This is a genomic window from Enterobacter sp. KB-280D8, assembly GCF_041399405.1.
Classification (GTDB): domain Bacteria; phylum Pseudomonadota; class Gammaproteobacteria; order Enterobacterales; family Enterobacteriaceae; genus Enterobacter; species Enterobacter cloacae_N.
Window position 1 is genome coordinate 343,942 of record NZ_JBGKEC010000004.1, and the last position, 57,671, is coordinate 401,612.

The window sequence follows — 57,671 nt, forward strand, 5'->3', positions numbered from 1 at the left end:
ATCATGTTTCAACCCTCAACATAAAACAATGTTTCATTTTTATCTTTTATACGAGAATCCCCGCTGCCATACCAGCCCTTTTTCGTTGAGATTTGCGCGAGCGCATGTTTATCGGGAATGGTGTTAATTTGCTGTTAATCCTGCTCAGGCATTTATGCAGGGGTTATGCATAACATTGGCAAGTGCATATCGCACGGCTGAACTAACCCTCTGATCATTCAGGTTAATTAACAAAACTCGTTGCCACCTCACACTTTACCGTTCTGATAATGTGCTCAAAAAAAGCCATAATTATTTAAGGATTTTTCTTAAGTCAAAATAGTTAATTACGTGAATTGCATAGCCATTCCTACAGGCATAATTAAACATTAAAAATCAGCAACATAACTGAATGCATCAAAAGATTAAAATCTACAAAATAATAACAACCTCAAATAATGCCACCGGATCCTGCTTAGTTATTCATCCTTCAATAATATGAAATTAATCATTATCTGATGCGAATCATGCAAATGGAAACAAACTCCTTAATATCCGATTTCGCGTGAGCAGCATCACAATAAGGATTATTTAACTGCCTAATATGAATCACGAAATCAATTGAGCTTAGCCGCCATGTAATTAAACACAACGCATGGCGCATGCCCTTTTTATTCTGAAAAACAGTTAAAGGAATAATTATGGAAAAGCATTATGTCGGTTCTGAAATTGGTCAATTGCGTAGCGTTATGCTGCACCGCCCAAATTTAAGTCTGAAACGTTTAACGCCATCGAACTGTCAGGAGCTGCTTTTCGATGACGTGCTCTCGGTTGAGCGGGCGGGTGAGGAGCATGATATCTTCGCAAACACGCTGCGCGATCAGGGTGTGGAAGTCCTGCTGTTGACCGACCTTCTGACACAAACCCTTGATATTACAGAAGCGAAAGCCTGGCTGCTGGATACGCAGATCTCCGACTATCGCCTCGGCCCTACTTTTGCCGGCGACGTGCGCGGCTGGCTGGCGGATATGCCGCACCGCGAACTGGCGCGCAGACTGAGCGGCGGATTAACCTACGGTGAAATTCCGGCGGCCATTAAAAATATGGTGGTCGATACCCACACGGCGAATGATTTTATTATGAAGCCGCTGCCGAACCATTTATTTACCCGCGACACCTCGTGCTGGATTTATAACGGCGTCTCTATTAACCCCATGGCCAAACCGGCACGTCAGCGTGAAACCAATAACCTGCGGGCAATATATCGCTGGCACCCGGCGTTTGCCGACGGCGATTTTATTAAGTATTTCGGCGACGAGAATATTAATTACGACCACGCCACCTTAGAGGGCGGCGACGTATTAGTAATTGGCCGCGGCGCGGTACTGATCGGCATGTCCGAACGCACGACGCCGCAGGGCGTGGAGTTCCTCGCCAACAGCCTGTTCAAACACCGTCAGGCCGAGCGCGTGATCGCCGTTGAGCTGCCCAAACACCGCTCCTGCATGCACCTCGACACCGTGATGACCCACATCGACGTGGACACCTTCTCCGTTTATCCGGAAGTGGTGCGCAAAGACGCCCAGTGCTGGACGCTCACCCCGGACGGACGCGGCGGCCTGCTGCGCACCCAGGAAACCGACCTGCTGCACGCCATCGAGAAAGCGCTCGGCATTAGCCAGGTGCGCCTGATCACCACCGGCGGCGACGCCTTTGAAGCCGAACGCGAGCAGTGGAACGACGCTAACAACGTCCTGACCATCCGCCCGGGCGTGGTAATCGGCTACGAGCGCAACGTCTGGACCAACGAGAAGTACGACAAAGCGGGCATCACCGTGCTGCCCATCCCTGGCGACGAGCTCGGACGCGGCCGCGGCGGCGCGCGCTGCATGAGCTGCCCGCTGGAACGCGACGGAATTTAAAGGAGCCATCATGGAACGAAAACCCACTCTGGTTGTGGCCCTGGGCGGCAACGCGCTGCTCAAGCGCGGCGAGCCGCTGGAAGCGGAGATCCAGCGCCAGAACATCGAGCAGGCCGCCCGCACCATCGCCGGGCTGACGGCGCAGTGGCGCGTGGTGCTGGTTCACGGCAACGGCCCGCAGGTCGGGCTGCTGGCGCTGCAGAACAGCGCCTACGACAAAGTGACGCCCTACCCGCTGGACGTTCTCGGCGCCGAAAGCCAGGGGATGATCGGCTACATGCTCCAGCAAGCGCTGAAAAATAATCTGCCGCAGCGCGAGGTGAGCGTCCTGCTCACGCAGGTCGAAGTGGACGCCGCCGACCCGGCCTTCAGCAACCCGACCAAGTACATCGGCCCGGTGTACAGCGAAGCCCAGGCGAAAGCGCTGGCCGCGGAAAAAGGCTGGGTGTTCAAGGCCGACGGGAGCTACGTCCGCCGCGTGGTGCCGTCGCCGCAGCCGAAGCGCATCGTCGAGAGCGACGCCATCACCGCGCTGATTCAGCGTGACCACCTGGTGATCTGCAACGGCGGCGGCGGCGTGCCGGTGGTGGAAAACGCCAACGGCTATCGCGGGATTGAAGCGGTGATCGACAAAGACCTCTCCGCCGCGCTGCTGGCGAGGCAGATCGGGGCCGACGCCCTGCTGATCCTCACCGATGCCGACGCGGTGTACCTCGACTGGGGCAAGCCGACCCAGCGCCCGCTGGCGCAGGTGACGCCGGAGCTACTCAGAGATATGCAGTTCGACGCCGGATCGATGGGGCCGAAAGTGGCCGCCTGCCGCGAGTTTGTTGAAGCCTGCAACGGCATTGCCGGGATCGGCGCGCTGGCCGACGGCGCAGAGATCCTGGCGGGCGAGAAAGGCACGTTGATTCGTAATTGAACACCCTTTTCCCCTCACCCACCTCTCCCTCTCCCCGTGGGAGAGGGCCGGGGTGAGGGCATCAGACAGCTAAATTTTAAAAAGGATTTACCCATGACCATCAACCTGAAAAACCGCAACTTTCTGAAACTGCTGGACTACACCCCGGCGGAGATCCAGTACCTGATCGATCTCGCCATCGACCTGAAGGCGGCCAAAAAAGCCGGGCGTGAGAAGCAAACCCTGGTCGGGAAAAACATCGCCCTGATCTTTGAAAAAACCTCCACCCGCACCCGCTGCGCCTTCGAAGTGGGCGCGTTCGACCAGGGCGCGCAGGTCACCTACCTCGGCCCAAGCGGCTCGCAGATTGGCCATAAAGAGTCGATGAAGGACACCGCCCGCGTATTAGGCCGTATGTATGACGGCATCGAATACCGCGGCTACGGCCAGGCCATCGTCGAAGAGCTGGGCGAATATGCGGGCGTGCCGGTGTGGAACGGCCTGACCGACGAGTTCCACCCAACGCAAATCCTCGCCGACCTGATGACCATGCTGGAGCATTCGCCGGGCAAAACCCTGCCGGAGCTGAGCTTTGCCTATCTCGGCGACGCGCGCAACAACATGGGCAACTCGCTGATGGTCGGCGCGGCCAAGATGGGTATGGATATTCGCCTCGTTGCGCCGAAATCCTTCTGGCCGGAAGCCGGACTGGTTGAGCAGTGCCGCGCCATCGCGAAAGAAACAGGCGCGCGCATTACCCTCACAGACGACGTGGAAGAAGGCGTGCGGGGGACCGATTTCCTCTACACCGACGTGTGGGTCTCCATGGGCGAGCCGAAGGAAGCCTGGGCCGAGCGCGTCAGCCTGATGAAGCCGTATCAGATTAACGCGGACGTGATGAAGGCCACCGGCAACCCGAACGTCAAGTTTATGCACTGCCTCCCGGCGTTCCACAACGAGCACACCAAAGTGGGCCGAGAGATCGAGATGGCGTACGGCCTGAAGGGGCTGGAGGTGACGGAAGAGGTCTTCGAATCACCGAACTCCATCGTTTTCGACGAAGCAGAGAACCGCATGCACACCATTAAAGCGGTCATGGTGGCGACACTCGGCGACTAATCACCGCCCGGCGCGCCGCGGGGTGCGCCGGGTTTCAGGAGAACATCATGGGCAAGTTTAAGTTTCCCTCCGCTTACACCATTCTCTTTTTTCTGATTGCCGTGGTTGCCGTGCTGACGTGGATTGTGCCGGCCGGGCAGTACCATATGGCGATGAACGAGGCGCTCGGCAAGGACGTGCCGGTTGCCGGCACCTACGCGCACGTGGCGGCGCATCCGCAGGGGCTGGTTTCGGTGCTGATGGCGCCGATTGCCGGGCTCTACGATCCGGAATCCGGCCAGGCCGGGGCGATCGACGTCGCGCTGTTTATTCTGATCATCGGGGGCTTCCTCGGGATCGTCACCAAAACCGGGGCGATTGACGCCGGGATCGAGCGCGTCACCACTAAGTTGCGTGGCCGCGAGGAGTGGATGATCCCGATCCTGATGGCGCTGTTTGCCGCTGGCGGCACAATTTACGGCATGGCCGAGGAGTCGCTGCCGTTCTACACCCTGCTGGTGCCGGTGATGCTGGCGGCGCGGTTCGATCCGGTCGTCGCCGCGTCCACCGTCCTGCTCGGGGCGGGGATCGGTACCCTCGGCTCTACTATTAACCCGTTCGCCACGGTGATCGCCGCCAACGCCGCCGGGATCCCCTTCACCAACGGCATCATGTTGCGCATCGCGCTGCTGGTGATTGGCTGGGTTATCTGCGTGGCGTGGGTGATGCGCTACGCCCGCAAGGTCCGCAAGGATCCGTCGCTGTCGATCGTGGCGGATAAGCAGGAAGAAAACCTCGCCCATTTCCTCGGCAATAAGGGCGAGCAGTCGCTGGAATTTACCCCGGTGCGCAAACTCATCCTGGTGATTTTCGCCCTCGCCTTCGCGGTGATGATCTACGGCGTGGCGGTGCTGGGCTGGTGGATGGCGGAGATCTCGGCGGTGTTTCTCGCCAGCGCGATTATCGTCGGGCTGATTGCACGGATGAGCGAAGAGGAGTTGACCTCAACCTTTATCAACGGCGCGCGAGATTTGCTGGGCGTCGCGCTGATTATCGGCATCGCGCGCGGTATCGTAGTGATCATGGATAAGGGCATGATTACCCACACCATTTTGCACAGCGCCGAGGGGATGGTCACCGGGTTGTCGACGGTGGCGTTTATCAACGTGATGTACTGGCTGGAAGTGGTGCTGTCGTTTCTTGTGCCATCTTCGTCCGGCCTGGCCGTTCTGACGATGCCGATCATGGCGCCGCTTGCCGATTTCGCTAACGTCAACCGCGACCTGGTGGTAACGGCTTACCAGTCGGCGTCCGGCATCGTTAACCTTGTCACTCCCACCTCTGCCGTTGTGATGGGCGGGCTGGCTATTGCCCGCGTGCCCTACGTGCGCTATCTGAAATGGGTCGCGCCGCTGCTGGGGATATTAACGGTGGTGATTATGGTGGCGTTAAGCCTGGGTGCCATGTTGTGATTTGCCGGATGGCGCTGCGCTTATCCGGCCTACGGATCGGTGCAGTGCCACCGGTTATTTCGGGAACTGATATGGGAACTATGATGGATTACGAAGAGTACTCTCCCAAAGAGCAACTACAGCTAACGGTCTGCCAGCGTCTGATCGCGGAAAAGAGCTATCTCTCTCAGGAGGAGATCCGCCGCGACTTGCAGGAGCGGGGTTTTGAGACCATCAGCCAGTCCACCGTTTCACGTCTGCTCAAGTTGCTTGGTGTCATAAAAATTCGAAATGCCAAAGGTCTAAAAATTTATTCGCTGAATCCCCAGCTGCGCCCTGCCCCCGATGCCGCGCGCACCGTATCCGAAATGGTGGTGAGCGTGGAGCACAATAGCGAATTTATCCTTATCCATACCGTTGCCGGATATGGCCGCGCGGTGGCGCGTATTCTGGATTATCACCAGTTACCGGAAATTTTAGGCGTGGTGGCCGGAAGCAGTATCGTCTGGGTCGCACCCAGGGTCGTGAAGCGCACCGCGCTGGTGCATAAGCAAATTAATTATTTACTCAGAACGCATTAATATTCATAAAGAACCGTTTGCATTGAGTAAAGCGTGCATTAAATCGCTTGATCCGCAAAGCGAGCTGCGTATAATGCCCGACAATTTGCCGGGAGGAAGCATGGTCAAGCGTGTACGACATAACGTCTTACCGCGTCTGAAATCAGACGCTGGCCTGCCGTTTTTCTTCCCGTTGCTAAACCTATTCCCAGAGCCCCTCATTTGAGGGGCTTTTTTTTGCCCGGCGTCAGGAGATAAACATGAATCCGCTTTATCAAAAACACATCATTTCCATAAGCGACCTCAGCCGCGAAGAGCTGGAACTGGTTCTGGAAACCGCGGCAAAACTGAAGGCCAATCCGCAACCGGAGCTGCTGAAGCACAAGGTGATTGCGAGCTGCTTCTTCGAAGCTTCAACCCGCACCCGCCTCTCCTTTGAAACCTCCATGCACCGCCTGGGCGCGAGCGTGGTGGGCTTCTCGGACAGCAGCAATACGTCACTGGGTAAAAAAGGCGAGACCCTGGCGGACACCATTTCAGTCATCAGTACCTACGTGGACGCGATTGTGATGCGCCACCCGCAGGAAGGCGCGGCGCGTCTGGCGACGGAATTTTCCGGCGGCATTCCGGTGCTGAACGCCGGTGACGGTGCCAACCAGCATCCGACGCAGACCCTGCTGGATCTGTTCACCATTCAGGAGACGCAGGGCACGCTCGAGAACCTGAACATCGCCATGGTCGGCGACCTGAAGTACGGCCGTACCGTCCACTCCCTGACCCAGGCGCTGGCGAAATTTAACGGCAACCGTTTCTTCTTCATCGCGCCTGACGCGCTGGCGATGCCGCAGTACATTCTCGACATGCTGGACGAAAAAGGCATTCAGTGGAGCCTGCACGCCAGCATCGAAGAGGTAGTGGGCCATGTGGATATTCTCTACATGACCCGCGTGCAGAAAGAGCGTCTGGATCCGTCCGAATACGCCAACGTGAAGGCGCAGTTCGTGCTGCGCGCCAGCGACCTCGACGGTGCCCGCGACAACATGAAGGTGCTGCATCCGCTGCCGCGCATCGATGAAATCGCCACAGACGTGGACAAAACGCCGCACGCCTGGTACTTCCAGCAGGCCGGAAACGGCATCTTCGCCCGCCAGGCGTTACTGGCACTGGTTCTGAATCGCGAATTGGCACTGTAAGGGGAAACGACAATGACACACGATAACAAACTCCAGGTTGAAGCCATCAAGCGTGGCACCGTGATTGACCACATCCCTGCACAGGTGGGCTTTAAGCTGCTGACGCTGTTCAAACTGACCGAAACCGACCAGCGCATCACCATCGGCCTGAACCTGCCGTCGGGTGAAATGGGCCGCAAGGACCTGATTAAAATTGAGAACACCTTCCTGACCGACGAGCAGGTTAACCAGCTGTCGCTGTACGCGCCGGACGCCACGGTCAACCGCATCGACGAGTATGAAGTGGTCGGAAAATCCCGCCCGAGCCTGCCGGATCGCATCGAAAGCGTGCTGGTCTGTCCGAACAGCAACTGCATCAGTCACGCTGAGCCGGTTTCCTCCAGTTTTGCAGTGAAAAAACGCGCCGATGACATCGCGCTCAAATGCAAATACTGTGAAAAAGAGTTTTCTCATTATGTGGTGCTGGCCAACTAATTGAGGTTGGTAAAGGATCCCGGCCTCCCTATAATGGCCGGGAACATTTAATCAGCTGTTATTCTGGAGAAATCATGACCAAAGTACTCGCGACGGAAAGTGCACCAGCGGCTATCGGCCCTTACGTTCAGGGCGTCGATCTGGGCAGCATGATCATCACCTCTGGGCAGATCCCGGTGAACCCGAAAACTGGTGAAGTGCCGGCCGACGTAGCGGCACAGGCGCGTCAGTCGCTGGAAAACGTGCAGGCGATCGTTGAAGCTGCCGGTCTGAAAGTGGGCGATATCGTGAAAACCACCGTTTTTGTGAAAGATCTGAACGATTTCGCGACCGTTAACGCCACGTATGAAGCCTTCTTCAACGAGCACAACGCCTCCTTCCCGGCGCGCTCCTGCGTTGAAGTGGCCCGTCTGCCAAAAGACGTGAAAATTGAAATTGAAGCGATTGCCGTACGTCGTTAATTCATTTCAATTTACAGAGGGCAGCTGAGGCTGCCTTTTTTATTTCGACCATTTTTACTCTCTGCAGGAAATGACGCATCCCCCACTCCATTAATAGACTGACGCTGCCTTGTTATATTCTAATTAATGGACAAAGAATGAAACTCTCAAAAATTGCGTTGGCCGTTGCCACACTAACGGCTGCGTCTTCAGCAATTGCACACGGATACATAGAATCTCCCGCCAGCCGCGCTTATATGTGTAAGCTAGGCCAGAATATTGACTGCGGCTCCGTTCAGTACGAACCGCAGAGCGTAGAAAAAGCTTCCGGATTCCCGACCGGCGCCATGCCCCCTGACGGCCAGCTCGCCAGCGCAGGCATTGCCAACTACTCCCAGCTTGATAAGCAGAGCCTGAACGCCTGGACCAAAACCCCCATGACGGCGGGGCCGCATGAATTTGTCTGGCACCATACCGCACCGCATAAAACCACCAACTGGCGTTATTACATTACTAAGCAGAACTGGGATCCAAATAAGCCGCTGACTCGCGATCAGTTTGAATTAACCCCATTCTGTACAATCAACGGAAATAACCAGGCTCCTGCCGTCACAAAAAGCATGACCTGTAATGTTCCTGAGCGCACGGGCTACCAGGTTATTTACGGCGTATGGGAAATTGCGGATACCTCGAACAGTTTCTATCAGGCCATTGACGTTGATTTCGGCAACGGCGGCAACGTCACCCCGGACGACACGCCTGCGGTGGTGTCCGAATGGAACAAAACGCTGAGCGGGCAGATTGCCGGTAATAACCTGAATGCAGGCGATAAAGTCATCGCGCGATTCTTCGATGCCAACGGCGAAGTTGCCGCCATGCGCACCGAGATGACCATTAGTTCAGCAGCCCAGGGGGATGCGAACCAGTGGGCATACGATCTGGCGCAGAAAATCAACGCGGCGCACAGCGACGTACGCGTCGGCGTGAAGGATGAAGCGGGTGAAATCAGCCCGGTCCACGGCGCGAACAGCGTCTTCGTCAAAGACGGCAGCGCCCTGCAGTCCGTTGCGATCTCGTATGAAGAGCAGAAGGCGGAAGTGCATGAAACCATTGCCGTTTCTAACCTGCAGTACAGCAAAATCGAGAACGGCAAGGCAACCGTCACCTTCCACGTAAACACCAAAGGTGACGTGAACCTTGAAGCACACGTGATGAACCACAGCGGTGCGGAAAAAGGCTACCTGAAGCAGGACATGAACAACGCCAACCAGGACGTGACCATGACCCTGAATGACGTGACGGCAGGTCACCACATGCTGAAATACTACGCGACCAACAAAGACGGCACGATGTTCGCCCAGGACGTGCTGAACCTGATGCTGGAAGGCGATTCAGCCGCAGACGGCACCGGTCAGCACGATTTTATCTTCCCGGACAGCATTGCGTCTTACAAAGCGGGTACCGTGGTACTGCAGCCTAAAGACGGTAAGACCTACGAGTGCAAGCCGTTCCCGTACAGCGGCTACTGCGTGCAGTACAGCCCAACCGCAAACCAGTATGAGCCAGGCGTTGGCGCACACTGGAAAGAGGCGTGGGTGCTGAAGAACTAAGTAGTCTTTTCCCCTCACCCTAACCCTCTCCCCATAGGGGAGAGGGGACCGATCGAGCCCCTCGCCCCTATGGGGAGAGGGGTTGGGGTGAGGGGTTACTGATTCCGCGTCGCGCGCAGCAGCGTCTCCAGCGGATATACCGCCGCAATCACCACCTCGTCCTGAACCTTCGCCGCGTTATCCAGCTCGCTCTGAATCGACGCAATCTCTTTATCATCCAGCGTGCCCTGGCGCGCCACCAGATCCGTCAGCCTCAGTCCAATGGAGACCAGCTTATCCACCTCCTGAATCACCGGCTTCATCGCCTTTAGCTGATAGCTGTTTTCGCTTAAGGCCAGCGCGTCGCTGGTGTTGCTCTGCCAGCGGTTAAAGACGTGGCGCAGCGCGTCGGCACTTTCCGTGTCTTCCGCGTCGCTCACCAGCCTGTCGGCCCATTTGTTCATCTGCCGCACGGTGGCGCTTTCGGCGTTCAGCGCATCCGCGAAGCGGTTGAGCGGTTCGAACTGATGATAATTTCCCGCCTGGAACTTCAGGTGCTGGCGGGTGTAATACTGCGCGGGCTCCACCGCCTGGGCGAGGATTTGCAGCGGCAGGGTGTCGGCACTGTTAGAAAGGCGCGTGAACTGCACCTGCTGCTGGGTATGCTGCTGCAGCCCGACGGACACCGTCGACCAGCTGTCCATCGCCTGCAGGCGGGTATACATGTTGTCGACATCGTTGACGTCCTTCGCTGACCACAGCCGCTCCGCCACCGCAAAGGCGCGCGGCCACAGGCGGATATCCAGCACCGGTGCGACCACGTTCTCCGCCCACAGCGCGGCTTCACCGCCGAGCAGGTTGGCCTGATTCGCCACGTCCGGCACGACGGGCGGAATGCCTTTCGGTACCTCGTCCACACGCGAGCCGCTAATCGGGTAGCGCGTATTCCCCACCAGGAAGTAACCGGAAAGCTTGTCGTTATCAACGTTGACGACCGGGCGCGTCTCGCCCATCCAGGTGTCGACGGTGAAGGTCACCTGATTGTCGTCACGCCATTCAATGTCCTGCACCGCGCGGCGGGATTTCCCGGCAAAATCAATAAATCCGCGCCAGCCGGTATCCCCTTTTACCAGCGTAAAGCTCCCCTCTACCGGCTTGCCCTTCAGGCGAGGCATGGTGAAGGCCCAGCTCTGGACGCTGTCGGTGTCTGCAATCACATCCACGCCGTTCAGCCCCTGCGGGACGATTTCATTGCGGTAGTGGTAGGCGGTGGACTGGGGCTGATCGAGATAGAAGCCCGTCGAGAGAATGCCTTTATAGCCGTTCTGCACCACCTGTCCCAGCGCGTCCTGCCCCTGCCAGGACTGGATCAGAATGCTTTTCGGCAGGTCGGGATGGTAGATCTCGTCCCAGCCGACCATCTGCCGGTGATGCTTCTCAAGGATCGTTTCCAGCCTGCGGTTGAAATACGCCTGCAGCGCGTGGCTGTCGGCAAGCTTCTTATCGCGCATAAATTGCTGAATGGCCGGGTTCGCTTTCCACTGGCTGTCGTCCACCTCATCACCGCCGATATGCAGATACGGATCGGGGAAGATCGCCGCCAGTTCGCTGACCATCGCGTCGGCAAAGGCGTAGGTTGCGTCTTTTGTTGGATCCAGCACCGGCTTCAGCACGCCCCAGCTGCGCTCCATGCTGTATGGCCCCGGCGCACTCATCAGCTCCGGATAGGCCACGGCAATCGCCGAGGCGTGGCCCGGCATGTCGATCTCCGGCACCACGCGAATGCCGCGCTCGGTGGCGTATCGCACCACCTCGCGCATCTGTTCAGGGGTGTAGAACAGCCCGTCGCTGGCAAGCTGCGTCAGCTTAGGGTAGCGCTTCGAGCTGAAGCGCCAGCCCTGATCGTCGGTCAGATGCCAGTGCAGGACGTTGAGCTTCGCCGCGGCCATGCCGTCGATCTGGCGCTTGATATCCGGCAACGGGATAAAGTGGCGCGCCGAGTCGAGCAGCAGCCCGCGCCACGGGAAGCGCGGCGAATCTTCAATGGTGACCCACGGCAGCGAGGTGCTTTCCGCTCCGTTCTGCATCAGCTGGAGCAGCGTTTCCATGGCGCGCAGCGCGCCGAAGCGGGTGTTAGCGGAGATGTTCACGCCGTTGGCGTCCACCGTGAGCTTATAGCTTTCATCGCTGTCCGGCAGCGGCTGCGGCTTGACCTTTTTGGCAATCGCGATGCGGATGGTCGGTTTGTCTGGCTTTTCAGCCTGCGGCTGCAGCGTCCAGCCGGTTTGCAGGGCAATGCGCTGGCGCAGGCGGTTGGCCGCGTCACCGAGATCGTCCCCGGTGACGCTAATGGATACGTTGTTGCTGAGCACCAGCGCGCCCTGGGTGGTCGGGCGTTCGACCTTAGCAGGCCAGGGCATCAAAGGGAGATCGCCTGCCGGAGCGGCAAAGGCAGAGGCAGAGGCAGAGGCAGAGGCGCCGAGCATCAGCCCGGCGGTTAAGAGACTGTACCGTAACATGAATGTTCCTTATCTGACGGGCCAAATAAAGGCAAAACATTCTGTTAACATGCGCTCAATTTGTCGTCAAGCGAATGCGCCGACGGAGATCACAGGTTGTTGAATTTGGGAGGAAAGCCAGTCCTCTCACCCCGGCCCTCTCCCCAAAGGGGAGAGGGTGAAAAACTTACTGCCACCCGTACCGACGCGCATAGAATCCTTTCACCATCTGCGTCAGCACCATATAGCCCGCGAGGATCGCCACCAGCCACGGGAAGTAGCTCAGCGGCAGCGCCTGCAGCTGCAGGTAGCCTGCCAGCGGCGAGAACGGCAGCGCGATGCCGAGCGCCATCACAATCCCCGTCATCACAATCAGCGGCCACGCGGCACGGCTCTGGATGAACGGAATGCGGCGGGTGCGGATCATATGCACAATCAGCGTCTGCGACAGCAGACCTACCACGAACCAGCCGGACTGGAACAGCGTCTGATGTTCCGGGGTGTTGGCATGGAACACAAACCACATCAGGCAGAAGGTCAGAATGTCAAAGATGGAGCTGATCGGCCCAAAGAACAGCATAAAGCGCCCCAGATCGGCGGGGTTCCAGCGCTGCGGCTTCTGGATCTGCTCGTCGTCCACGTTATCAAACGGAATCGCTACCTGAGACACGTCGTACATCAGGTTCTGGATCAGCAGATGCAGCGGCAGCATCGGCAGGAACGGCAGAAACGCGCTCGCCACCAGCACGCTGAAGACGTTACCGAAGTTGGAGCTGGCGGTCATTTTGATGTACTTGAGCATGTTGGCGAAGGTGCGGCGCCCTTCGATAACGCCCTCCTCCAGCACCATCAGGCTCTTTTCCAGCAGGATGATATCCGCCGCTTCGCGGGCGATATCCACCGCGCCGTCTACGGAGATGCCAATGTCCGCCGCACGCAGCGCGGGCGCGTCGTTGATACCGTCGCCCATAAAGCCCACCACGTGCCCTTCGCGACGCAGCAGGGTGACGATGCGCTCTTTGTGCATCGGGGTCAGGCGGGCAAACAGCGTGGTGCGCTGGGCAAGCTGCGCCAGTTCGTCGTCGGTGAGGTGCTCAATGTCGCTCCCCACCACCACGTCGCCCGCGTCAAGGCCGACCTCGTGGCACACTTTGGCGGCCACCAGCTCGCTGTCGCCGGTGAGGATTTTGACGGTAATACCGCTTGCCTTCAGCGCCTTCAGCGCCGGCGCGGTGGTCTCTTTCGGCGGATCGAGGAATGCGATGTAACCCTCAAGGATCAAATCGGATTCGTCGATACGCTGATAGTCCCCCTCACGCGCGGGCAGGAACTTGCTCGCCACCGCCACCACGCGCAGCCCCTGACGGTTCAGGTTGTCGGTGACGCGCTTGATGCGGCGCAGCATGGTGTCGTCCAGCGGGACGATCTCACCGTTATAGCGAACCTGCGTCGATACGTTGAGGATCTCCTGCAGCGCCCCTTTGCAGATCAGCTGATGCACGTCTGTCTGCTCGCTCACCACCACCGACATGCGGCGGCGTTCGAAGTCGAACGGGATTTCGTCCACCTTCTGCCAGCGGCCGGAGAGCGTGCGGGCGGCTTCCTCGTCCACGCCTTCCAGCACCGCCACGTCGAGCAGGTTTTTCAGCCCGGTCTGGTAGTGGCTGTTCAGCCACGCGCTGTGGAGCACGCGCTCGCTGGTTTTACCGGCGATATCGGTGTGGTTCTCCAGCACGATTTTGTCCTGCGTCAGGGTGCCGGTTTTATCGGTGCAGAGGATGTCCATCGCGCCGAAGTTCTGAATGGCGTCCAGGTGCTTGACGATCACTTTCTGTTTAGAGAGTTTCACCGCCCCGCGCGCCAGCGTGGAGGTGACAATCATCGGCAGCATTTCCGGCGTTAAGCCAACGGCCACGGAGAGCGCAAACAGCGCCGCCTCCCACCAGTCGCCCTTGGTGTAGCCGTTGATCAGCAGCACAATCGGCGTCATCACCATCATAAAGCGGATCAGCAGCATGCTGACGCGGCCAATCCCTTTCTGGAAGGCGTTCGGCTCGCTCTCCTGCTCGCTGACGCGTCCGGCAAGCTGTCCAAACCAGGTGTTGCCCCCGGTGGCGGTGACAATCGCCTGCGCGGTGCCGCTCACAACCGTGGTGCCCATAAAGCACAGGGTATCGCACTCGAGCGGGTTCATCTGCTGCGGGTCGCGGCTGCGCGATACTTTTTCAACGGGCAGGGATTCCCCGGTCAGAGAGGCTTGCGCCACGAACAGATCGCGCGCCTGGATGATGCGTAAATCCGCCGGGATCATGTCCCCCGCCGCCAGCTTCACCAGATCGCCCGGCACCAGCTGGTCGATAGGCAGCTCCACCCAGGCGTTTTCGCCGAGATCGTTAATCACCCGCGAGACGGTCGCGGTGTTGCTGACCATCGCCTTCAGGGCATCCGCCGCTTTGGTGGAGCGAGCTTCCTGAATAAAGTTCAGCAACGTGGAGATGCCCACCATCAGGGCGATGACGCCCGCGGCGAACAGATCTTCCGTCGCGTAGGAGATAATGCCGAGCACGGTCAGCAGCAGGTTGAACGGGTTGCGGTAGCAGAGCCACAGGTGCACCCACCACGGAGAGGGCTTCTGCGCCGGGATCTGGTTATCGCCGTGCACGGCGCGGATTTTTTCCACTTCAGACGCGTTCAGCCCTTCAGGATGACCGCCAAAGGCGCGCCAGACTTCGTTTTCATCCATCGCCGCCACGTTCAGGCAGCGTTCGGTCAGGGACGCGGGGATCGCCGCCCCCGCCATGTTTTTGGCATTGGGCAGCGGGTCGCGCTGAACAAGACGGTGTGGCAGGTGGCGGCTCAGCAGCGCCTGCAGCTGCCGGGTGATATTTTTAAACATAGACATTCCTCCGCATCCGCCTGGGCGGACGCAGCATTCCCTTCAGGCGTGGCAAAGCCGTACCTGTCAGGCACTCAATTTTTCAAGCAGGAACGTTTGGGACGTTGCTGCCTCACATTACCGGTGAGACAGCAAAAGCTGGCTTACCGGAAAGAACGTGTTCTCCCGTTCAGGAGAGGTGTGGGATCGGGATCCATAAAGCCTCCGGTAAGTAAAAAAACAGGGTGTCGCCGCGCAGTATAAGGATTTAAGCGTACCCTTTGTGGCGATTCGGGCGGTATTATACCCGCCTGCAAATAAACAGTACGTAAACCAGACTTTGCCCATAGCGAAATCGCGCTATAGCATTAGGCTCAATTGACCATTTTGTCGTTGTTACAGGGAAAACAGCATGCAGAACCGCCTTACGATTAAAGACATCGCGCGTTTAAGCGGTGTGGGGAAATCCACCGTGTCGCGCGTGCTGAACAACGAAAGTGGTGTCAGCGAACGCACCCGCGAACGCGTTGAGGCGGTCATGAATCAGCACGGTTTTTCCCCTTCCCGCTCCGCGCGCGCCATGCGCGGGCAGAGCGATAAAGTGGTCGCGATCATTGTTTCGCGTCTGGATTCACTCTCAGAGAACCTCGCCGTGCAGACCATGCTGCCCGCCTTCTACGAGCAGGGCTATGACCCGATCATGATGGAGAGCCAGTTCTCGCCGCAGCTGGTGGAAGAACATCTGGGCATGCTCCAGCGACGCAACATTGACGGCGTGGTGCTGTTTGGTTTTACCGGCATCAACGAAGAGATGCTGAAACACTGGCAGCCCTCTCTGGTGCTGCTGGCGCGCGATGCCCACGGTTTTGCCTCCGTCTGTTATGACGACGAGGGCGCGATTATCACCCTGATGCAGCGCCTGTTTGACGAAGGCCATCGCCACATCAGCTTCCTTGGGGTACCGCACGCGGACGTCACCACCGGCAAGCGCCGTCACGAGGCATACCTGGCCTTTTGCAAAAAGCACAATCTCCCGGCCGTGGCCTCCCTGCCGGGGCTGGGCATGAAGCAGGGCTACGAGCAGGTCGCCAGCGTTCTGACGCCGCAGACCACCGCGCTGGTGTGCGCCACCGATACCCTGGCGCTGGGCGCCAGCAAATATCTGCAGGAGCAGCGCATCGATAGCCTGCAGGTGGCGAGCGTGGGTAGCACGCCGCTGATGAAGTTCCTGCATCCTGAGATCATCACCGTCGATCCGGGCTACGCCGAGTCCGGCAGACAGGCCGCCGCGCAGCTGATCGAGCAGATTAACGGGCGGAGCGAGCCGCGTCAGATCGTCATTCCCGCTCACCTTTCGTAACCCCTCTAAAACGGATTATTGTGATCTTCGCCTGATTTCGGGAACGTTCCCATTTTCGCCGTCACGCTGAAGGAGTAGGCTTGCGCTCAGGTCATTACACCCCTCTCACCATCTGTCATGAGGTTTCATGATGAGTAAAGTCAAACAAGCAGATATCGATCGGCTGATCGTCCTGGTCGGCGGCCGCGAGAACATCGCAACCGTCAGCCATTGCATTACCCGCCTGCGCTTCGTGCTGAACGATCCGGCCAAAGCCAATCCGAAGGCCATTGAAGAGCTTTCCATGGTTAAAGGCTGCTTCACCAACGCCGGACAGTTCCAGGTGGTTATTGGTACCGAAGTGGGCGATTACTATCAGGCTCTGCTGGCGACCACCGGGCACAGCGCGGCGGATAAAGAGCAGGCCAAGAAGGCCGCGCGCCAGAATATGAAATGGCACGAGCAGCTGATTTCCCACTTCGCGGAAATTTTCTTCCCGCTGCTGCCGGCGCTGATCAGCGGGGGCTTAATCTTAGGCTTCCGTAACGTCATCGGCGATGTGCCAATGAGCGACGGCAAAACCCTGGCGCAGATGTATCCGGCGCTGAAAACCATTTACGACTTCCTGTGGCTGATTGGCGAGGCGATCTTCTTCTATCTGCCGGTCGGGATTTGCTGGTCCGCGGTGCGCAAGATGGGCGGTACACCGATTCTCGGTATCGTGCTGGGCGTCACGCTGGTCTCTCCGCAGTTAATGAACGCTTACTTACTTGGTCAGCAGGTGCCTGAGGTGTGGAACTTCGGCCTGTTTACCATCGCCAAAGTGGGCTATCAGGCGCAGGTCATTCCGGCATTGCTGGCCGGTCTGGCGCTGGGCTTTATTGAAACGCGCCTGAAGCGCATCGTGCCGGATTACCTCTATCTGGTGGTGGTGCCGGTCTGCTCGCTGATTCTGGCGGTGTTCCTGGCGCACGCCTTTATCGGTCCGTTTGGCCGCATGATCGGCGACGGCGTGGCCTTCGCGGTCCGTCACCTGATGACCGGCAGCTTCGCGCCAGTCGGTGCCGCGCTGTTTGGCTTCCTGTACGCCCCGCTGGTGATCACCGGCGTGCACCAGACCACGCTGGCTATTGATATGCAGATGATCCAGAGCCTCGGCGGCACGCCGGTCTGGCCGATTATCGCCCTGTCTAACATTGCGCAGGCGTCGGCGGTTACGGGCATCATCATCGTCAGCCGTAAGCACAACGAGCGTGAGATCTCCGTTCCGGCGGCCATCTCTGCCTACCTCGGCGTCACCGAACCGGCGATGTACGGTATCAACCTGAAATACCGCTTCCCGATGCTCTGCGCGATGATCGGCTCCGGTCTGGCGGGCCTGCTGTGCGGCCTGAACGGCGTGATGGCAAACGGGATTGGCGTCGGCGGCCTACCGGGCATCCTCTCCATCCAGCCCGCTTTCTGGCAGGTGTTTGCCCTGGCGATGGCGGTAGCGATTATCGTCCCCATGGCGCTCACCACCGTGGTTTACCAGCGTAAGTTCCGTCAGGGCACGCTGCAGATTGTTTAACTTCATCTTTCGGGGCGCACTTGCGCCCCTTCGCATTTGCAGGAACGCACTATGAATACCCTTCCTCACTGGTGGCAGAACGGCGTCATCTATCAGATTTACCCAAAGAGTTTCCAGGATACCACCGGCAGCGGCACGGGCGATCTGCGCGGCGTGACCCAGCGCCTGGATTACCTGAAATCCCTCGGCATCGACGCCATCTGGCTGACGCCGTTTTATATCTCCCCGCAGGTGGATAACGGCTACGACGTGGCGAATTACACTGCCATCGACCCGTCCTATGGCACGCTGGATGATTTCGACGAGCTGGTTGCCCGGGCGCACGAGCGCGGCATTCGCATTGTGCTCGATATGGTGTTTAACCACACCTCCACGCAGCACGCCTGGTTCCGCGAGTCGCTGAACAAAGCGAGTCCGTACCGACAGTTCTACATCTGGCGCGACGGCACGCCGGAGCAGCTTCCTAACAACTGGCGATCCAAGTTTGGCGGCAACGCCTGGCGCTGGCACGCCGAGAGCGAGCAGTACTACCTTCACCTTTTTGCCCCGGAGCAGGCAGATCTCAACTGGGAAAACCCGGCGGTGCGCGAAGAGCTGAAAAAGGTGTGCGAGTTCTGGGCCGATCGCGGCGTGGACGGCTTGCGCCTGGACGTGATTAACCTCATCTCTAAAGATCAGGATTTCCCGGACGACAGCATCGGCGACGGCCGCCGCTTCTACACCGACGGGCCGCGCATCCACGAATATCTGCAGGAGATGAGCCGCGACGTCTTCACCCCGCGCAACCTGATGACGGTGGGCGAGATGTCCTCAACCTCCCTGGAGAACTGCCAGCAGTACGCGTCGCTCGACGGGCGCGAGCTGTCGATGACCTTTAACTTCCATCATCTGAAGGTGGACTACCCCGGCGGCGAAAAGTGGACGAAGGCGAAGCCTGACTTCGTGGCGCTGAAAACCCTCTTCCGCCACTGGCAGCAGGGGATGCACAACAAAGCCTGGAACGCGCTGTTCTGGTGTAACCACGACCAGCCGCGCATCGTGTCGCGCTTTGGTGACGAAGGGGAACATCGTGTGGCTGCCGCGAAGATGCTCGGCATGGTGCTGCACGGCATGCAGGGCACGCCGTATATCTATCAGGGTGAAGAGCTGGGGATGACCAACCCGCACTTCAGCCGCATCACCGACTACCGCGACGTGGAGAGCCTGAACATGTTCGCGGAACTGCGGGCCAGCGGCCGCGAGCCGGATGAATTGCTGGCGATTCTGGCGAGCAAATCCCGCGATAACGGGCGCACGCCAATGCAGTGGGACGCGTCGCACAATGCGGGCTTTACCGAGGGCGAGCCGTGGATTGGTGTCTGCGACAACTACGAAACCGTGAACGCCCGCGCGGCGCTGGACGACCCTGATTCGATGTTCTACACCTATCGGTCGCTGATTAGCCTGCGTAAAACCCTGCCGGTGCTGACGTGGGGAGACTATGACGATTTGCTCCCGGAACACCCTTCCCTGTGGTGCTATCGCCGCCGGTGGCAGGGCCAGACGCTGATGGTAGTGGCGAACCTGAGCCGCGAGCGCCAGCAGTGGCAGCCGGACCCGGTACAGGGCGCATGGCGGGTCGCCCTTAGCAACTATGAGGACGTCCCCTCCCGTCCCGATACGCTGCTATTGCGCCCGTTTGAAGCCATCTGGTGGGTGCAGGAATAAACGTCAGGAGATACAGCATGCTGTATCTCCTTTTTTATGTTTAGCGATACGCTAAATGTACGACGATAACTTTTACATCACGACGTACCCAAAATAAAAATAGTCCTGCCAATTAAATAACCTCGGCAGGACATTATGAAAAAGACAATTATTAAAGCAACGTGTATTAGCGCATTATTATTAAGTACACAGGGATGGTGCGGAAATACGTCCGTCGACCTTCGTTTTGGGCATAATACGCGCTCAGACGTCAATGATTCACGTATTAAAGTGATGCACCAGGCGAATAACGGCTTTTACTTCTCCGTTGAAGCCGCACAAAACCACAACGATACCTTTTTTGGTGATACCGACCGTTATAATTCCGACGACAAGGGGTTAACGGAAGCGGCGCAGGAGATTGAAACGCGCTGGCGCTTCGATCTGGGAAATGGTTTCGCCGTTGCGCCTGGCATGGTGACGGTTTTCACCGCCAGCAATACCCATTACCGCCCCTTCATTCAGGGGTGGAAAGCGTTCGATAATGGTCTGAACCTCTCCGCCCGTTATCGCTATAACACCGTCAATGACGCGCACAGCGACAAAGAACTCGACGGCAGCGGCTACACCCGCCGCCAGTCACACCAGTTCGACATTTGGTTCGCGTACAACATTGGCAAATTCGGCATGTCCTACAACCCGCGCTTCCGCTGGCAGGATAATGTCGATCAAGGAACCGGGGATGATACCTACTGGGAACATACCGTCGCGTTCAACTACAAGCTCGACGATGGCTGGACGCCATACGTCGAACTGGTTTCGCTGGATAAAACCTATATCAACGATGACGGCAACCATGAAAATGATTATGCCGTACGTCTGGGGATAGTGAAGCAGCTCTGACGACCTGACTACACCGTATCGTGCTGCAGCAGCCTGCAGCCGATACGATCCACGGCGCTTAACAGTTCAAGCTGGCCCTCCCGCTGATACAGCGACACCGCGTTAATGTCGATCGGTAACGGCCAGCATAGCGTTGAAATTGCCGCCAGTGTCGACCCCTCGCGGGTAATGGCAATAATCTTTAAGCCTTTACGCAGCGCGTTACGCGCCATTTCAATCAGCGACTGCGTCTCCCCGGATTTACTGATCAGCACCAGCGTCCCCTTCGATACCCGTGTCAGCTGGTGCATGTCATTCAAAATAAGGTGCGGCAGGCTCGCCAGCGATAAAAAGCGCGACAGGTAGTTGAGGCTGGTGAGCGAGGCGCCGCGTGCATACAGATAGATATGGCTGGAATGGGCGAGCAACCTGGACACCTCCGCCACAATATCGTCCGCCTGTGGCCCTACGTCGGGCGCTACTGGCGCAGGGCTAAAATGATCGCGCAAAAAACGGTACCGGAGCTCGGTATAACTTTTATACCCCATTTTTTTACACACACGATTAACGGATGTTGTCGTTGTAAAGGTATCACGGGCAATCTCTTTTGCCGATATATTAGAAATATTACACGCGTGATGCTGAATGTATTCAAATATCAAACGTTCACTTCCCTGAAATGAATTCATAAATTACGCCCTGTTTAATCCCGACATGATATTAACACAACGGAAAAATAGTCTCTGGAAGGCGCTTCACACATTGCATTTACGCGTATCACGATACGTAATTAGTATTAGCAAACGTTAAAAACTGTTTTAGGTTCTCTTTATACTTTCCCTGTTTTCACATCCAGGGAATTATGACAATGACGAAACAAAAAGTTGTCGCGGTAACAGCCTGCCCGACGGGCATTGCACATACCTTTATGGCGGCGAATAAAATTATTGCATGGGCTAAAGCGCACAATATTGAGGTTAAGGTCGAAACGCAGGGCAGCGACGGCGTTAAAAACCGCTTAACGAAGCAGGACATCGCCTCCGCCACGGCCATTATTCTGGCAACCGACGTCCCCATTCAGGATGCCGAGCGCTTTGAAAACATTCCTCACCTTCAGACCCGTACGCAAGAGCTGATCAAGCATACCGATCGATATCTGCGCCAGGCGCTGGCCATGGAAAAAAGCGTCACCACTGTCGTACATGAAGACGATCTCCAGCGTTCGGCTTACCAGATTTTTATCGGCCATATCATGGCAGCCATCAGCTATATGCTGCCGGTGGTGGTCATGGGCGGGCTGATGATGGCAACGGCTAAAATTACCGGCCAGTTTATTAACATCGAACATTCGCCGTTCAGCGTGCTGGATAAAGTGGGCTTTATGACCATCAAGTTCATGTATCCGGTTTTCGCTATGTATCTGGCATTTTCCATTGCCGGCAAACCGGCGCTGATCCCCGGGCTTATCGGCGGCATCATGTCCGACGAAGTCTACAAGCGCTTCTTTGATATCGAAGGTTTTATGCCGTCCGGCTTTTTCGGCGCGATCGGCATCGGCTTTTTTGTGGGCTATCTGGTGCGCTGGCTGAACGATGCTATTCACGTCCGCCAGCAACTGACCACCATTAAGACCATGCTGATCGTCCCGCTGATCACCGGCATTACGCTGGTGATGGTCATGGAGTATTTGATTAACCCCATTTTTGGCTCACTTAACCAGCTGATGGTGGTCTTTTTTACCTCGGCAGGTGACACCGGGCGCGGGTTCTATTCTGCGATGATAGCCGCAGGCACCGCGTTCGACCTGGGCGGCCCGGTTAACAAGGCGGCAGGTTCCGTCGCACTCGGCCTGAATGGCATGAGCGAGACGTTTGATTTAACCGCCCGTGAACTCTCCATCGTCATCCCCTCTATTGGCGTTGGCTTTGCCGCGTTCCTTAACGGCCGCTTTGGACTACCGGATGTCTTCAGCCGGGAAGAGAAGACCGTTGGCAGCACCTCGCTATTGCTGGGCGTTATTGGGATCTCGGAAGGTGCGATCCCGTTCATCCTGAAAAACCCACGCCTGATCCCGGTGTTCATGACCGGTGCCGTCGCCGGCGCGCTGGTCGCCATTGCACTCGGCGTGAAGCAGACGCTGCCGCTACCGGCCATCTGGGGCTGGCCGCTGGCAACCAACGTGGCGGGCTACCTGGCGAGCGTCTTTATTGGCGCACTGATTTGCGCCCTGGGCGTGCTTTACGTCAGCCCAAAGAACGCCAGGTAAGGGGAACGTCATGAATCAGATCCACGTCATTGCCCACACGCACTGGGATCAGGAGTGGTATTTCACCCGTCAGGACAGCATGGTGCTGGCGTCATATAACTTTGTGGAAGTCATCGACACGCTGGAGCAGGACCCGGCATACAGCTGCTATCACCTTGACGGCCAGATGGCGGTGGTGGAGGACTTTCTCGCTATCAATCCCGATTATCGCGCCAGGCTGGAAACGCTGGTCAGAGACAAAAGGATCTTCGTGGGGCCATGGTATACCCAGACGGACACCTACAACGTGCATGGCGAATCCATCATCCGCAACCTCAAATACGGCATCTTCGCCGCCCGGACGCTGGGGCACGCCATGCAGGTTGGCTATCTTCCGGATACCTTCGGCCACAATGCGCAGATGCCGACGATTTTGCAGGGCTGCAATCTCGACAGCATCGTCTTCTGGCGCGGTATCGATCATGACAGGCACGCCAAAAGCAGCCAGTTCCTCTGGCGCGCGCCGTCAGGGGCGACCGTTATCGCCTGCGCGATGGCGTTCGGTTATGGCGCGGCGAAAAACATAGGGTCAGAAGCGAGCCATCTGGAGGGCAAAATCTTTCCGATGGTCAATCACCTGCGTTCACGCGCCGGTATCAACGACCTGCTCCTGCCCTGCGGCGGCGATCAGGTCAGCATCGACCCGGCGCTGCCGAAAATCCTGGAGTTCGCCAGCGCACGCTCCCCCGACGAGGACCGTTACGTCCTCAGTTCGCTGGAGCGCTACGTCGACACCCTGCGCGCGCAGCGTGAGCAGTTTGAACTATGGGAAGGAGAGCTGAAATCACCGCGCTACACCCGCATTCATAAAACGATCGGCTCCGTGCGCTACGACATCAAAAAGAAAAATGATGAGGTTGAGCAGTTCATCCTGCGACAGCTGGAGCCGACAATCGCCATGGCGCGTCATCAGGGCATCCCGGTCAACCTCTCAGTGGTCGATACCCTCTGGAAGAAGCTGTTGCGAAGCCACGCCCACGACTCCATTGGCGGTTGTAACAGTGATGCCACCAACCGCGACATCCTGCATCGGCTGGAGCAAACCGAACAGCTGTGCCACAGCCTGTGGAATCTGGTGGTGAAAACCCTGGCCGCCTGCATTCAGGACGGCGACCTGCTGATTTTCAATCCGCTGGCCGAGCAAACGCAACGCGTGGTGAAAACCACTCTCTACAGCCGCGCTGACAATATCGCGCTGACGTATCAGGGCCAGCCCATCCCCTTCGACGTCCTGAAAAGAGACGTGTTGCCTGGCGGAACGGCGATCTCCCTTACCGCTGAAGGCGAGTGTGAAACGTCCCTTCCCCCTTATTTCCGCTGGCAGGTTGCTTTGCAAACCCCGGTTCTGCCGTCGGTCGGCTACATCACGGTTAACGTGGTAGATGACCCTGCGCCGTTCCGCCAGCATGTACAGACAAAGGGAAGCGAGATAGTGAATGCGCACTATCGACTGTCGCTGGACGCCGGAACGCTAACCCTGGAAGACAAACGCAGCGGCAGGCGTATCCCCTCTCTCTTTACCCTTGAAGACTGCGCGGATGCGGGCGACAGCTACGATTTCTCGCCGCTTGCGGGCGACGTACCGACGCGCTGTTCGCATTTTACGCTCGTCGACAGCCTGAAAACGCCACTTGTTGAAAAGCTGATCGTTGAGGCCACGATGCTTCTTCCGCAGGATCTCGCAGGCCGTCAGAATACGGACCGAACGCCGCTATCCATTCGTCTGGTGTGCGAATTACGCCACGACGATCCGAACCTGTATGTCGAGAGTACGCTTGAAAACAGCCACTGCGATCACCGGCTACGTTTACTGATCGGCAGCGATATTCACACCCGTCACGCTATCGCCTCCCAGCCCTTCGCGATAATCGAGCGCGAAACGGGATGTGCCGGAGAAAACTGGCAGGAGCGCTATCGCGAGAATCCCGTGGATATCGAAACCACCGAAGGCATTATTGCCGTCGCGGAAGCGGGCAAAGCGCTGGTGGTGAATAGCCGAGGTATGAAGGAGTTTCAGATTATCGGCAGCGAACCGGCGGCGATAGCCTTGACGTTGTTTAAAGCGACGGGCGTACTCGGGCGCAACGATCTCGACTGGCGGCCAGGCCGGGCGTCCGGCATTAATAATACGGTGGTTGAAACCCCCGATGCCCAGTTGCTGAAACCGCTGCACTTTTCATTCACCGTCGCGCTGGCCGACAGCGCCGACCATCTCACGCTTCGTCGGCTGGAAAATCAGGCCGCCGGGCAGCCCTTCACCTATCAGCGGCAATCGTTGCACACGCTCGATCACCGTCTTGAGCGATTTTCGTTGCGCCTGCCCGACCGCCAGCTTCCGGCACAATTCTCACTATTGACCCTGCCGGAGCCGCTCATCCTTTCTGCCCTGCCCCATGCGCAGCAGTCGCGCGGCACGGTCGTCCGGGTGTTTAACGCCGGGACGCAGCCGGTTCCCGTCCCAGAAAGTCTGGCGGGGCTCCGTCAGATCAACTATCTGGAAGAGCCAGTGCAGCCGGTAACGGCGATCCCCCCTTCCGCGACCTGCGATTTTTTAATGGAGGCTTAATATGAACTTGCTTGCATTGACGCACCCCGATCTGGTTTTTATCAACCCGCCGCACCGTACGCCTGAAGCGCTGATCCGCTGGCTCGCCGAACCGCTCGCCGGGCGGAAAATCATCAGCGATCAAGAAACGTTTATCCAGAGCGTTTTACAACGCGAAAGCGAAGGCCCTACCGCGCTGGGTGAAGCGCTCGCCGTTCCACACGGTAAAACCGAGGCGGTGCAGCAGGCGGCGTTTTGTCTGGCGCTCTTTGACGACCCGATACGCTGGCCGGGTCTGGAAGGGGATGAAGAGGTGAGAATGGTTTTTCTGCTCGCCATTCCGCCCGCAGAAGCAGGCAGTACCCATATGCAGCTGCTGACGACGCTGACCAGTTTATTGACGGAAGATCGGGTACGTGAGCAGCTTCTGGCGTCGCGCACCCGGGAAGAGGCGATGTCCGCCCTGAGTGCTGAAGAACCGCAAAAACAGGATGCGTCCCCCGACCGTTCCCTTCTCATTCCGGTGATACTGGGCAGTATCGCTACCGCAGCCTTTATACAGGCAGGATTGAGCTGGGCCTGCGGAATGAGTTAACCGAACAGCGCTCAGCACGTACCGTGCTGAGCGCTTGTTTTTGTTGAATAATTAATCAGATTTTTCCTCTGCGTCTTTACAAAGGCTGAAGCGCCCGCCGTTTGTACTCTCGTCTTTTTACTTTGTTCTGCGTCAAATAAATCGCAAACTTGTTTGATGCAAATCACTATATGTAGCACTTAAAATGCACGCCGACCCAACATCTTGTATTTTTCGTCTACTATTCCAACAACAAGACGGCGCTGACGCTGGCCGGAACTGTGGATAACACGAGCTGGGAACGCGGGAAGTCTTTGGCCCGGCGGGGAATACGCCCGGTGAATACTTCTCCACCTCTGTGGATAACCTGTTTTCAAAAAATGGAGTGATCATGACACCGCATGTGATGAAACGTGATGGCTGTAAAGTGCCGTTTAAATCAGAGCGCATCCAGGAAGCCATTCTGCGTGCAGCTAAAGCAGCGGGAGTCGATGACGCAGATTACTGCGCCACCGTCGCAGAAGTCGTTAGCAGCCAGATGACTGAACGCAGCCAGGTCGATATCAACGAGATCCAGACCGCGGTTGAAAACCAGCTGATGGCGGGGCCTTACAAGCAGCTGGCGCGCGCCTACATTGAGTACCGCCACGATCGTGACGTGCAGCGTGAGAAGCGCGGTCGCCTGAACCAGGAGATCCGTGGCCTGGTGGAGCAGACCAACTCTGCCCTGCTCAATGAAAACGCCAACAAAGACAGCAAAGTGATCCCGACCCAGCGCGACCTGCTGGCCGGTATCGTCGCCAAACACTATGCCCGTCAGCACCTGCTGCCTCGCGATGTGGTGTCTGCGCACGAGCGCGGCGAGATCCACTATCACGATCTCGACTATTCGCCGTTCTTCCCGATGTTCAACTGCATGCTGATCGACCTGAAAGGCATGCTGACCCACGGTTTTAAAATGGGTAACGCCGAGATTGAACCGCCAAAATCCATCTCCACCGCCACCGCGGTTACGGCACAGATCATCGCCCAGGTGGCGAGCCATATTTACGGCGGGACCACCATTAACCGCATTGATGAAGTGCTGGCCCCGTTCGTAACGGCGAGCTTCAACAAGCACCGTAAAACCGCCGAAGAGTGGCAGATCCCGGACGCGGACGGCTATGCGCACTCCCGCACCGAAAAAGAGTGCTACGACGCGTTCCAGTCGCTGGAATATGAGGTGAACACGCTGCACACCGCCAACGGCCAGACGCCGTTTGTGACCTTCGGTTTTGGCCTGGGCACCAGCTGGGAATCACGCCTGATTCAACAGTCCATCCTGCGCAACCGTATTTCCGGCCTCGGCAAGAACCGCAAAACGGCGGTATTCCCGAAACTGGTGTTCGCGATTCGTGACGGCCTGAACCACAAGTTTGGCGACCCGAACTACGACATCAAACAGCTGGCGCTGGAGTGCGCGAGCAAGCGCATGTACCCGGACATCCTGAACTACGATCAGGTCGTTAAAGTGACCGGCTCGTTTAAAACGCCAATGGGCTGCCGCAGCTTCCTCGGCGTGTACGAAGATGAAAACGGCGAGCAGATCCACGACGGGCGTAACAACCTGGGGGTGATCAGCCTGAACCTGCCGCGCATCGCGCTGGAGGCCAAAGGCAATGAAGCTGAATTCTGGAAACTGCTGGATGAACGTCTGCAGCTGGCGCGTAAGGCGCTGATGACCCGTATCGCTCGCCTTGAAGGGGTCAAAGCCCGCGTCGCGCCAATCCTCTATATGGAAGGGGCCTGCGGCGTGCGCCTGAAGGCGGACGATGACGTGTCCGAGATCTTCAAAAACGGCCGCGCGTCGATTTCGCTGGGCTATATCGGCATCCACGAGACCATCAACGCACTGGCTGGCGATACGCATATGTACGACAGCGAGGCCCTGCGCGAAAAAGGGATTGCGATTGTTCAGCGCCTGCGCGACGCGGTTGACCAGTGGAAAGAGGAAACCGGCTACGGATTTAGCCTCTACAGCACGCCGAGCGAGAACCTGTGCGACCGCTTCTGCCGTCTGGATACCGCCGAGTTCGGGATTGTGGAAGGCGTGACCGACAAAGGGTACTACACCAACAGCTTCCACCTCGACGTGGAGAAAAAGGTGAACCCGTACGACAAGATCGACTTCGAAGCGGCTTATCCGCCGATCGCCAGCGGCGGCTTCATCTGCTACGGCGAGTACCCGAACATTCAGCACAACCTGAAGGCGCTGGAAGACGTATGGGATTACAGCTATCAGCACGTGCCGTATTACGGGACCAACACGCCAATCGACGAGTGCTACGAGTGCGGCTTTACCGGTGAGTTCGAGTGTACGAGCAAAGGCTTCACCTGCCCGAAATGCGGCAACCACGATGCGGCCCGCGTCTCCGTGACCCGTCGCGTGTGCGGCTATCTCGGCAGCCCGGACGCGCGTCCGTTTAACGCCGGCAAGCAGGAAGAGGTGAAGCGCCGCGTGAAGCATTTGGGGAATGGGCAGATCGGGTAAGTTCTGCGCAGGATTCTCCCCCTCACCCTACCCCTCTCCCTCAAGGGAGAGGGAACTCTTCTCCCTCTCCCTGTGGGAGAGGGCCGGGGTGAGGGCATCAGCGCGCACATTCTCTGGACATTTTCTATGCGATACCATCAATACTACCCCGTCGACATCGTCAACGGCCCCGGCACCCGCTGCACCCTGTTCGTCTCAGGCTGCGTCCACGAATGCCCCGGCTGCTACAACAAAAGCACCTGGCGTCTGAACTCCGGCATGCCGTTTACCGCTGAGATGGAAGACAAGATCGTCAACGACCTGAACGACACGCGCATTCACCGTCAGGGGATCTCACTTTCCGGTGGCGACCCCCTGCACCCGCAAAACGTGCCGGATATCCTGAAGCTGGTGAAGCGCATTCGGGCAGAGTGTGCGGGAAAAGATATCTGGGTCTGGACAGGCTATAAGCTGGATGAGCTGAACGCGCAGCAAATGGAAGTGGTGGAACTGATTAACGTGCTGGTCGACGGCAAGTTCGTACAGGATTTAAAAGACCCGGCGCTGATTTGGCGCGGCAGCAGTAACCAGGTTGTGCATCATCTGCGTTAAACGCTAAAGCCGTTTGTTTGCATCATGATAAACGGCTGATTTCTCTCTCTTTCCGATAGCGATAACAAATACCGTTACTACGTTGTCCTGCACCTGATAGACCAAACGATAACCCTGAGATCTGAGTTTTATTTTGTAGCAATCCGGCAGACAGTGCAGGCGTGCCGATTCGATCCTGGGGTTCACTAAGACGTCAGCAAGTTTCTTTTTAAACTGGCATTTCACCGTATCGCCCAGCTTATGCCACTCCTTTAACGCCCTCGGGTCAAATACCAGCTCATAAGTCATCCAGACTAACCTTAATTCCCTTTTGCGGATTCGCCAGTCGCTCCCGGACTGCCTGTACCAGTTCATCTTCACTGTCGCTAATGGTGACAGTTTTCACCGGCATACGCCCTGTTTCCGCGACGTACTGAAACAGTAACCGCACGGCTTCCGTTGGGGTGATATTCAGTTTTTCCAGCACGGCATAAGCCTCGTTTTTGAGTTTGTCATCCAGACGGACGTTCAGCGTGGCCATTATGCCTCCAGTAAAATCGAATGTGTAATGCAGTTTAGCATTACATTCGCATTACATCGAATTCTGGATAACGCCTCTCAAAACCGGCTCAAACTCTCCATCGCCACCGCCTTAAACCCGGCAAAATCTCCGCACTGGCACAGGCGCGCCATCGCCCGTTCACGCAGGAAGGTGACGAAGATATCGTAAATCGCCATCGCCTCTTCGTACTCGCTTTTGCTGATGGCGAGCAGGAAGATGACGTGCGCGGTTTCATCCCCCCACGGGATGCCCTGCGGAGCCAGAACCGTGTAGACCACCGTTTTCTGCGCTAGCAGGCCGAGGGAGTGAGGCAGCGCGATGCCGTCACCGAGCATGGTGCTGACGATAGCCTCACGCTCGACGACCGAATCCAGAAACTCCGCGCCAACAAAACCTTCGTGTTCAAGTTGGTCACACAGCTCGCGGAACAGCGTTTGCTGGTCAACGGGCTTGTCGAGAATGCGGAAATGAGCCGCGTCGAAGTATTTCTCCAGCATCCACGGTCGGGTGCGGTCCACCAGCACCAGCTTGCCGATCTGCTCTAACTGATAGTCGGTCGGGAACGGGGCGATCGTCACCACCGGTTTGGATTTTTCGCTGACGCGGGCGGTAGAGATAACAAAGTCCTCGCCGATAGCATCCGCCAGCTCGTACTCGCGCAGGGTGAGCGTGCGCGTCACCTCGATCTGCGGATACTTGCGCTGAAGCACCGCCTCGATCATGCGCACCATGGCATTCCCGGCATCGCACACCAGCAGCACGCGCGGCTGGCGCTGGTAGCCGATGTTGTAGTGGCGCTCCAGCCCGACGCCGATATGCAGCACCAGAAAGCCAATCTCGTTTTCGCTGATCGCATACGGCGTGTATTTGCCCCAGCTCGACACCGCCGCCAGCGTCATATCCCATGCCATCGGGTAATGCTGCTTGATGTTTTCCAGCAGCGGATTGGGGATCATGATTTGATACCGCACGCGGGTGATCATGGTTTTAATGTGCGTGAGCAGATCCGCGTGCAGCTGTGCGTCGCTGAGCAGGTTGTAGTTATAGTGGGTGTTGATGTAGCGCAGGATGTAGTTGACCAGCGCCTCGTCGTCGTCGGCGTTAATCGCGCTTGGGGCGATCTCCTGAATCTGCCGCGCCGCAATGTGCACGCACAGCCAGCTCTCTTCGGACGGCGACAGCGCTTTGCCCGCCAGCTCCTGAATGACCACCGCGATATCCTTCGCCGCCTCGCGCACGTTCTCTTCCACGTCTTCCGCATGAAATTCCGGCAGCGGAAAGCCTTCGCTGATACGACGCACCGACACCGCACAGTACAGACGCAGGAACAGCTCGCCTTCGTCAGTCAGGCGGATGTGGTGCCGGGTAAGCGCGTCGTGCAGCACAGCTACCATCTGCTCCGGTACCCCGGCGTTGAGCGCGACCTCCGTCACCAGCGGGTTGAGGCTGTCCTGCTGCGCCAGCTCCCACAGGAGATCGGTGAGGCAGGCGCGCACCGACATCTCGCTGCCAAACAGCTTCATGCCGTGGCGCGGGCGGGTTTCCAGCGTCAGGTTATAGCGCTGGAACCACTCGCGCACTTCCACCATGTCGCTTTGCAGCGTGGCGCGGCTGACAAACCACTCGTCAGCCAGATCTTCAAGCTTAAGCGAAAACGCCGACGTCAGAAAACGCACCACCAGATAGTGCACGCGCTCCGCTCCCGTTCGGGGAATTCGCAGCGCGCGCGGGTGCGATGCCTGAAGCTGCTGATAGCGCTCGGCATCATCAATTTTTAGCTGGTAGCCGTTGCCCCGGCTCAGAATAAACTGCGCGCCGTGGCTTGCCAGCAGCGCGTTCAGGGCGGTGATATCGGCGCGGACGGTTCGCGTGGAGACCGACAGCCGCTGCGCCAGCTCGTCCTGTGGCAGCGTCTCGTTTTGCAACAGATCGAAAAGTTGCGCTAAACGTTGGTTCGGAAATCGCACGGGTTTGTCCTCTTACAGCTTAAGGTGAAATGACCATCTGGGATGGGCTGCCGACCGGGGTATAGTCAGGCTCGAAGCTCAGCTTGCCGTCCTGCGCCACGCGGAAACGGGTAATGTTGTCGCTGCGCTGGTTCATGACGTACAGCCAGCGTCCCTGTTTATCGAGCGTCAGGGTGCGCGGGTAGTCGCCGCGGGTCCACACGTCGTCCTGATGGGTCAGCGTGCCCTCCGCTGTTACGGTAAAGTGCCCGATGCTGTTATGCAAACGGTTAGCCACATACAGCTGCTTACCGTCGGCGCTTAATGCGAGCCCGGCTGCAAAGCTGGTGCCTTTATAGCCGTCCGGCAGGGCAGAGACCGTTTTGCCCTCTTTCAGCCTGCCGCTGCTGTCCAGCGCATAATGGGTGAGCGTAGACGCCTCTTCGTTAATCAGCCACAGGGCGTCCCCCTTTGGCGTAAAGACAAAGTGGCGCGGGCCGGCGCCTTTTGAGGAGGCGCTGATAAACGGCGGATCGTTCGGCGTCAGCTTTCCGGTTCGATCGTCAAAGCGGTACTGATAGATACGATCCAGCCCCAGATCGGTAGAAAAAACATATTTCCCGCTCGGATCGGCAGCGATCATGTGCGCATGGGGGCCGTTGTGATCGCTGATGGCAAAGCTACCTTCGACAGCCGCTTCCGGCTTCGCCGCGCCCGGTTCCCCTTGATCCTGATGTTTGTCCGTAGCGTCACCCAGGCTGCCGTCCGCGTTGACGGGCAACACGGCAATCGATCCGCTGACATAGTTCGCCACCAGCAGATGCTTGCCGTTCGGCGTCAGGGAGAGATACACCGGTCCGGCACCGCCGGAGGCCACCTGATTCAGCTCGCTCAGCTCCCCGTTATCCCCCACCCGCAGCGCCTGCACCACGCCCTGCTCCACTTCGCTTGCCAGATAGAGCGTTTTGCCGTCGTGCGAGACGGTCAGCTGCGCGGCGTTCGGCAGCTTGCTCACCAGCGTTTTATTCGCCAGCGCGCCGGTTTGTGGGTCAACGGTAAAGCGGTACAGCCCTTCCCCGTTGGGGTTGTAGGTGCCCACCCAGGCGTATTGCGTCTGGGCGACAGCGGCAGTGGCGAACATTGAGAGTGAAGCAACAAGCAGGGTACGGGTGTGCATGGTGGCTCCTTTATATTTGTGCGGTTTGTTTTCCCTCACCCCGGCCCTCTCCCAAAGGGAGAGGGGGTAAAAGTTCCCTCTCCCTTTGGGAGAGGGTTAGGGTGAGGGCAGATACTACTTCACCAGCTTCTTCGTCATCACAAGCAGCGTACGCACATCTTCCGGACGCGTGTCGCCGCTGGCCTTGTCGATAATCGAGCTGTAGATATGCGGGATGATTTTGCTCACGCCCGCGTCGAGGGCGATCTGCAGGATCTCCTCATAGTTTTCCAGATCGATACCTCCGGTTGGCTCCAGCCAGAAGTCGTGACGGGCGCAGGCTTCCGCCACCGCTTTGTATTCGTCACGGCACTTCAGGCCGCCCATCGGGAAGTATTTGATGGAGCTGCCGCCGAAATCTTTCAGCAGGGCAATCGCCGTTTCAACCGGCACGATGCCGTCCGGTGCTGCGCTGCTCAGCGGACCGGTGGAGATTTTTACCATGCCGATGGTGCCGGTCGGAGAGACCAGACCGTTGACCACAGACTCATTCTGCCCCAGCAGCGCGCGGCTGGTGGCCACGCCGGTAAAGACCTGGTTGACGTGCTGCGGCTGCACCTGACGGGAGATTTCGCTCACCATCGCAGACTGGTTCGGATCCCCCGCGCCGAGGCCGACGGAAAGCGCGTTATCAATCAGCGCGGCATATTCACGCATATCGGCAACGGCGCTCGCCACGTCCGGGTAATTTTTGGAGAGCACGCCCACCAGCACGTGGCCTTCCGCCGCCTCGTAAATGGCGCTGGCGTTAGCCTTTGAGCCGGCCAGCACGTTCAGACAGACGCGGTCACGGTAAAAGTTGGGGGTCAGTTTCATGCGTTTTTCTCCTGTCCTAATACTTCGCTAATGCGGCGGTAGACGATATTCAGCTGGTCAGCGCTCACGCTGCGCACGTCCGCCTCGATAATCCCTTCGTTGGCCTTGTAGCCACGGAAGTAAATGGCGTATTCCCCCTGCTTCAGCTTCGCCACCAGGTCACCCGTGCCGACGCCCGTTGCGGCTTCGTCGAACTTAATCTCGGTGCGCGCGATATCGCGACCGGCGCTGTCCCAGACAACGCGCGCGGTCACGCCGTTCAGGGTATTGAGCGCGTCGATAAACGGCGTCATCTTCGCCACCATCTCGGCCCCGCTCTCTTTGGTCGCCGTCAGGTAATGTTCGATGGCGCAGGTCAGGCCGAGGATCCCCTCTTTACCCACCTTCATCGCACGGCCAATGCCCGCAGTCTGGCGCTTCACCCACTCAACGCACTGGGTTTTGCCGATCACCAGCCCGCTGGTTGGCCCTTCAATCGCCTTCGCGCCGCTGTAGATCACCAGATCCGCGCCGGAGCGGTAGTAGGCGTGCAGATCTTCTTCTGCCGCCGCATCGACGATCAGCGGGAGATCGTGCTTGCGCGCCACGACCGCCGCCTGCTCGACGCTGAGCATGCTTTTCTGAACGCAGTGGTGTGATTTGATGTAGAGGATCGCCGCGGTGCGCGGGGTGATCGCCGCCGCCAGTTGATCGGCAGAGCATTCGTTGGCGTAGCCCGCCTCCACCAGCTTGCCGCCGCCCAGCGCCACCATGGTGCCCACCGGCGCGCCAAAGTTCACGTTGTGGCCTTTCGGCAGGACGATTTCGTTGTTCTCAATCGGGGTCACGTGCAGGTTTTCCAGCAGCCAGTCGCTGTCTTTCACCAGCACCGCCGCCACGGACTGGGCAATGCCCGCCGACGCGCAGGAGACCACCGTCGCGCCCTCCACGTCCAGCAGCTTCGCGATGTACTCCCCGGTTTTGTTAACCAGATCCTTCATCTCGAAATAGTGATTCATGCCGTCCATCGCCGCCTGCACCACTTCCGGGCGCGGCGTGGAGACGCCCAGCGCCGTCATGCGGCCAGAGGTGTTGATAACCTGCTTTAAATTATACTTCTCATAAATCGAAGGCATGTTCCGTGCTCCCTTGTTCGGTCATGTAGCCCTTGCCCGCGCGGATCGCGGCAAGCGGCACCAGAATGTGTTCAGCCTGCAGGCTGTCGTTTTCAGCGTCTGTCAGCACCGTTGGCTGGCGTTTAATCGTGAACAGCGTCAGGTCGGCGTCGAGACCCGGCTGGATGCGACCCTTGCGCGTCAGGCGCAGGCCGTCGGCGGCGTTGGCGGTCACGCAGTCAATCACCTGCGGCAGCGACATGCCGATGGCGAGGAATTTCGACATCACGCTCGCCAGCGAGCCCACCGGGCCGTTGATGCGGTTGCGGCAGTAGATATCCGAGCTGATGGTGTGCGGCAGAATGCCCATCGCGATGGCGCGTTTCGCCACCTCAAAGCTGAAGCTCGCCGTGCCGTGGCCGACGTCCAGACGCACCCCGCGCTTCAGGGCGGAGGTGATGGAGGCGCGCAGTTCGCCGGAGGGCGTCAGAATGCGGTTTGGCTTGCCGTTGTAGCAGTGGGTGATGATGTCGCCCGAGCTCAGCAGCTCGGCAATTTCGTCGAGGTTCGGCGGGTTGTTGCCAATGTGCACCATCAGCGGCAGGTCGCCGTTCTCTTTCTGAATGGCTTTGGCGCGCTCCAGCGGCGTAATGCCGTTTTCACCGACCACGCTGCTGCTCATGCGCGCCTTCAGGCCGACGATAAAATCAGGGTGGCGCTTCACCGCCTGCTTCACCGCGTCGGCGTCAATATTCGCCATGTTGGCCAGCTCGTTCTGGGCAATCAGCCCCACGCGGGAGATGTTCAGCAGGGCAAAGACTTCGGTGGAAGCTTTGCGGGTGATGTCGTAGAAATCGTCCACGTCGTCGGCCCCGGTACTGCCCGCGTCCACCACGGTGGTAACGCCGGTGGCAATGCCCACGCTGTCCGGCTCGTCGTGGTAAATCGGGGAGTTCGGGTAGCAGTGAACGTGGGAGTCAATCCAGCCTGCGCTGACGAACACGTCGCCGTTCAGCTCAACCGTTTTATGGGCGGGAGCGTCAATGTCGCCCGTCGCGGCGATCTTTCCGTCCTGAATGGCGATATCGGTCAGGGTATCGTCGGCGAGGCGCGCACGGCGCAGGAGTAAATCAAACATGAGGATCTCCTGATAAGGCGGGCGCCGGAGCGCCCGCAGGTGTTAAAGGGCGACCGGGAACAGCCAGCCCAAAATCATTGCGCCGAGGATAGCGCCACCGGTAATCGGCTTCTGCCAGATGTAGAACACCAGCGCGCCCAGCAGGGAACCGACGCCGATAGGAATGGAGGCGGTCATGGCGCTGAGGATAATCAATGGCCCGAGGAAGCGGCCGGAGGCGTTGCCCGCGCCCATCATCACGTCTGCACCGTAGGTAGAGTTGCTCTGGTTGATGGTGAACTTACGCGCCAGGATGATGACGTAGCCGATCGCCAGACCAATCACCAGGCCGGTAATCAGCGAGGCGATGAAGTTGGTCACCGGGAACATGATCCCCGCGCCCAGCAGCAGCGCCGGAACGCCAAGGCCCACGCCGGTCTGGATCGCACCGCCGATATCAAGAATACCGACCAGCGACCCTTCGATGATGCGGGCGAACAGGAAACTTGCGCCGAACGCCGCCACCGCGCCGTAGACGCCGGTATCAATCCCCGCTTTCAGCATCGCCACGAAGGCCACTTCGTTAAACGCGCCGATGCCATAGAGGTAGTACATGTGCGTCCCGGCGAAGACGCCGGAGGAGAGCAGGCCAACGAAGATCGGGAACGACCAGTCGGCATACCAAAAACCTTTATTCTGTTCCATGTAGAGGCTCCTGTTATTTACCGCTGAGCGAGTTGTGGATCATATCGAGCCAGTTCGGCACGGTCAGATGGAAGGATTCGATCATCTTCATGTCGAAGCCGCGGAAGAAGCCGCTCAGCACGAAGAGCAGGACGATAGCCGCCATCATCACTTTGGTAACGTGGTTCCAGCCGCTCTCTTCCACGCCTTTACCGATCAGGATCCCCAGCACCAGGCCCGGTACGGCGTTGCCCATAATCAGCTGCGCCGCGCCGCCGAAGATGGTGGCCCAGAAGCCCGATTTTTTACCCGCGTCGATGGCCGCCAGCCAGAAGATCACCGGCATGACGGTGTTCACCAGCAGGTTCGCGGCAGGCACCAGTACCTTCACGGCGGTGACCTGAAGCGCGGCCGGAACGGAGGAAGCGGTCAGGTTAAGGAAGGTGACGACGAGCATGCCAATCACACCGCAGGCAATCGCCATTTTGCGGGGATCGTGCAGCGTTTCGCCGACGTTACGGTTTTTGATCATCAGTGCAGCAGCACCCCAGTTCGGGATGATGCGGTGGTCAACGTCCTGTGTGAAGGCGCCTGCAGCCACGGAAGAGGCCCAGGCGTTAAAGAAGAAACCTAACCCAAAGGAGAAGTGAGAAGCCGGATCCCCTTCGCAGGAGTTCAGTTCCCCCAACGTACGAAACGCGCCCATACCCTGAGTGGTAGGCGCATGAAACATGCGTGCAGCCCCGGCGCCAACACCGACGCCTACCAGGCCGCCGATGATGAGCGATTTTATTAATATAATTAAGAACATCAGTCTGCCCTTTTTATGAATAATCAGCGTTGCGTGACGAAATCCACCCGGTCGAGATTGATGGCGGTCACGTTGACGGTCACATCCAGCTCCACGCTGTAGGTGCGTCTCTCCCGGCGCAAAAAGAAGAACAGAAACGCTTCTTTACGCACCGCTTCTTGCGCCTGAACAACCTGCACATCCTGTGGCTCAATACGCAGTAAGATATGCGGTGAGGCTTTCATCACCGCGGCCTGAACGTGGTTGAGCGCGTCAGCAAAGGCGCGCGCTTTGGCGTCGCCTTTGCCCTTCACTCTCACCGTGGTTGTGAACTGTTCTTTCATGCTTATGCGCCGTATTTCTTCTGCCACGCCTGTACCAGACGCTCGCCCAGCTCTTCTTTATCCATAAAGCCGAAGCCCAGCACGTTGCAGCCTTCGTTGATGGCGGTCACGCCCTCATCCACGGAACGCATGCCGTATTTGGCTTTGTAGCCATATTTGGTTTGCGCGGTGATAGCGCCCGCACCGCCGCTGCCGCAGAAGGAGATGCCGAAAGTGGCATTTTCCGCTTTCATCACGTCGCCGAGCTTCATGTCAGCCGCCATGCCCGGCACAACCACCGCGCGTCCGCCTGCTTTTTCCACACCGGCAGCCACTTTCTGACCTTTGCCCAGGCGATCGCCAATCACGACTGTAATCTGTTCCATGTGTTGCTCCTTAAAGGTTGTCTTTCGCGACTTCAAAGTGAACGGAGAGCAGCCAGGCCTCTTCATCAGGAAGATTGCCAAACTGCGCTACCACTTCACGGGCAAGTTGCATTGAATCTGGTGAAATTTCGTCAAACAGCTCTGCTTCTACCTCCGGCAGCGGCTCGCCGGTCACGGACCGGTGCGCCATTGCGCGCACGTGGGAGGTGAGCATCTGCTCCTGTACCGCATTGGGGATGATGTTGTTTCGGGCCAGCAGGGCATAAACCTGCTGCAGCATGGTGGTCGCGAGCTGTTCTGTTTGCTCCGCCTGTTCCCCAACGTCGTTCATTACCGCTCCGTTAATCACTGGTCTTACCCCGTTAATGGCTCTGGAATAAAACTAACGTTGGGGGGGAATTGTTTGTAGCGAGTTGTTTTCCACTTCGAAGTGGAAAGGCGAGCCGCAGCAGTGATCTGTGCCACATAAATGCGGTGAATCTGGATTAATAACGGTATTTGCGTGATGAATATCACGTATTCCAGCGGCAAAACGCGCGCCGGGGAAACGAAAACGTTCAGGCGTGGTGACGCAAAAATGTGATGGCGATAGGGTTTACTTATTACCGCGTAAAAAAAACGGGAGCCACTGGCCCCCGCTGGTTGTTTGTCAGATGCGCGATCGATTAACGATATTTCTTGTGATACGTGTTACGCGTCGCCACAAACTGGTCAGCCGCCGCCTGGGCTTCCTTCACTTTGCCTTCGTTAGCCAGCTTCAGCGCACCGTCGATCTGGCCGACCAGCACGTCAAAGCCTTGGCGATAGTCTTTCATCTCTGCGCTGTCTGCCGCTTTGCTTTCCAGCTTTGGCGGGGTCGCTTTTTGCGCGTCCAGCGCCGCTTCACGCATTTTGGTCAGTGCGCCTTTCATTTCCGCCGCATTGTCCGTTTTCTGCACTATCTTCAGGTTTTGACTGAGGATGTCCATGTTGTCTTCGAGATCGGCAGCAAACGCAGAAGAGCCAAGAACCAGCGTTGAAGCCGCGACGATCGCTAACAGGTGTTTACGCATTGCTCACTTCCTTTTTTATTATTAAAACGCTTTTCGGGTATTACTGGCCGGCGATTTTCATTTCCGGCAGTAATACAGAACCACACTGTATATTGCTACGTGTTTCAATATCGTTACCGACCGTAACGATATTGCGCCACATGTCCTTCAGGTTGCCAGCGATGGTAATTTCGCTCACCGGATACTGAATTTCGCCGTTTTCGACCCAGAAGCCTGCCGCACCGCGCGAGTAGTCGCCGGTGATGCCGCTCACGCCCTGCCCCATCAGCTCGGTGACCACCAGACCGGTGCCCATCTCTTTTAGCATTTGCTCGAAGTTAAGGCCCTGACCGGCAATGCGCCAGTTGTGGATGCCGCCCGCGTGTCCGGTGCTTTTTAGCCCCAGCTTGCGCGCGGAGTAGTTGGTCAGCAGCCACTGGGTCAGAATGCCGTCTTTAACGATATCGCGGCGTTCCGTGCGTACGCCTTCGCTGTCGAACGGCGTGGAGGCCAGCCCTTTCAGCAGGTGCGGGTGCTCTTCAATCGTCAGCCATTCCGGCAGGATCTGCTTGCCCAGCGAGTCGAGCAGGAAGGTCGATTTACGGTACACCGAGCCGCCCGCGATAGCGCCCACCAGATGGCCAAACAGACCGGTTGCCACTTCGTTAGCAAAAATGACCGGGGCCTTCATGGTGGAGAGTTTACGCGGCGACAGGCGCGACAGCGTGCGTTCGGCACACTCTTTACCCACCCACTCAGGAGACTGCAAATCCCCCAGCGCGCGGCCAATGGTGTAGGCGTAGTCGCGCTCCATGTCGCCGTTCTCTTCAGCGATGACGCAGCTGGAGAGCGAGTGGCGGGTAGAGCAGTAGCCCTGCAGCATGCCGTGGCTGTTACCGAAGACTTTGATGCCATAGTGGCTGTTGAAGCTGCCGCCTTCGGTATTGGTGATGCGCTTGTCAGCCTGCAATGACGCCTGCTCGGCGCGCGCGGCCAGTTCAATGGCTTCATCCGGCGTCACTTCCGCCGGGTGGAAAAGATCGAGATCCGGCGCGTCAAACGCCAGCAGCTCTTTATCCGCCACGCCTGCGTAAGGATCCGGAGAGGTATAGCGGGCAATATCCAGCGCCGCCTGCACCGTACGGGCAATGGCATCCGGGCTGAGATCGGTGGATGACGCGCTGCCTTTGCGATTCTGGTGATACACCGTGATCCCAAGCGCGCCATCGCTGTTAAATTCTACATTCTCCACTTCGCCATAGCGGGTGCTCACGCTAATGCCGGTGGTTTTGCTGACCGCCACTTCGGCGCCATCTGATTTACCTGAAGCGAGCGTCAGCGCGGTGGAGACGGCTTCTTCCAGAATCTTACGCTGCGCTTCAACTTGTGAGGTTACTTTCATCGCAAATGCCATACTGTAAGAGAGAGTTAAGTGAAGTCTAACAGAGAACCGTTTTTCAGTGCGCGTCTTAACTGGTAACATTAGCCTCTTTTTTTAAGGAGCCTGACATGACTAAGCAGCCCGAAGACTGGCTCGACGACGTTCCCGGTGATGACATCGAAGACGAAGATGATGAGATCATCTGGGTCAGTAAAAGTGAAATTAAACGTGACGCCGAAGAGTTAAAACAGCTTGGCGCAGAAATGGTAGAACTGGGTAAAAACGCGCTGGACAAGATCCCGCTCGACCAGGATCTGCGTGATGCCATTGAACTGGCACAGAAAATCAAAAAAGAAGGCCGTCGTCGCCAGCTTCAGCTTATCGGTAAAATGCTGCGTCAGCGCGACGTGGATCCGATCCGTCAGGCGCTGGACAAGCTGAAAAACCGCCACAACCAGCAGGTTGCGCTGTTCCATAAGCTGGAGCAGATCCGCGATCGTCTGATTGAACAGGGTGATGATGCAGTACCGGAAGTACTGAACCTGTGGCCGGATGCCGACCGCCAGCAGCTGCGTTCTTTGATCCGCAACGCGAAGAAAGAGAAAGAAGGGAATAAGCCGCCGAAGTCCGCGCGCCTGATTTTCCAGTATCTGCGCGAGCTGTCTGAGAACGGCGAGTAATCTCTTCCCATCACCCCAGCCCTCTCCCCGGAGGGGCGAGGGAGAAAACACGGGAAAGTAGGCCCGGTAAGCGCTAGCGCCACCGGGCTTTTTTTTACTCTGCAGCCGCCGCTTCCGCTTTCTTCGCCAGACCGTCCAGCAGCTTCTGATGGATCCCACCGAACCCGCCGTTGCTCATCACCAGAATGTGATCGCCAGGCTGAGCGGCTTTCACCACCATATCCGCGAGCACATCCACGTCCGCACTCCAGTGCGCAGGCTGAATGCAGGCATCCGCCACTTCAGCCACCTGCCACGGAATATGCTGCGGCTGCAGCAGGAAGACTTCGTCGGCACGTCCCAGGGACGGAGCGAGGTCGTCTTTGCAAATGCCCATTTTCATGGTGTTTGAGCGCGGTTCCAGCACCGCCAGAATGCGCGCGGTACCGCCAACCTTGCCGCGTAACGCGGCAAGCGTCGCCAGAATGGCGGTCGGGTGGTGCGCGAAATCGTCATAGACCGTCACGCCATTCGCTTCGCCGCGCAGTTCCAGGCGGCGGCGGGCGTTAATGAACGAGCCGAGCGCATTAGCGGCATCCGCAGGCAGCACGCCCACGTGGCGCGCCGCAGCAATCGCCATCAGGCCGTTGTGCATGTTGTGCTCGCCCACCAGGCCCCACTTCACCTCGCCCACTTTTTCACCGTCGAGCAGCACTTCCCACTCGGAGGCATCCGCGTTGAGCTTTTTCGCCTGCCAGTGGCCCTGCTCGCCCACCAGCTCCTGCTCGCTCCAGCAGCCCATCGCCATGGTCTGCTTCAGGTTGATGTCGTTCTCCGGCAGGATGATGCGGCCCTGACCCGGAACAATGCGCACCAGATGGTGGAACTGTTTCTGAATCGCTTTCAGATCGTCAAAGATGTCCGCGTGATCGAACTCAAGGTTGTTGAGGATCAGCGTGCGCGGGCAGTAATGCACGAACTTGGAGCGCTTGTCGAAGAATGCGCAGTCGTATTCATCCGCTTCAATCACAAAGAACGGGCTGTCGCCAAGACGCGCAGAGACGTCGAAGTTACCCGGCACGCCGCCGATCACAAAGCCCGGCTTGTAGCCGCAGGCTTCGAGGATCCAGGTCGCCATGCCGGCGGTAGTGGTTTTTCCGTGGGTACCGGCCACGGCAACTACCCAGCGGTCGCGCAGCACGAAGTCATGCAGCCACTGCGGGCCGGACATGAACGGAATATTGCGTTCCAGCACCGCTTCAACGCACGGGTTACCGCGGGTCATGGCGTTGCCAATAATGACCAGATCCGGCTCGGGATCCAGCTGGCTGGCATCGTAGCCCTGAATCAGCGAGATGCCCTGTTTTTCCAGAAGCGTGCTCATCGGCGGATACACATTGGCGTCCGAACCTGTCACTTCATGGCCCAGCGAGCGCGCCAGCATTGCCAGTCCGCCCATGAAAGTGCCACAAATCCCCAATATATGAATGCGCATACGTCACTATCCTTCTTCAATGTGGCGCACATTTTACTCACATGTTAGCGGCTGTGAAACGCATTTCAGGTAAATCCGTATGTTGCTGGCGCGATTCACCTCTGCGCTACTATTTGAATATTTGTTAAGATTGTTGGGCTTTAGTCGTTTTAGTGAACATACAATCGCTCTACTCACAAAGATGCAGGGAAAGTGTTATGAAAACGTTAGGTGAATTTATTGTCGAAAAGCAGCACGAGTTCTCTCATGCTACGGGTGAACTCACTGCTTTGCTGTCGGCAATAAAGCTGGGCGCTAAGATCATCCACCGTGATATCAACAAGGCCGGTCTGGTCGATATCCTGGGTGCCAGCGGTGCCGAAAACGTTCAGGGCGAGGTTCAGCAGAAACTCGATCTGTTCGCCAATGAAAAACTGAAAGCTGCACTGCGCGCGCGCGACATCGTTGCGGGTATCGCCTCTGAAGAAGAAGATGAAATTGTTGTTTTCGAAGGGTGTGAACACGCTAAATACGTTGTTCTGATGGATCCGCTCGACGGCTCTTCCAACATCGACGTTAACGTTTCTGTCGGTACCATTTTCTCCATCTACCGCCGCGTCACGCCTGTTGGCACGCCGGTGACCGAAGAAGATTTCCTGCAGCCTGGCATTAATCAGGTTGCAGCCGGTTACGTCGTTTATGGCTCCTCCACCATGCTGGTGTATACCACCGGGTGCGGGGTTCACGCCTTTACGTACGATCCGTCACTGGGCGTTTTCTGCCTGAGCCAGGAACGCATGCGCTTCCCGGAGAAAGGCAACACCTACTCCATCAACGAAGGCAACTACATCCGCTTCCCGAACGGCGTGAAGAAGTACATCAAATTCTGTCAGGAAGAAGATAAAGCGACCCAGCGCCCTTACACGTCCCGCTATATTGGCTCTCTGGTCGCGGATTTCCACCGTAACCTGCTGAAAGGCGGTATCTACCTTTACCCAAGCACCGCCAGCCACCCGGACGGGAAGCTGCGTCTGCTGTACGAATGCAACCCGATGGCGTTCCTGGCCGAACAGGCGGGCGGTAAGGCGAGCGACGGTAAAGAGCGTATTCTGGATATCGTGCCGGAAAGCCTTCACCAGCGCCGTTCATTCTTCGTCGGCAACAACCACATGGTTGAAGACGTTGAACGTTTTATCCGTGAGTACCCGGACGCGTAATCCCCCTCCCCCGGGGAGCCAGTCTGGCTCCCCGACACATTTATATATTTTACCGTATAAGTGTTTATAAAAAACACGCTTTAATATTCACCCCTGCTCCTGCATTATTTCCATAACAGTTTGACAATTATTTCCTGGAGCAGAATTGCAATGAAAAATTATTCCCGGGCTAATACCGGCATTGATTTAAACCTTATTCCTGTATTTATTGAAGTCGTCCGCTGCGGCAGTATGGCAAAAGCCTCTTTGCGCCTGGAGATGTCCCGTCCTGCGGTGAGCCTGGCGTTGAAACGCTTTAATCAACTGTTTGATGAGCCTTTATTTTCCCGCAAAGGTTTATATCTTGAACCGACGGAAAAAGCGTTAGCCTTAACCAGCTCGCTGGAAATATTAATGGGTGATATTCACGATAATATTGCGGCGGTAAATTCCGCGAGAAATAAAACCCCGGTACAGAATGCACCGGGGCCGGGGAATATTATGCCGCAGTCTGAGCCGTCACTTTGAACGATGACATGGCTTCCATCAGCTGACGTGACTGCTCCTCAAGGGAGCGGGTCGCGGCGGAGGATTGCTGCACCAGCGCCGCATTCTGCTGCGCGGTTTCGTCCATCTGGTTCACCGCAATATTCACCTGCTCAATGCCGCGGCTCTGCTCCTGAGACGCGGTGGCAATTTCGCGCATCAGTTTGGTCATGCGCAGCACTTCTGTTGCGATCTCATCCATCGTTTCACCCGCCTGCTGGGCCAGCTCGCTGCCCTCGTTAACGTGGGTCTGCGAATCACTGATAAGCGAGCGGATCTCTTTCGCCGCGTCGGCGCTGCGGCTGGCAAGGTTGCGGACTTCACCCGCGACGACGGCAAACCCGCGTCCCTGCTCGCCCGCGCGCGCCGCTTCCACGGAGGCGTTGAGCGCCAGAATGTTGGTCTGGAAGGCAATACCGTCGATCACGCTCAGGATGTCGGCGATGCGCGCCGAGCTGCCTGAAATATCGCGCATTTTTTCAATCACGTAGCAGACCATTTCGCTGCCGTGATCGGCGGTGTCGGAAACGGACTTCGCCAGCTGGTGCGCCTGCTCGGCATTATCGGCGTTGAGCTTCACCGTCGCGGTGATCTGCTCCATGCTGGCGGCGGTCTGCTCCAGCGACGTGGCGGTAGATTCGGTGCGCTCGGCAAGATCCCGGTTCCCCGCCGTCAGCTCGCGGCTGCCGGTGTCAATTTGCGAGCTGGCATCGCGTACCCGCATAACCGAGCTCATCAGCGACTGGCGCATCTCCTCTATCGCCGCGTTGAGGCGGTTAAACTCCTGGCTCGCCGGCGCATTCAGCGTATGGGTTAAGTCCCCCGCCGCCACGTTCTCCAGCTGCGCAATGGAGGCCGACAGCGGCTTAAGCAGCATATGGCGCAGCACCAGCCAGGCGAGCACGATAATGCCCGCCGTCAGCAGCGCGGCGACGATAATCAGGATCAGCACGCGGGTTTTGCTCGCCTGCACAGCGCTCACTTCCGCCTGACCTCGCACTTCGCTCCATTTTTGAAACGCCTGCATATCGTTATCAAACTGCTTCGCTACCGGGATTAGCGTGTTCTCCAGCAGATCGTAATAGCTGTCCGCGCTCTGGTCATTCAGGGTTTTCAGCATCGGGCCGATCCCCTGCTGGTTATACGTCGCCAGGCTGGCCGCGACTTTATCGAGGAGCTGCTGCCCCTGCTCGTCAGCCACGCCGCCGTCAATCACGCCTTTCAGCGTTTTCTGGGCCTGGGCAACTTCCTGATTGATGTTTTTTACCGCTTTGGCCGCATCGTCCAGCATGCCGATTTCCATCATCCGGACGGCCTGACCCGCCTCATTGCGCGCGCGCAGGATCAGCGTATAGCCTGAATTAAGCTGCACCATCTGCTCACCCTGAAGGTGATTAATGCGCTGCAGTGAAGAAGAACTCTGTGTGAGGGCATAAATGCCGATGCCGCTGACAATCAGCAGCAGAAGGGTCATAACGGCCAGTAAAGAGAGCAAGCCGGTACGAATCGATAGCGTTTTAAGCATGATATTATTTCCGGTAGCGAGATATTTCTGGGCATAAAAGAAGAGTATCGGCCGCTACCGGTAAATGTTTATACACGTCATCCTTCAAGCTGCCTCTGCGTTGACTGCGTCTGCTCACCCCAGTCACTTACCTTAGTAAGCTCCTGGGGATTCTCAGACTTGCCGCCTTGATGCAGCTTGAATGATTTAGTGTATAGACTTTAAGCAAATTCAGCGTGTTATCGCTCTGTTACTGATGTGTTTACGCGGGTAACAGGCGAGCTTTGACGGTTCTCCCAGAGCACCGTCAGGCCGCGCTGGAGCGCGATAAAAATAAACAGCAGAATGCCGATGGCGATCTTCGTCCACCATGAACTGAGCGTGCCGTCGAAGTTGATATAGGTCTGAATCAGCCCCTGGATCGCCACGCCGAACAGCGTCCCCAGCACCGTTCCTACCCCGCCGCTGAGCAGCGTGCCGCCGATAACCACCGAGGCAATCGCATCCAGCTCCACGCCTACGCCTGCAAGGGCATAACCCGCCTGGGTATACACCGAGAAGACGATACCCGCCAGCGTCGCCAGGCCGGTCGAGAGCATATAGATGCGGATGGTGGTGCTGCGGGTCGAGATCCCCATCAGGTTTGCCGACGTAGCGTTGCCGCCGATGGCGTAAACCTGATTGCCGAACCGGGTGCGGTGGGCGAGGAAGATGCCAATCACTACCACGCCGAGCATCAGCAGCCCCATCGCGCTCAGGCGGCCGCCGCCGGGAATTTTCCACGCCAGGCTGGAGAGCGTGTCGTACACCGGATGGTTAATCGGAATCGACTCTTCCGACACCAGATAGCTCACCCCGCGCAGGAAGAACATTCCCGCGAGGGTAATGATAAACGCCGGGATTTTTAACGCGTCGATCAGCAGCCCCATAAAAGCGCCAAACGCGCAGCCCATCGCCAGCACCAGCGGAAACGCCACCAGCGGAGAGATGCCCCAGAAGCCGATCGCCTTCGCGAGGAATACCCCCGTAAACGCGATCACCGAGCCAACGGAGAGATCGATCCCGCCGGAGAGGATCACAAAGGTCATCCCGACCGCGATGATGCCTAAAAAGGCGTTATCGGTCAGAATATTGCAGATCACGCGCGTCGAGGCAAAACCAGGGAATTGAGTGAGGCAGTAGAGATACCCCAGCACAAACACGCCCAGCGTGATCGTTAACGGTAAATTACGTTTTATCATGGCCACGGATCCCCTTAATGATGCTGACAAAGCGCGGCGACTGGACGATCAGCACGCAAAGCACGACCACCGCTTTTACCACCTGGTTGAGTTCCGGCTGGAACCCCGAAAGCAGGATCCCGGTGTTCATGCCCTGAATGATCAGCGCGCCTATCACCGAGAGCAGCAGGTTAAAACGCCCGCCCATCAGCGACCCGCCGCCGATCACCACCGCTAGGATCGCGTCCAGCTCCAGCCAGAGCCCGGCGTTGTTGGCATCGGCCCCGCGAATATCTGCCGCGACGATGACCCCGGCGATGGCGGCACACACGCCGCTCAGCACGTAGGTCAGCATCACCATCAGCCGGGTGTTGACCCCGGCATTTCGTGCCGCACGAATGTTGATCCCCACCGCCTCAATGAACATGCCGAGCGCCGTTTTGCGGGTGAAGAGCCAGAACACCACTAACGTGATCAGCGCAACGATCACCGGTGTCGGGAAGAACAGGAGATTGCCGCTGCCGATCCACGCCAGGCTCGGCGAGTTGAAGGTGACAATCTGTCCGGAGGTAATCAGCTGCGCCACCCCGCGCCCGGCCACCATTAAGATAAGGGTGGCGACAAAGGGCTGAATTTTCAGCACCGCGACCAGAATGCCGTTCCATAGTCCGGCCAGCACCCCGGTGCCCAATGCCGCCAGCAGTACCACCGGCAGGCTGTGTCCGGCCACGGTCATGGAGGCAGCGGTAGCGCCGGCGATTGCCATTACCGCGCCGACGGAGAGGTCAATCCCGCCGGTGGCGATCACCAGCGTCATCCCAATCGCCAGCAGCGCCACGGGCGCAGCACGGTTTAAAATATCGATCGGGCTGCCAAACAGGCGGCCATCCTGCACGACGATCTGGAAGAAATGCGGTGCGACAAGGCTATCTACCAGCAGCACGACCAGCAGCGCCGCAATTTGCGGCGTGCCGGTTGGCCAGCTAAAGCGGCGCTTTGACTCACCGGTTTGCGAAAGCGAACGGGACATCACGATTCACTCCTTACGCCGCGATGGCATTCATGATTGCCGGAACGGACAGCTTATCCAGCGGGATCTCTGCCACCTGTTTGCGATCGCGCATGATAATGACGCGATCGGCATAGCCCACCAGCTCTTCCAGCTCGGACGAAATAACCAGCAGGGCCAGCCCGTCCGCACAGAGCGTTTCGATAAGCCGGATAATTTCGGCGTGCGCGCCCACGTCGATACCGCGCGTCGGCTCGTCGAGGATCAGGAACTGGGGTTTGGTCAGCAACCAGCGGGAGAGCAGCACCTTCTGCTGGTTACCGCCGGAGAGGAACTCAATCGGCTGTTCCGCGCTCGGGGTGCGGATGCCGAGCTGGCGGATAAAGCGCTCGGCGATCGCGTTTTGCTCTTTACGGGGGATCGGGCGTAGCCAGCCGCGCTGCGCCTGCAGGGCCAGGATGATATTTTCGCGCACCGAGGCGGCGGCAATAATTCCGTCCGTTTTCCGGTCTTCCGGGCAGAAGCCGACGCCCAGACACGACGCCTGATGCGGCGATCGCAGGGTTTGCGGTTTGCCTTTGATCATCGCGCTGCCGCTGTCCGCTGGCTTGATCCCGAAGATCACCTCGGCGGTTTCGGTTCGTCCTGAGCCTAACAGGCCCGCCAGCCCGACAATTTCACCGGGCCGCACTTCAAGGTTAAACGGCGAGATCACCCCTTTTTTACCGTAATCGCTGAACGCGGCGACCGGCTTCTCGCTCAGCAGCGTGCGCCCTGCGCGCTGAAGGGCGTTAGTTTCCAGCTCGCGGCCCAGCATCATTTTCACCAGCTCTATCTGCGGGAGCTCGCGGGTTTCGCGGCAGCCGACAAAGCTGCCGTTGCGCAGCACCGTAATGCGATCGCTCACCTCATACACCTGATCGAGGAAGTGCGTGACGAAGATCAGGCTCACGCCCCGATCGCGCAGCTGGCGCATCAGGGTAAAGAGCATCTCCACTTCCTGGATATCGAGGCTGGCAGTGGGTTCGTCGAGGATCAGCACCTTTGCCGAGAGATCGATCGCCCGACAGATGGCGACGATCTGCTGCATCGCCACGGAAAAGCGGTTCAGCGGCTCGCGAACGTCGAGGGAGAAGCCGTACGACTCCATCAGTTGCGTGGCCCGCGCCTCCATCTCTTTGCGGCGCAGCAGGCCAAAGCGGCGTGGCTCGCGGCCAATAAACAGGTTATCCGCCACCGACATATTCGGCAGCAGGTTCACTTCCTGGTAAACCGTCCCGATCCCCAGCTGCTGGGCATGGGCGGTATTTTTTGGCGAAATGGCGTTACCTTCCAGCCAGATGGTGCCGCGATCGGCTTGATACACGCCGGTCAGAGATTTAATCAGCGTTGATTTGCCCGCGCCGTTCTCGCCCAGCAGCGCCATGATCTCACCGCGCCGCAGGCTGAAATCGACGTTATCCAGCGCCTTTACGCCAGGGAAGAATTTGCTTAAGCCCTCTGTGCGGAGGATTTCCTGGTGTTGTTCAGTTTTCATATTCACGTCCCCGCCACGTTCCCGTAGGCCGGGTAAGCGCAGCGCCACCCGGCAATTTCACTGGATCAGTAGCCCATATTTTTCTTCTTCTCTAACTCTTCTTTCGCCGTATCCGGCAGGTAGAGCGTGGACTTGGTGACGGTCACCTTCTCAGGCATCGTGCCGTCTTTCTTGAATTTCTCCAGCGCGTCGAATGCCGGGCCCGCCATGTTTGGCGTAAGCTCCACGCTGGCGTTGGCTTCACCATCGATCATTGCTTTATAGATGTCAGGCACGCCGTCGATAGAGCCGGTGAGGATGTCTTTGCCCGGCTTCAGGCCCGCTTCTTTAATGGCCTGAATTGCGCCGATCGCCATGTCATCGTTGTGGGCGTAAACCATGCAGATGTTCTTGCCGTTGTTTTCAGCCTTGATAAAGCTCTCCATGACCTCTTTACCCTTACTGCGGGTAAAGTCGCCGGACTGGGAGCGGATAATCTTGATGTTTGGCGCTTTGGCAATGGCCTCAGCAAACCCTTTCTTACGGTCGATGGCCACGCTGGCACCGACGGTGCCCTGCAGCTCAACGACGTTACACGGCTTGCCGTCGACCTGTTTAATCAGCCAGTCGCCAATTAACTGCCCTTCAAGCACGTTATTAGCGGTGACGGTGGTCATATAGAGAGATTTGTCTTTGACGTCGATGGAACGGTCGAGCAGGAAGACCGGAATTTCAGCGTCTTTCGCTTCCTTCAGGACGGGTTCCCAGCCGGTCGCCACCACTGGTGCAATAAAGATGGCATCCACGCCCTGGGCGATAAAGGAGCGTACGGCTTTGATCTGATTCTCTTGTTTTTGCTGACCATCAGCGATTTTCAGGGTGATACCGCGTTTCTGAGCCTCGCTTTTCGCAACGTTGGTTTCTGCCGCACGCCAGCCGGATTCAGAGCCAACTTGCGAGAAACCTACGGTTAAGGGAGCGGCCATCGCCATAGACGACATGGCTGCCGAAACTGCTGTGACAAGAAGTAAGCGCTTCCACATATGAGCGTCCTCGTAGGGGTGTTTATTGTTGGTTAAAAGATGTTCTGCGAAATGACTATAGCCAATGAAATATGTAACGAATTGCGTTACATCACACTTCAGAAAAGTGAATAAAACGTTAATCACAAGTTTGTAATCGCTTTCATTTCACCATTAAAAATGCGGCTGAGTTTATGGATATTTCTGTCATGGAAACGGTCTGAAAAGTGGGGCTAGCGGGGAGAGAAAGCGAAAACAGGCGGAGACATTCGGCGTGAGTTGGCTATAATACCTGCCACTTGTTTACCATCCATTTTTAAGGACACCGACATGAGCTTACTCAACGTCCCTGCGGGTAAAGAACTGCCAGAAGACATCTACGTTGTTATCGAAATCCCGGCCAACGCAGATCCAATCAAATACGAAATCGACAAAGACACCGGTGCGCTGTTCGTTGACCGTTTCATGTCTACCGCAATGTTCTATCCGTGCAACTACGGCTACATCAACCACACCCTGTCTCTGGACGGTGACCCGGTTGACGTGCTGGTCCCAACGCCATACCCACTGCAGCCAGGCTCCGTCATTCGCTGCCGTCCTGTTGGCGTGCTGAAAATGACTGACGAAGCGGGTGAAGATGCGAAGCTGGTTGCGGTACCGCACACCAAGCTGAGCAAAGAGTACGATCACATTAAAGATGTGAACGACCTGCCAGAGCTGCTGAAAGCGCAGATCGCCCACTTCTTCGAGCACTACAAAGACCTCGAAAAAGGCAAATGGGTTAAGGTTGACGGCTGGGACAACGCAGAAGCGGCGAAAGCAGAAATCATCGCCTCCTTCGAACGCGCTGCTAAGAAGTAATTCTTACTGCCAGACACAAAAACAACGCCACCTTACGGTGGCGTTGTCGTTTTTCAGTACTGGTCTCTGTCTAACCAGTTACCGCTTACAATCCGCGTTAACCCGTCGACCGGACGCTGGTAGACATACATCCACGCGCTTCCGTACGGCGTCTGGATCAACTGGCGAGCGTATTCACCGCCCCTGGTGCGCAAGGCATCAAGTTCGGCAAGTGTCGCGTTATCAATACGATAAACTTCACCCTGTACTGTTCCTTCGCCGGGAACCGCGCCTGGATAGTGGCCCAGGCTGTACAACTGGTAGTTCTCGATATTGTAATTCCCCAGTAGCTGGGCATTGGTCATCCAGTGACTGTTGCCTTGCCTGGTTCGTAAACTGCCGTAGACAAATATTCGCATTGCTAAAACTCAAACTGATAGAGCAGATCAAGTGCCTGGTCTACGCCGGACACTGCTTCCAGATATAGCTTAGGCATCAGGCGATAGCGTAACGTGAGTGTTGCCAGTGAGTCAAAGATCCCCACACCATATTTTACCTGCAGACCCGGCAGTACATAGCCGCTGACCACCACCTGCGAGGAGTCACCCACGCCCTGGGTGTCCAGCGCCAGATTGCTTACGCCGAACGTCTCGCCGATTTTACCCACAACCTGCCCACTTTGTGCAACCCCCAGGCCGACCAACATTGAGGTCATCGCCGCGCTGTCGCTCTGACCGCTGTCCAGGCCTTGTCCGCGCAGCAGGTAAGAGAGGGCTTCCTGCTGCGACATCGCCGGGTCAGAGAAGATCTCCGCCTTCGGTTCGTCGGCAGAGCCGGTAACGCGTACGCCAGCAATGACGTCGTTTTCCGTCGCTTCCGGGTTACGAATCGCTTCGATGTTCAACAATGGTTGATCCGGTGGACCGGAGAACAGCAGCTCGCCTTTGCGGACAATCAGATCCTGACCATAGGCGTGGAAACGCCCTTCAGGGATATTGATCTGCCCGTTCAGGCCAAGCCCTTGCTTATCCTGCGCCACTTTCAGGTCGCCCGTGAGCCTCGCCTTCAGCCCAAACGCATCCAACCGCACGTTATTCCCCACGTGCACGATAAGGTTACTATTAATCGGTATGCCAGCGCTCTTCTCTTCGGCAGGTTTCAGATTTTCATTGAGCATAACTTCATCACTGGAGACGCCGACCGCGCTTTCCGGTACCTCGTGAACCACGATGCGCGCCCACGGCACGTCCACGCGGCCATCCAGGGTGAAGAGGCTTGGCGTCGCTTCAAAGACCACGTCCGGCGAGACGTCCAGGCGCACCATTGGCGGTACAGTGATACGCACCTTACTGCCTTTCGCAGCAATACGGGCTCGCCAGTTGTCGAGCTGGCTCCAGTCCGCGTCGCCGCTCAGGTTAATTTGCCCCTGCTGAGTTAATACCGAGCCGCTCAGCGTCGAGCTCATGCCGTTGAAGTTCATCGCGATCTGGCTGGGCTGCATATCAAACGGCATGAAGTTACCGTCGATATCCACACCGCTGAGCCGCAGCTGGCCGAACAGCTGAGGGCTTTGCGCGTCGCCAGCCAGACGCAGATTGGCATTCACCATGCCCTCGGCTTTTTCCCCGCGGGCGAAAATCGGGTTCACCATCGCCAGGTTGAAGTTACGAATATTGACGTTGCCGCCCAGATTGCGCCGCCCCTGCGGATCGGTAATCTGTATCTGCCCGTCCATCTGGCCGTTGTTGGTCAGTCGGATAAGCCATCCCAGCTCCGCACGGTTGTTATGCAGGTCCGCGCTGACGTTCAGGGTATCGAAGGCCACCGGCAGCGGCGCATCGTTCACCTCCTGCGTCACCTTCACGTTGCGGCCGGAGAGCGTAACGCTGCCCTGTGGCAGCCCCTCTTTGGTGGTGTCCCAGGCGACATCGGCTTTCCCGCTGAAGACGCCGCTTGCCTGCGTGGTATCCGGCATAAACGGTTTAAGCATCGCCAGATCGAAACGGTTGAGGTTGATCTGCGCGCGCCCTTCCGCGCCCGCATCAATGGTCTGCGGCACGCACAGCTCCGCATTCGGGTTGGTCCAGCAGTGTGGCCCGATGCTGATCTTCTGCTCGGCGTTACGGTAGTCCAGCGCAATAGAGCGCGACAGCGCCAGCGGACCCACCGGGGTGTTGAAGCGGGTGTTGTCCAGTGTCCCTTTCCAGCGCGCTTCTTTGCGGTCAAAGCTGCCGGTCAGGTGAAGCTGGCCGGAGACCGGTTCGCCCTGCACACGCAGCTGGAGATCGTGCTGCTTCTCGTTCCCTTTGGCGTCCAGAGTCACCAGGCTAATGTTGACGTCCGGCTGGGAAATGCGCTCCACGCGCAGGTTCAGGTTGCCGCCGATCTGATCGGTGGATTTCACATCCCCTTCCACGCGGACGCGGGCGACGCTAAGTTCCTGCCAGCGCAGATTGTTGGCGGTAATGTCCGCCAGCAGCTGCGGCGCCTCCACGGTGCCGCGCACTTTCACGAGCCCTTTCGCCGTACCGCCCAGACCCGGCAGGGCGTTATCCAGATTCGGCGCGTCGATGGTGGCATCCAGATTGAGATCCTTCACCCCCAGCTCGCCTTTGATATCCGCCGTGTTGCGGCCCAGCGCCACGTGCAGCCCCGGAATCACCCACTGCAGGTAGCTGTTGCCTTTCACCGAGCCTTCAACGTTCACCTTGTTCTGCTTCACGTTCCCGGTGAGCTTGATTTCCGGCACGTCCATCTGCCACGTACCGCCGTAGAGGCTGCCGCGGGTTTTAATCAAACCATCGAGCTTCGACGGCCAGTCCGGCACCTCTTTGGCGGTGTTGATCCCCGCCAGCTTCAGTTCGCCGCGCCAGCTGATCGCCTGCTGCCAGTCGAGCAGCGCGGTCAGCTCGGTCTTACCTTCCAGCGCCGCGACGGTCAGCTTGTCGAGGTTAACCTGCTGTTCGTTGCCTTTAGCATCCAGCGTGATAGTGGCGGGCGGCACGTCCTGCCCCTTCACCGCGGTGCGGAACGAGAGCGTGTAGTCGGTCATCTTTCCGCTCAGCTTCAGCTTCAGGTCATCGGCCTGATACTGTTTTTCGCCGGTAAACGGCCAGTAAAGCTGCTTGCTGACCACCTCAAGATTGAGCGGCAGCCCGGCTTCCGCCAGCTGGGTTTGCGCACGCAGGGCCATGTCTACCGGGCCGGAGAGATTCACCCCAACGTCCAGCTTTTCGCGCAGCGCCCCGCCCACTTTAACCTTCACTTTTTCGCCCTTCAGCGGTTCAATATTAAGCGAGCTGTTGAGGGTGATATCCACCGGCCAGTTGTCGCGCAGCAGGGCGTTGCCTGACGCGTTCACCGAGCCCTGGTTGGTGTCGATATCCAGCGCGTCGAGCTTCATGTTGCCGTCAATGCTGCTGACTTTCAGCAGCATGTTATAGACCGTCAGGTCGGTATCGCCGGTCAGGCGCAGCTGTTCGCCTTTGAACTCCTCAATGTTGAGGTTCAGCGGTAGATGCACGTCGGTCATTTCCGGCAGGACAGGCTTCGAGAAGAGATCTTTCAGCGTTTCGCCCAGCGGCTTCTCTTCCGGCTGCGGGTTCTGGATCTTCGGCTCGACGATCTCCTCCTGCGCCACGTCCGCCACTTTCGGCAGCGCGATCAGTAACCCCTGCAGTGAGGTTGGCGTCAGGGTGAGGTTTTTCTCCTGCCAGCGCAGCCCGGAGGTGAAGTCCATGACGGACACGGTGGTGTCGTCGATTTTGATATTGACGTTATCCAGCGCCACCCGATAAAGCGCAATCGGGTACGGCGTGGAGAGATTCAGCGGGCCGCTGTCCTCTTCCTCAGCCGGCGCAGACGGCGGCATCTTCTTTGAGTCTATCGCCACGTTGACGTCTTTTAGCGACAGATCGTTCACGCAGAGCTTACTGTCCCGAAGGCAGCCCAGCTTCACCGCGAGATGGAATTCCCCGGCGTTGACCGCCACGCCAGGTTGCTCGTAGCGGATGTTCTTCAGATGCAGATCGCGCCAGCCGCCCGTCACCTGACCAATCTCCAGCCCCGGCACCCAGCGGTTCGCGGCGTTAAACAGCAGATGCAGCCCGGTCGTCGTTCCTACCAGAAACGCCACCGTACCGAGCAGCAGCACGATAAAAATCAGCACCCCGAGGCTTATTTTCTTCCATAAACTCATAATTCAGGCCCCAGACCGATGTAAAACTGTAATCCGTGTTCGTCTTTGTCGCCGACAGGCACGGCGAAATCGAGCTTGATGGGCCCGACGGGTGATTGCCAGCGTACGCCCACGCCTGCGCCGGTTTTAAAATCGCTGCGGCGGATATCGTTCACCGCTTCACCACCGTCAACAAACATGGCGCCCCACCACTTGCCGCTGACGTTGTACTGATACTCCAGCGATCCGGTCGCCAGTTTTGATGCCCCGGTCAGCTGGCCTTTTTCGTTTTCAGGCGAGATCGATTTGTACTTATACCCGCGAATGCTGCGGTCGCCCCCGGCGAAGAAGCGCAGGTCCGGCGGAACGCGCTCGAAATCGCCCGTTTCAATCCAGCCGAGATTGCCGCGCATGACAAAGCGGTGTTTGTCATACAGCGTGCGGATCCAGACGTTTTGCGCCTGCACCACCGTGAAGTCGACGTCAGAGCCCCACATCGTATTGGAGTAGTCGATAGAGTAACGCTGTGAATCCCCCCAGGTTGGCATCAGGCCGCCGCGCGAGCGGGTGCGGCTGATCATCACCCCAGGATAGAGCAGCATGGTGGTGTTGGTAACGTTAGCCTGGGTAAAGTGGTCCAGGCTCCAGCGCAGGTTAATGGCGCGCTGCCAGCCGCTGGAGAGATCCCAGAAGCGGGAAACCGCGAGCGTGGTGGAGTCGGACTCCGTATCGTTCAGGTCGGTACGCTTAAAGCCCCCCTGGACCAGATAGTACTGCTCAAGCGGGTTTTTCAGCAGCGGCATTTTGTAGCTGAAATCAAGCTGCTGTTCCGGGGCGGAAATGCTGGCGCTGGTGGTCAGGCTGTGACCGTAAGAGTTCATCCACGGCTTTTTCCAGGTGGCCTTCACGCGCGGGCCGACGTCCGTCGAGTAGCCAACACCGGTCTCAATGGTGTTCTCGGTGCGCGGCGAGACAACGCCATGCAGCGGCAACACCTTGGTTTTGCGAGACTTATCAAATTCCGGTGCGACAACCACTGAGTTAAACCAGCCGGTAGCAGAAAGACGACGGTTCAGCTCCGCCAGGTCGCTCGACTGGTAGTAATCGCCTTTTTTGAACGGCACGAGGTTTTGCAGGTACTCTTCACGAATTTGCGAACCTTCAAACGTCACATCGCCAAAGCGGTAGCGTTCCCCGCTGTCATAGTCGATATCCCAGAAGGCCTGACGTCGATCCAGCGCAATGCCCAGCTGGCTTTTATTGAACTGGCTGTCGAAATAGCCCTTGCGCAGGGAGACGCTCGTCAGCTCTTTTTTGAAGTGGTCGTAGTCGCCGTGATTGAGCACGGTGCCGACTTTTGGCCGCGTGCTGAGCAGATCCAGGTAATCCCGGTCGGTACGCGCGCCGCCGCGCAGGATGACGTTCGTGCCACCGATCAGCACCGGCTCACCCGGTGAGACGCGGGCAATAAGCACCTGACGCCCCTTCTTTGGCGGCGGGCGGAGATCGAAATCAATGGTGGGTTCGTAATACCCCAGCGCTTTTAGCCCTTCACGGATCGCATCATCCACGCGCGCACGAAAACGCCGGTCCGGCGTCACCTCATCACTCTGGATGGTCGACAGCTGCGCACGCACGTTTTTTTCCAGCGCCCCGGATAACCCCTCAACCTGCAAACGGACATTCGCCGCGCTGGCAACCCCGCTTGTCAGCAACACACTGACTAAACATAACTGGCGGATTTTTGTCACGTTTTCTCCTGAATATCCCTTTTCCACCCTGGAAGCAAATGAAGCGCCGCTGTGCGGCAAAATACGGCCTGGTAGCCAAAAACCCAAATCGTGGGTTGAAAACGGGTGTAACACCCAAATATTTCTTATGATTAAATCTAGTCTCATTCAGCGCATTTATTGTGTTCAATTAAACGCTTCGTGACAACCTTAACCGAAACATCGCACCCCGGGAGGCCCCATCGTGAGTTTATTCGACAAAAAGCATCTGGTTTCACAAGCTGATGCATTACCGGGACGCAACACCCCTATGCCTGTGGCAACCTTACACGCCGTCAACAACCATTCAATGACCAACGTGCCGGATGGAATGGAAATCGCCCTGTTCGCCATGGGCTGCTTCTGGGGCGTTGAGCGCCTCTTCTGGCAGTTGCCCGGCGTGTACAGCACC

51 protein-coding genes and 1 pseudogene (2 of these 52 only partly in view) are annotated in these 57,671 nt (G+C 57.7%); 24 read left to right on the top strand and 28 right to left on the bottom strand.

The features are described 5' to 3' along the window. A protein-coding gene (locus tag AB8818_RS14595; protein ID WP_192981820.1) for a YhcH/YjgK/YiaL family protein crosses the window boundary here: on the bottom strand, positions 1 to 5 show its beginning. Its footprint begins 448 nt before the window's first position; only the first 5 of its 453 coding nucleotides appear in the window; its start codon is at positions 3 to 5; its stop codon lies off the left edge, out of view. Positions 6 to 680: 675 nt separating this feature from the next. Between AB8818_RS14595 and arcA the strand changes: the two genes are divergently transcribed. The 5 genes from arcA to AB8818_RS14620 all read left to right on the top strand — a co-directional run bounded on the left by arcA (position 681) and on the right by AB8818_RS14620 (position 5,932). Then, a complete protein-coding gene (gene arcA / locus AB8818_RS14600) occupies positions 681 to 1,901 on the top strand; it encodes an arginine deiminase (protein WP_080328862.1) in 1,221 nt (406 codons plus the stop codon). Between the two features lie 10 nt (positions 1,902 to 1,911). Continuing rightward, positions 1,912 to 2,823, top strand: coding sequence for a carbamate kinase (arcC, locus tag AB8818_RS14605; protein WP_192981818.1), 912 nt, complete (start codon positions 1,912 to 1,914; stop codon positions 2,821 to 2,823). Positions 2,824 to 2,916: 93 nt separating this feature from the next. Then, entirely contained in the window at positions 2,917 to 3,921 is a 1,005-nt protein-coding gene (gene argF / locus AB8818_RS14610; RefSeq protein WP_116343961.1) for an ornithine carbamoyltransferase, read from the top strand. A 47-nt stretch (positions 3,922 to 3,968) separates the two neighbouring features. Then, positions 3,969 to 5,372, top strand: a complete 1,404-nt coding sequence (locus tag AB8818_RS14615) for a YfcC family protein (RefSeq protein WP_166709957.1) — start codon at positions 3,969 to 3,971, stop codon at positions 5,370 to 5,372. An 80-nt stretch (positions 5,373 to 5,452) separates the two neighbouring features. Beyond that, the gene (locus AB8818_RS14620; protein WP_003863366.1) at positions 5,453 to 5,932 is read left to right on the top strand and encodes an arginine repressor; all 480 of its coding nucleotides are present in this window, start codon (positions 5,453 to 5,455) and stop codon (positions 5,930 to 5,932) included. A 3-nt stretch (positions 5,933 to 5,935) separates the two neighbouring features. On the opposite strand, the pseudogene AB8818_RS14625 reads toward AB8818_RS14620, so the two are convergent. After that, positions 5,936 to 6,053: pseudogene (locus tag AB8818_RS14625) on the bottom strand (hypothetical protein). Here AB8818_RS14625 and AB8818_RS14630 point away from each other — a divergent pair. The 5 genes from AB8818_RS14630 to gbpA all read left to right on the top strand — a co-directional run bounded on the left by AB8818_RS14630 (position 6,033) and on the right by gbpA (position 9,628). Continuing rightward, positions 6,033 to 6,137: a pyrBI operon leader peptide gene (locus tag AB8818_RS14630; RefSeq protein WP_022646880.1), complete on the top strand. Its 105-nt coding sequence runs from the start codon at positions 6,033 to 6,035 to the stop codon at positions 6,135 to 6,137. The pseudogene AB8818_RS14625 and the gene AB8818_RS14630 overlap by 21 nt on opposite strands. 34 nt (positions 6,138 to 6,171) lie before the next feature. Then, complete coding sequence (pyrB, locus tag AB8818_RS14635; RefSeq protein ID WP_192981816.1) at positions 6,172 to 7,104, top strand: aspartate carbamoyltransferase; 933 nt, start codon at positions 6,172 to 6,174, stop codon at positions 7,102 to 7,104. Between the two features lie 12 nt (positions 7,105 to 7,116). After that, positions 7,117 to 7,578, top strand: coding sequence for an aspartate carbamoyltransferase regulatory subunit (gene pyrI / locus AB8818_RS14640; RefSeq protein WP_023310197.1), 462 nt, complete (start codon positions 7,117 to 7,119; stop codon positions 7,576 to 7,578). Between the two features lie 74 nt (positions 7,579 to 7,652). Then, the gene (ridA, locus tag AB8818_RS14645) at positions 7,653 to 8,039 is read left to right on the top strand and encodes a 2-iminobutanoate/2-iminopropanoate deaminase (RefSeq protein WP_116343965.1); all 387 of its coding nucleotides are present in this window, start codon (positions 7,653 to 7,655) and stop codon (positions 8,037 to 8,039) included. Positions 8,040 to 8,176: 137 nt separating this feature from the next. Next, on the top strand, positions 8,177 to 9,628 hold the full coding sequence (gbpA, locus tag AB8818_RS14650; RefSeq protein ID WP_192981815.1) for an N-acetylglucosamine-binding protein GbpA: 1,452 nt from the start codon (positions 8,177 to 8,179) through the stop codon (positions 9,626 to 9,628). Between the two features lie 95 nt (positions 9,629 to 9,723). On the opposite strand, the gene AB8818_RS14655 is transcribed toward gbpA, so the two are convergent. After that, positions 9,724 to 12,126 (bottom strand): beta-N-acetylhexosaminidase, encoded by a 2,403-nt coding sequence (locus AB8818_RS14655; protein WP_192981813.1) that lies wholly within the window; start codon positions 12,124 to 12,126, stop codon positions 9,724 to 9,726. Positions 12,127 to 12,292: 166 nt separating this feature from the next. Then, complete coding sequence (gene mgtA, locus AB8818_RS14660) at positions 12,293 to 15,001, bottom strand: magnesium-translocating P-type ATPase (RefSeq protein ID WP_116343558.1); 2,709 nt, start codon at positions 14,999 to 15,001, stop codon at positions 12,293 to 12,295. A gap of 391 nt (positions 15,002 to 15,392) precedes the next feature. Between mgtA and treR the strand changes: the two genes are divergently transcribed. From treR to AB8818_RS14680, 4 genes are all read left to right on the top strand, one after another. Then, the gene (treR, locus tag AB8818_RS14665; protein ID WP_116343559.1) at positions 15,393 to 16,340 is read left to right on the top strand and encodes a trehalose operon repressor TreR; all 948 of its coding nucleotides are present in this window, start codon (positions 15,393 to 15,395) and stop codon (positions 16,338 to 16,340) included. 130 nt (positions 16,341 to 16,470) lie between these two features. Continuing rightward, positions 16,471 to 17,889 (top strand): PTS trehalose transporter subunit IIBC, encoded by a 1,419-nt coding sequence (treB, locus tag AB8818_RS14670; protein ID WP_116343620.1) that lies wholly within the window; start codon positions 16,471 to 16,473, stop codon positions 17,887 to 17,889. A 51-nt stretch (positions 17,890 to 17,940) separates the two neighbouring features. Then, positions 17,941 to 19,596 carry an alpha,alpha-phosphotrehalase gene (gene treC / locus AB8818_RS14675; RefSeq protein ID WP_192981811.1) on the top strand — a complete coding sequence of 552 codons (1,656 nt, stop codon included), beginning with the start codon at positions 17,941 to 17,943 and terminating at the stop codon, positions 19,594 to 19,596. A gap of 135 nt (positions 19,597 to 19,731) precedes the next feature. Beyond that, entirely contained in the window at positions 19,732 to 20,478 is a 747-nt protein-coding gene (locus tag AB8818_RS14680; RefSeq protein ID WP_061099423.1) for an oligogalacturonate-specific porin KdgM family protein, read from the top strand. An 8-nt stretch (positions 20,479 to 20,486) separates the two neighbouring features. Here the strand turns inward: AB8818_RS14680 and AB8818_RS14685 are convergent, their stop codons facing one another. Beyond that, positions 20,487 to 21,146, bottom strand: coding sequence for a MurR/RpiR family transcriptional regulator (locus tag AB8818_RS14685; RefSeq protein WP_163330709.1), 660 nt, complete (start codon positions 21,144 to 21,146; stop codon positions 20,487 to 20,489). A 179-nt stretch (positions 21,147 to 21,325) separates the two neighbouring features. On the opposite strand from AB8818_RS14685, the gene AB8818_RS14690 reads away from it, so the two are divergent. The 5 genes from AB8818_RS14690 to nrdG all read left to right on the top strand — a co-directional run bounded on the left by AB8818_RS14690 (position 21,326) and on the right by nrdG (position 29,002). Then, positions 21,326 to 22,723, top strand: coding sequence for a PTS fructose transporter subunit IIC (locus AB8818_RS14690; protein ID WP_163330708.1), 1,398 nt, complete (start codon positions 21,326 to 21,328; stop codon positions 22,721 to 22,723). Positions 22,724 to 22,733: 10 nt separating this feature from the next. Further along, positions 22,734 to 25,328 carry a glycoside hydrolase family 38 C-terminal domain-containing protein gene (locus AB8818_RS14695; RefSeq protein WP_192981809.1) on the top strand — a complete coding sequence of 865 codons (2,595 nt, stop codon included), beginning with the start codon at positions 22,734 to 22,736 and terminating at the stop codon, positions 25,326 to 25,328. A gap of 1 nt (position 25,329) precedes the next feature. Continuing rightward, positions 25,330 to 25,902, top strand: coding sequence for a PTS sugar transporter subunit IIA (locus tag AB8818_RS14700; RefSeq protein WP_192981807.1), 573 nt, complete (start codon positions 25,330 to 25,332; stop codon positions 25,900 to 25,902). Positions 25,903 to 26,272: 370 nt separating this feature from the next. Beyond that, positions 26,273 to 28,411 carry an anaerobic ribonucleoside-triphosphate reductase gene (nrdD, locus tag AB8818_RS14705; protein WP_163330705.1) on the top strand — a complete coding sequence of 713 codons (2,139 nt, stop codon included), beginning with the start codon at positions 26,273 to 26,275 and terminating at the stop codon, positions 28,409 to 28,411. A gap of 126 nt (positions 28,412 to 28,537) precedes the next feature. Continuing rightward, positions 28,538 to 29,002, top strand: a complete 465-nt coding sequence (gene nrdG / locus AB8818_RS14710) for an anaerobic ribonucleoside-triphosphate reductase-activating protein (protein ID WP_116343566.1) — start codon at positions 28,538 to 28,540, stop codon at positions 29,000 to 29,002. Between the two features lie 3 nt (positions 29,003 to 29,005). Here the strand turns inward: nrdG and AB8818_RS14715 are convergent, their stop codons facing one another. From AB8818_RS14715 to pmbA, 14 genes are all read right to left on the bottom strand, one after another. Then, positions 29,006 to 29,290: a type II toxin-antitoxin system RelE/ParE family toxin gene (locus AB8818_RS14715; protein WP_163330703.1), complete on the bottom strand. Its 285-nt coding sequence runs from the start codon at positions 29,288 to 29,290 to the stop codon at positions 29,006 to 29,008. After that, entirely contained in the window at positions 29,280 to 29,522 is a 243-nt protein-coding gene (locus AB8818_RS14720) for a type II toxin-antitoxin system RelB/DinJ family antitoxin (RefSeq protein ID WP_131634141.1), read from the bottom strand. Before AB8818_RS14720 ends, AB8818_RS14715 begins: the two co-directional genes overlap by 11 nt. A gap of 77 nt (positions 29,523 to 29,599) precedes the next feature. Continuing rightward, positions 29,600 to 31,510, bottom strand: a complete 1,911-nt coding sequence (locus tag AB8818_RS14725; RefSeq protein ID WP_166709939.1) for a transcription antiterminator — start codon at positions 31,508 to 31,510, stop codon at positions 29,600 to 29,602. Between the two features lie 19 nt (positions 31,511 to 31,529). After that, a complete protein-coding gene (locus AB8818_RS14730) occupies positions 31,530 to 32,666 on the bottom strand; it encodes a lactonase family protein (RefSeq protein WP_192981805.1) in 1,137 nt (378 codons plus the stop codon). Positions 32,667 to 32,780: 114 nt separating this feature from the next. Beyond that, positions 32,781 to 33,521, bottom strand: coding sequence for a KDGP aldolase family protein (locus tag AB8818_RS14735; RefSeq protein ID WP_192981803.1), 741 nt, complete (start codon positions 33,519 to 33,521; stop codon positions 32,781 to 32,783). Continuing rightward, entirely contained in the window at positions 33,518 to 34,636 is a 1,119-nt protein-coding gene (locus AB8818_RS14740; RefSeq protein ID WP_192981801.1) for a DgaE family pyridoxal phosphate-dependent ammonia lyase, read from the bottom strand. Before AB8818_RS14740 ends, AB8818_RS14735 begins: the two co-directional genes overlap by 4 nt. After that, positions 34,620 to 35,753 carry an amidohydrolase/deacetylase family metallohydrolase gene (locus AB8818_RS14745; protein WP_116343573.1) on the bottom strand — a complete coding sequence of 378 codons (1,134 nt, stop codon included), beginning with the start codon at positions 35,751 to 35,753 and terminating at the stop codon, positions 34,620 to 34,622. Before AB8818_RS14745 ends, AB8818_RS14740 begins: the two co-directional genes overlap by 17 nt. 42 nt (positions 35,754 to 35,795) lie before the next feature. Next, on the bottom strand, positions 35,796 to 36,437 hold the full coding sequence (locus AB8818_RS14750; protein WP_192981798.1) for a DUF4310 family protein: 642 nt from the start codon (positions 36,435 to 36,437) through the stop codon (positions 35,796 to 35,798). A 13-nt stretch (positions 36,438 to 36,450) separates the two neighbouring features. Continuing rightward, complete coding sequence (locus AB8818_RS14755; protein WP_023310182.1) at positions 36,451 to 37,227, bottom strand: DUF4311 domain-containing protein; 777 nt, start codon at positions 37,225 to 37,227, stop codon at positions 36,451 to 36,453. Positions 37,228 to 37,250: 23 nt separating this feature from the next. Further along, positions 37,251 to 37,550: a DUF4312 family protein gene (locus AB8818_RS14760; RefSeq protein ID WP_008501409.1), complete on the bottom strand. Its 300-nt coding sequence runs from the start codon at positions 37,548 to 37,550 to the stop codon at positions 37,251 to 37,253. Positions 37,551 to 37,552: 2 nt separating this feature from the next. Beyond that, on the bottom strand, positions 37,553 to 37,915 hold the full coding sequence (locus AB8818_RS14765; RefSeq protein WP_006810339.1) for an SFCGS family glycine-rich protein: 363 nt from the start codon (positions 37,913 to 37,915) through the stop codon (positions 37,553 to 37,555). Between the two features lie 10 nt (positions 37,916 to 37,925). After that, positions 37,926 to 38,264: a glycine dehydrogenase gene (locus AB8818_RS14770; RefSeq protein ID WP_116343574.1), complete on the bottom strand. Its 339-nt coding sequence runs from the start codon at positions 38,262 to 38,264 to the stop codon at positions 37,926 to 37,928. A 316-nt stretch (positions 38,265 to 38,580) separates the two neighbouring features. Further along, a complete protein-coding gene (gene cybC / locus AB8818_RS14775; RefSeq protein ID WP_192981796.1) occupies positions 38,581 to 38,967 on the bottom strand; it encodes a cytochrome b562 in 387 nt (128 codons plus the stop codon). 40 nt (positions 38,968 to 39,007) lie between these two features. After that, on the bottom strand, positions 39,008 to 40,360 hold the full coding sequence (gene pmbA, locus AB8818_RS14780) for a metalloprotease PmbA (protein ID WP_059354955.1): 1,353 nt from the start codon (positions 40,358 to 40,360) through the stop codon (positions 39,008 to 39,010). A gap of 95 nt (positions 40,361 to 40,455) precedes the next feature. Here pmbA and yjgA point away from each other — a divergent pair, with 95 nt between their 5' ends. Beyond that, entirely contained in the window at positions 40,456 to 41,007 is a 552-nt protein-coding gene (gene yjgA / locus AB8818_RS14785; RefSeq protein WP_116343576.1) for a ribosome biogenesis factor YjgA, read from the top strand. A gap of 94 nt (positions 41,008 to 41,101) precedes the next feature. Here the strand turns inward: yjgA and mpl are convergent, their stop codons facing one another. Next, the gene (gene mpl / locus AB8818_RS14790; protein ID WP_163330696.1) at positions 41,102 to 42,481 is read right to left on the bottom strand and encodes a UDP-N-acetylmuramate:L-alanyl-gamma-D-glutamyl-meso-diaminopimelate ligase; all 1,380 of its coding nucleotides are present in this window, start codon (positions 42,479 to 42,481) and stop codon (positions 41,102 to 41,104) included. A 197-nt stretch (positions 42,482 to 42,678) separates the two neighbouring features. Here mpl and fbp point away from each other — a divergent pair, with 197 nt between their 5' ends. Beyond that, positions 42,679 to 43,677: a class 1 fructose-bisphosphatase gene (fbp, locus tag AB8818_RS14795; protein WP_023310178.1), complete on the top strand. Its 999-nt coding sequence runs from the start codon at positions 42,679 to 42,681 to the stop codon at positions 43,675 to 43,677. A gap of 150 nt (positions 43,678 to 43,827) precedes the next feature. Continuing rightward, the gene (locus AB8818_RS14800; protein WP_192982049.1) at positions 43,828 to 44,184 is read left to right on the top strand and encodes a LysR family transcriptional regulator; all 357 of its coding nucleotides are present in this window, start codon (positions 43,828 to 43,830) and stop codon (positions 44,182 to 44,184) included. Here AB8818_RS14800 and AB8818_RS14805 read toward each other — a convergent pair. From AB8818_RS14805 to ytfQ, 5 genes are all read right to left on the bottom strand, one after another. Continuing rightward, complete coding sequence (locus tag AB8818_RS14805) at positions 44,156 to 45,727, bottom strand: methyl-accepting chemotaxis protein (protein ID WP_192981794.1); 1,572 nt, start codon at positions 45,725 to 45,727, stop codon at positions 44,156 to 44,158. The two genes, AB8818_RS14800 and AB8818_RS14805, sit on opposite strands and share 29 nt — an antisense overlap. A 218-nt stretch (positions 45,728 to 45,945) precedes the next feature. Continuing rightward, positions 45,946 to 46,947 (bottom strand): galactofuranose ABC transporter, permease protein YjfF, encoded by a 1,002-nt coding sequence (yjfF, locus tag AB8818_RS14810; protein WP_166709927.1) that lies wholly within the window; start codon positions 46,945 to 46,947, stop codon positions 45,946 to 45,948. Then, positions 46,934 to 47,959, bottom strand: coding sequence for a galactofuranose ABC transporter, ATP-binding protein YtfT (ytfT, locus tag AB8818_RS14815; RefSeq protein WP_162874996.1), 1,026 nt, complete (start codon positions 47,957 to 47,959; stop codon positions 46,934 to 46,936). Before ytfT ends, yjfF begins: the two co-directional genes overlap by 14 nt. Before the next feature lie 10 nt (positions 47,960 to 47,969). Continuing rightward, on the bottom strand, positions 47,970 to 49,472 hold the full coding sequence (gene ytfR, locus AB8818_RS14820) for a galactofuranose ABC transporter, ATP-binding protein YtfR (RefSeq protein ID WP_192981792.1): 1,503 nt from the start codon (positions 49,470 to 49,472) through the stop codon (positions 47,970 to 47,972). 65 nt (positions 49,473 to 49,537) lie between these two features. Further along, positions 49,538 to 50,494: a galactofuranose ABC transporter substrate-binding protein YtfQ gene (ytfQ, locus tag AB8818_RS14825; protein ID WP_021240696.1), complete on the bottom strand. Its 957-nt coding sequence runs from the start codon at positions 50,492 to 50,494 to the stop codon at positions 49,538 to 49,540. A 309-nt stretch (positions 50,495 to 50,803) separates the two neighbouring features. On the opposite strand from ytfQ, the gene ppa reads away from it, so the two are divergent. Next, the gene (ppa, locus tag AB8818_RS14830) at positions 50,804 to 51,334 is read left to right on the top strand and encodes an inorganic diphosphatase (RefSeq protein WP_041911466.1); all 531 of its coding nucleotides are present in this window, start codon (positions 50,804 to 50,806) and stop codon (positions 51,332 to 51,334) included. Positions 51,335 to 51,387: 53 nt separating this feature from the next. Here the strand turns inward: ppa and AB8818_RS14835 are convergent, their stop codons facing one another. The 3 genes from AB8818_RS14835 to tamA are packed head-to-tail and all read right to left on the bottom strand — an operon-like array spanning position 51,388 to position 57,241. Continuing rightward, positions 51,388 to 51,732 carry a gamma-glutamylcyclotransferase gene (locus AB8818_RS14835; RefSeq protein WP_008501424.1) on the bottom strand — a complete coding sequence of 115 codons (345 nt, stop codon included), beginning with the start codon at positions 51,730 to 51,732 and terminating at the stop codon, positions 51,388 to 51,390. A 2-nt stretch (positions 51,733 to 51,734) separates the two neighbouring features. Further along, the gene (gene tamB / locus AB8818_RS14840; protein ID WP_192981790.1) at positions 51,735 to 55,511 is read right to left on the bottom strand and encodes an autotransporter assembly complex protein TamB; all 3,777 of its coding nucleotides are present in this window, start codon (positions 55,509 to 55,511) and stop codon (positions 51,735 to 51,737) included. Next, positions 55,508 to 57,241: an autotransporter assembly complex protein TamA gene (gene tamA / locus AB8818_RS14845; RefSeq protein ID WP_116343584.1), complete on the bottom strand. Its 1,734-nt coding sequence runs from the start codon at positions 57,239 to 57,241 to the stop codon at positions 55,508 to 55,510. The genes tamB and tamA overlap by 4 nt, the downstream gene beginning before the upstream one ends. Before the next feature lie 223 nt (positions 57,242 to 57,464). Between tamA and msrA the strand changes: the two genes are divergently transcribed. Beyond that, positions 57,465 to 57,671: the 5' portion of a peptide-methionine (S)-S-oxide reductase MsrA gene (gene msrA, locus AB8818_RS14850; RefSeq protein WP_116343585.1), read on the top strand. Its footprint extends 435 nt past the window's final position; only the first 207 of its 642 coding nucleotides appear in the window; its start codon is at positions 57,465 to 57,467; its stop codon lies off the right edge, out of view.

Bases quoted from the DNA above. Each gene is read 5' to 3' on its own strand.
- nrdG (WP_116343566.1), top strand. From the start codon at position 28,538: ATGCGATACCATCAATACTACCCCGTCGACATCGTCAACGGCCCCGGC.
- ytfR (WP_192981792.1), bottom strand. From the start codon at position 49,472: ATGAAAACTGAACAACACCAGGAAATCCTCCGCACAGAGGGCTTAAGC.
- arcC (WP_192981818.1), top strand. From the start codon at position 1,912: ATGGAACGAAAACCCACTCTGGTTGTGGCCCTGGGCGGCAACGCGCTG.
- mgtA (WP_116343558.1), bottom strand. From the start codon at position 15,001: ATGTTTAAAAATATCACCCGGCAGCTGCAGGCGCTGCTGAGCCGCCAC.
- treR (WP_116343559.1), top strand. From the start codon at position 15,393: ATGCAGAACCGCCTTACGATTAAAGACATCGCGCGTTTAAGCGGTGTG.
- ytfQ (WP_021240696.1), bottom strand. From the start codon at position 50,494: ATGTGGAAGCGCTTACTTCTTGTCACAGCAGTTTCGGCAGCCATGTCG.
- AB8818_RS14715 (WP_163330703.1), bottom strand. From the start codon at position 29,290: ATGACTTATGAGCTGGTATTTGACCCGAGGGCGTTAAAGGAGTGGCAT.
- treC (WP_192981811.1), top strand. From the start codon at position 17,941: ATGAATACCCTTCCTCACTGGTGGCAGAACGGCGTCATCTATCAGATT.
- AB8818_RS14750 (WP_192981798.1), bottom strand. From the start codon at position 36,437: ATGGAACAGAATAAAGGTTTTTGGTATGCCGACTGGTCGTTCCCGATC.
- fbp (WP_023310178.1), top strand. From the start codon at position 42,679: ATGAAAACGTTAGGTGAATTTATTGTCGAAAAGCAGCACGAGTTCTCT.
- AB8818_RS14835 (WP_008501424.1), bottom strand. From the start codon at position 51,732: ATGCGAATATTTGTCTACGGCAGTTTACGAACCAGGCAAGGCAACAGT.
- mpl (WP_163330696.1), bottom strand. From the start codon at position 42,481: ATGCGCATTCATATATTGGGGATTTGTGGCACTTTCATGGGCGGACTG.
- AB8818_RS14800 (WP_192982049.1), top strand. From the start codon at position 43,828: ATGAAAAATTATTCCCGGGCTAATACCGGCATTGATTTAAACCTTATT.
- AB8818_RS14730 (WP_192981805.1), bottom strand. From the start codon at position 32,666: ATGCACACCCGTACCCTGCTTGTTGCTTCACTCTCAATGTTCGCCACT.
- yjgA (WP_116343576.1), top strand. From the start codon at position 40,456: ATGACTAAGCAGCCCGAAGACTGGCTCGACGACGTTCCCGGTGATGAC.
- AB8818_RS14760 (WP_008501409.1), bottom strand. From the start codon at position 37,550: ATGAAAGAACAGTTCACAACCACGGTGAGAGTGAAGGGCAAAGGCGAC.
- AB8818_RS14690 (WP_163330708.1), top strand. From the start codon at position 21,326: ATGACGAAACAAAAAGTTGTCGCGGTAACAGCCTGCCCGACGGGCATT.
- AB8818_RS14720 (WP_131634141.1), bottom strand. From the start codon at position 29,522: ATGGCCACGCTGAACGTCCGTCTGGATGACAAACTCAAAAACGAGGCT.
- arcA (WP_080328862.1), top strand. From the start codon at position 681: ATGGAAAAGCATTATGTCGGTTCTGAAATTGGTCAATTGCGTAGCGTT.
- AB8818_RS14740 (WP_192981801.1), bottom strand. From the start codon at position 34,636: ATGCCTTCGATTTATGAGAAGTATAATTTAAAGCAGGTTATCAACACC.
- ppa (WP_041911466.1), top strand. From the start codon at position 50,804: ATGAGCTTACTCAACGTCCCTGCGGGTAAAGAACTGCCAGAAGACATC.
- AB8818_RS14630 (WP_022646880.1), top strand. From the start codon at position 6,033: ATGGTCAAGCGTGTACGACATAACGTCTTACCGCGTCTGAAATCAGAC.
- AB8818_RS14680 (WP_061099423.1), top strand. From the start codon at position 19,732: ATGAAAAAGACAATTATTAAAGCAACGTGTATTAGCGCATTATTATTA.
- AB8818_RS14735 (WP_192981803.1), bottom strand. From the start codon at position 33,521: ATGAAACTGACCCCCAACTTTTACCGTGACCGCGTCTGTCTGAACGTG.
- AB8818_RS14700 (WP_192981807.1), top strand. From the start codon at position 25,330: ATGAACTTGCTTGCATTGACGCACCCCGATCTGGTTTTTATCAACCCG.
- pmbA (WP_059354955.1), bottom strand. From the start codon at position 40,360: ATGGCATTTGCGATGAAAGTAACCTCACAAGTTGAAGCGCAGCGTAAG.
- cybC (WP_192981796.1), bottom strand. From the start codon at position 38,967: ATGCGTAAACACCTGTTAGCGATCGTCGCGGCTTCAACGCTGGTTCTT.
- argF (WP_116343961.1), top strand. From the start codon at position 2,917: ATGACCATCAACCTGAAAAACCGCAACTTTCTGAAACTGCTGGACTAC.
- AB8818_RS14695 (WP_192981809.1), top strand. From the start codon at position 22,734: ATGAATCAGATCCACGTCATTGCCCACACGCACTGGGATCAGGAGTGG.
- treB (WP_116343620.1), top strand. From the start codon at position 16,471: ATGAGTAAAGTCAAACAAGCAGATATCGATCGGCTGATCGTCCTGGTC.
- gbpA (WP_192981815.1), top strand. From the start codon at position 8,177: ATGAAACTCTCAAAAATTGCGTTGGCCGTTGCCACACTAACGGCTGCG.
- pyrB (WP_192981816.1), top strand. From the start codon at position 6,172: ATGAATCCGCTTTATCAAAAACACATCATTTCCATAAGCGACCTCAGC.
- AB8818_RS14805 (WP_192981794.1), bottom strand. From the start codon at position 45,727: ATGCTTAAAACGCTATCGATTCGTACCGGCTTGCTCTCTTTACTGGCC.
- AB8818_RS14655 (WP_192981813.1), bottom strand. From the start codon at position 12,126: ATGTTACGGTACAGTCTCTTAACCGCCGGGCTGATGCTCGGCGCCTCT.
- AB8818_RS14685 (WP_163330709.1), bottom strand. From the start codon at position 21,146: ATGAATTCATTTCAGGGAAGTGAACGTTTGATATTTGAATACATTCAG.
- yjfF (WP_166709927.1), bottom strand. From the start codon at position 46,947: ATGATAAAACGTAATTTACCGTTAACGATCACGCTGGGCGTGTTTGTG.
- AB8818_RS14620 (WP_003863366.1), top strand. From the start codon at position 5,453: ATGATGGATTACGAAGAGTACTCTCCCAAAGAGCAACTACAGCTAACG.
- nrdD (WP_163330705.1), top strand. From the start codon at position 26,273: ATGACACCGCATGTGATGAAACGTGATGGCTGTAAAGTGCCGTTTAAA.
- AB8818_RS14755 (WP_023310182.1), bottom strand. From the start codon at position 37,227: ATGTTCTTAATTATATTAATAAAATCGCTCATCATCGGCGGCCTGGTA.
- pyrI (WP_023310197.1), top strand. From the start codon at position 7,117: ATGACACACGATAACAAACTCCAGGTTGAAGCCATCAAGCGTGGCACC.
- AB8818_RS14745 (WP_116343573.1), bottom strand. From the start codon at position 35,753: ATGTTTGATTTACTCCTGCGCCGTGCGCGCCTCGCCGACGATACCCTG.
- ridA (WP_116343965.1), top strand. From the start codon at position 7,653: ATGACCAAAGTACTCGCGACGGAAAGTGCACCAGCGGCTATCGGCCCT.
- tamB (WP_192981790.1), bottom strand. From the start codon at position 55,511: ATGAGTTTATGGAAGAAAATAAGCCTCGGGGTGCTGATTTTTATCGTG.
- AB8818_RS14615 (WP_166709957.1), top strand. From the start codon at position 3,969: ATGGGCAAGTTTAAGTTTCCCTCCGCTTACACCATTCTCTTTTTTCTG.
- AB8818_RS14765 (WP_006810339.1), bottom strand. From the start codon at position 37,915: ATGGAACAGATTACAGTCGTGATTGGCGATCGCCTGGGCAAAGGTCAG.